At 43.4% G+C, this 57,671-nt stretch carries 51 protein-coding genes and 1 pseudogene (1 of these 52 running past the window's edge); 31 read left to right on the top strand and 21 right to left on the bottom strand.

Annotated elements, in window-relative coordinates; genetic code table 11:
* The 7 genes from OQJ86_RS15295 to pheT all read left to right on the top strand — a co-directional run.
* Positions 1–709, top strand: the 3' portion of a protein-coding gene (locus tag OQJ86_RS15295; protein WP_038868644.1) for a helix-turn-helix domain-containing protein. The gene continues 101 nt to the left of window position 1, outside the view; 709 of the gene's 810 nt are visible here — the last part of the coding sequence; its start codon lies beyond the left edge, outside the window; its stop codon occupies positions 707–709.
* A gap of 170 nt (positions 710–879) precedes the next feature.
* The gene (locus OQJ86_RS15290) at positions 880–1,668 is read left to right on the top strand and encodes a TetR/AcrR family transcriptional regulator (protein ID WP_038868643.1); all 789 of its coding nucleotides are present in this window, start codon (positions 880–882) and stop codon (positions 1,666–1,668) included.
* Between the two features lie 204 nt (positions 1,669–1,872).
* Entirely contained in the window at positions 1,873–4,251 is a 2,379-nt protein-coding gene (locus OQJ86_RS15285; protein WP_265988295.1) for an efflux RND transporter permease subunit, read from the top strand.
* A 26-nt stretch (positions 4,252–4,277) separates the two neighbouring features.
* Positions 4,278–5,069, top strand: a complete 792-nt coding sequence (locus OQJ86_RS15280) for an outer membrane lipoprotein-sorting protein (protein ID WP_038874723.1) — start codon at positions 4,278–4,280, stop codon at positions 5,067–5,069.
* Between the two features lie 24 nt (positions 5,070–5,093).
* Entirely contained in the window at positions 5,094–6,260 is a 1,167-nt protein-coding gene (locus OQJ86_RS15275; protein WP_105068187.1) for a hypothetical protein, read from the top strand.
* A gap of 250 nt (positions 6,261–6,510) precedes the next feature.
* The gene (pheS, locus tag OQJ86_RS15270) at positions 6,511–7,494 is read left to right on the top strand and encodes a phenylalanine--tRNA ligase subunit alpha (protein ID WP_038868637.1); all 984 of its coding nucleotides are present in this window, start codon (positions 6,511–6,513) and stop codon (positions 7,492–7,494) included.
* Between the two features lie 18 nt (positions 7,495–7,512).
* A complete protein-coding gene (gene pheT, locus OQJ86_RS15265) occupies positions 7,513–9,918 on the top strand; it encodes a phenylalanine--tRNA ligase subunit beta (protein ID WP_039974519.1) in 2,406 nt (801 codons plus the stop codon).
* A gap of 122 nt (positions 9,919–10,040) precedes the next feature.
* On the opposite strand, the gene OQJ86_RS15260 is transcribed toward pheT, so the two are convergent.
* Together OQJ86_RS15260 and OQJ86_RS15255 are read right to left on the bottom strand one after the other, a co-directional pair.
* Positions 10,041–10,766, bottom strand: a complete 726-nt coding sequence (locus tag OQJ86_RS15260) for a metallophosphoesterase family protein (RefSeq protein ID WP_265988294.1) — start codon at positions 10,764–10,766, stop codon at positions 10,041–10,043.
* Between the two features lie 87 nt (positions 10,767–10,853).
* Positions 10,854–11,732 carry an AEC family transporter gene (locus tag OQJ86_RS15255; RefSeq protein ID WP_038868634.1) on the bottom strand — a complete coding sequence of 293 codons (879 nt, stop codon included), beginning with the start codon at positions 11,730–11,732 and terminating at the stop codon, positions 10,854–10,856.
* Positions 11,733–12,259: 527 nt separating this feature from the next.
* Here OQJ86_RS15255 and ihfA point away from each other — a divergent pair.
* A complete protein-coding gene (gene ihfA / locus OQJ86_RS15250) occupies positions 12,260–12,556 on the top strand; it encodes an integration host factor subunit alpha (protein WP_005427969.1) in 297 nt (98 codons plus the stop codon).
* 136 nt (positions 12,557–12,692) lie between these two features.
* Here ihfA and OQJ86_RS15245 read toward each other — a convergent pair whose 3' ends face one another.
* The gene (locus tag OQJ86_RS15245) at positions 12,693–13,466 is read right to left on the bottom strand and encodes a RelA/SpoT domain-containing protein (RefSeq protein WP_265988293.1); all 774 of its coding nucleotides are present in this window, start codon (positions 13,464–13,466) and stop codon (positions 12,693–12,695) included.
* A gap of 334 nt (positions 13,467–13,800) precedes the next feature.
* Between OQJ86_RS15245 and OQJ86_RS15240 the strand changes: the two genes are divergently transcribed.
* Positions 13,801–14,451, top strand: a complete 651-nt coding sequence (locus OQJ86_RS15240; protein ID WP_038874729.1) for a thiopurine S-methyltransferase — start codon at positions 13,801–13,803, stop codon at positions 14,449–14,451.
* Between the two features lie 79 nt (positions 14,452–14,530).
* On the opposite strand, the gene purT is transcribed toward OQJ86_RS15240, so the two are convergent.
* The 8 genes from purT to OQJ86_RS15200 all read right to left on the bottom strand — a co-directional run bounded on the left by purT (position 14,531) and on the right by OQJ86_RS15200 (position 22,926).
* Positions 14,531–15,706, bottom strand: a complete 1,176-nt coding sequence (purT, locus tag OQJ86_RS15235) for a formate-dependent phosphoribosylglycinamide formyltransferase (protein ID WP_265988292.1) — start codon at positions 15,704–15,706, stop codon at positions 14,531–14,533.
* Between the two features lie 147 nt (positions 15,707–15,853).
* Positions 15,854–16,741: a cytidine deaminase gene (gene cdd / locus OQJ86_RS15230; RefSeq protein WP_104026237.1), complete on the bottom strand. Its 888-nt coding sequence runs from the start codon at positions 16,739–16,741 to the stop codon at positions 15,854–15,856.
* Positions 16,742–17,009: 268 nt separating this feature from the next.
* Positions 17,010–17,687, bottom strand: coding sequence for an LrgB family protein (locus tag OQJ86_RS15225; protein WP_038874735.1), 678 nt, complete (start codon positions 17,685–17,687; stop codon positions 17,010–17,012).
* Position 17,688: 1 nt separating this feature from the next.
* Positions 17,689–18,063: a CidA/LrgA family protein gene (locus OQJ86_RS15220; protein ID WP_104037544.1), complete on the bottom strand. Its 375-nt coding sequence runs from the start codon at positions 18,061–18,063 to the stop codon at positions 17,689–17,691.
* Positions 18,064–18,121: 58 nt separating this feature from the next.
* Positions 18,122–19,543 carry an exodeoxyribonuclease I gene (gene sbcB / locus OQJ86_RS15215; RefSeq protein ID WP_045407066.1) on the bottom strand — a complete coding sequence of 474 codons (1,422 nt, stop codon included), beginning with the start codon at positions 19,541–19,543 and terminating at the stop codon, positions 18,122–18,124.
* 212 nt (positions 19,544–19,755) lie between these two features.
* Entirely contained in the window at positions 19,756–20,436 is a 681-nt protein-coding gene (locus OQJ86_RS15210) for a DUF1826 domain-containing protein (protein ID WP_265988291.1), read from the bottom strand.
* A gap of 229 nt (positions 20,437–20,665) precedes the next feature.
* Positions 20,666–22,039 (bottom strand): L-cystine transporter, encoded by a 1,374-nt coding sequence (locus OQJ86_RS15205; RefSeq protein WP_038868624.1) that lies wholly within the window; start codon positions 22,037–22,039, stop codon positions 20,666–20,668.
* 191 nt (positions 22,040–22,230) lie between these two features.
* Entirely contained in the window at positions 22,231–22,926 is a 696-nt protein-coding gene (locus OQJ86_RS15200) for an NAD(P)H-binding protein (protein ID WP_265988290.1), read from the bottom strand.
* Positions 22,927–23,597: 671 nt separating this feature from the next.
* Between OQJ86_RS15200 and OQJ86_RS15195 the strand changes: the two genes are divergently transcribed.
* The 9 genes from OQJ86_RS15195 (at position 23,598) to btuD (ending at position 32,235) form a co-directional block, all read left to right on the top strand.
* Positions 23,598–24,209, top strand: a complete 612-nt coding sequence (locus tag OQJ86_RS15195; RefSeq protein WP_045407060.1) for a flavin reductase family protein — start codon at positions 23,598–23,600, stop codon at positions 24,207–24,209.
* A 19-nt stretch (positions 24,210–24,228) separates the two neighbouring features.
* Positions 24,229–25,272, top strand: a complete 1,044-nt coding sequence (cobT, locus tag OQJ86_RS15190) for a nicotinate-nucleotide--dimethylbenzimidazole phosphoribosyltransferase (protein ID WP_265988289.1) — start codon at positions 24,229–24,231, stop codon at positions 25,270–25,272.
* Positions 25,272–26,078, top strand: coding sequence for an adenosylcobinamide-GDP ribazoletransferase (locus tag OQJ86_RS15185; RefSeq protein WP_265988288.1), 807 nt, complete (start codon positions 25,272–25,274; stop codon positions 26,076–26,078). The genes cobT and OQJ86_RS15185 overlap by 1 nt, the downstream gene beginning before the upstream one ends.
* Positions 26,075–26,623 (top strand): bifunctional adenosylcobinamide kinase/adenosylcobinamide-phosphate guanylyltransferase, encoded by a 549-nt coding sequence (cobU, locus tag OQJ86_RS15180; protein WP_265988287.1) that lies wholly within the window; start codon positions 26,075–26,077, stop codon positions 26,621–26,623. The genes OQJ86_RS15185 and cobU overlap by 4 nt, the downstream gene beginning before the upstream one ends.
* Positions 26,620–27,234: an alpha-ribazole phosphatase gene (gene cobC, locus OQJ86_RS15175; RefSeq protein ID WP_265988286.1), complete on the top strand. Its 615-nt coding sequence runs from the start codon at positions 26,620–26,622 to the stop codon at positions 27,232–27,234. Before cobU ends, cobC begins: the two co-directional genes overlap by 4 nt.
* Before the next feature lie 82 nt (positions 27,235–27,316).
* Entirely contained in the window at positions 27,317–29,116 is a 1,800-nt protein-coding gene (locus tag OQJ86_RS15170; protein WP_265988285.1) for a M3 family oligoendopeptidase, read from the top strand.
* A gap of 238 nt (positions 29,117–29,354) precedes the next feature.
* Positions 29,355–30,383 (top strand): succinylglutamate desuccinylase, encoded by a 1,029-nt coding sequence (locus OQJ86_RS15165; RefSeq protein WP_265988284.1) that lies wholly within the window; start codon positions 29,355–29,357, stop codon positions 30,381–30,383.
* Positions 30,384–30,485: 102 nt separating this feature from the next.
* Positions 30,486–31,481 carry a vitamin B12 ABC transporter permease BtuC gene (gene btuC / locus OQJ86_RS15160; RefSeq protein WP_265988283.1) on the top strand — a complete coding sequence of 332 codons (996 nt, stop codon included), beginning with the start codon at positions 30,486–30,488 and terminating at the stop codon, positions 31,479–31,481.
* The gene (gene btuD / locus OQJ86_RS15155; protein ID WP_265988282.1) at positions 31,468–32,235 is read left to right on the top strand and encodes a vitamin B12 ABC transporter ATP-binding protein BtuD; all 768 of its coding nucleotides are present in this window, start codon (positions 31,468–31,470) and stop codon (positions 32,233–32,235) included. Before btuC ends, btuD begins: the two co-directional genes overlap by 14 nt.
* A gap of 53 nt (positions 32,236–32,288) precedes the next feature.
* Here btuD and OQJ86_RS15150 read toward each other — a convergent pair whose 3' ends face one another.
* The 4 genes from OQJ86_RS15150 to OQJ86_RS15135 form a co-directional block, all read right to left on the bottom strand.
* A complete protein-coding gene (locus tag OQJ86_RS15150; protein ID WP_265988281.1) occupies positions 32,289–32,612 on the bottom strand; it encodes a hypothetical protein in 324 nt (107 codons plus the stop codon).
* A gap of 222 nt (positions 32,613–32,834) precedes the next feature.
* A complete protein-coding gene (locus tag OQJ86_RS15145) occupies positions 32,835–33,422 on the bottom strand; it encodes a nucleoside triphosphate pyrophosphohydrolase family protein (protein WP_265988280.1) in 588 nt (195 codons plus the stop codon).
* A gap of 108 nt (positions 33,423–33,530) precedes the next feature.
* On the bottom strand, positions 33,531–34,112 hold the full coding sequence (locus OQJ86_RS15140; RefSeq protein ID WP_265988279.1) for a DUF1415 domain-containing protein: 582 nt from the start codon (positions 34,110–34,112) through the stop codon (positions 33,531–33,533).
* Positions 34,113–34,194: 82 nt separating this feature from the next.
* Positions 34,195–35,406 carry an MFS transporter gene (locus OQJ86_RS15135; protein WP_265988278.1) on the bottom strand — a complete coding sequence of 404 codons (1,212 nt, stop codon included), beginning with the start codon at positions 35,404–35,406 and terminating at the stop codon, positions 34,195–34,197.
* Between the two features lie 112 nt (positions 35,407–35,518).
* Between OQJ86_RS15135 and OQJ86_RS15130 the strand changes: the two genes are divergently transcribed.
* Complete coding sequence (locus OQJ86_RS15130; protein ID WP_265988277.1) at positions 35,519–36,388, top strand: LysR family transcriptional regulator; 870 nt, start codon at positions 35,519–35,521, stop codon at positions 36,386–36,388.
* A gap of 66 nt (positions 36,389–36,454) precedes the next feature.
* On the opposite strand, the gene OQJ86_RS15125 is transcribed toward OQJ86_RS15130, so the two are convergent.
* The 5 genes and pseudogenes from OQJ86_RS15125 to OQJ86_RS15105 all read right to left on the bottom strand — a co-directional run bounded on the left by OQJ86_RS15125 (position 36,455) and on the right by OQJ86_RS15105 (position 41,643).
* Complete coding sequence (locus tag OQJ86_RS15125; RefSeq protein ID WP_265988276.1) at positions 36,455–37,474, bottom strand: FUSC family protein; 1,020 nt, start codon at positions 37,472–37,474, stop codon at positions 36,455–36,457.
* A 133-nt stretch (positions 37,475–37,607) separates the two neighbouring features.
* Positions 37,608–38,609: a DUF2955 domain-containing protein gene (locus tag OQJ86_RS15120; protein ID WP_265988275.1), complete on the bottom strand. Its 1,002-nt coding sequence runs from the start codon at positions 38,607–38,609 to the stop codon at positions 37,608–37,610.
* On the bottom strand, positions 38,599–39,705 hold the full coding sequence (locus OQJ86_RS15115; RefSeq protein WP_265988274.1) for an HlyD family secretion protein: 1,107 nt from the start codon (positions 39,703–39,705) through the stop codon (positions 38,599–38,601). The genes OQJ86_RS15120 and OQJ86_RS15115 overlap by 11 nt, the downstream gene beginning before the upstream one ends.
* 275 nt (positions 39,706–39,980) lie before the next feature.
* Positions 39,981–40,208 carry a glutaredoxin family protein gene (locus OQJ86_RS15110; RefSeq protein ID WP_038874778.1) on the bottom strand — a complete coding sequence of 76 codons (228 nt, stop codon included), beginning with the start codon at positions 40,206–40,208 and terminating at the stop codon, positions 39,981–39,983.
* A 633-nt stretch (positions 40,209–40,841) separates the two neighbouring features.
* Positions 40,842–41,643, bottom strand: a pseudogene (locus OQJ86_RS15105) (IS5 family transposase).
* 240 nt (positions 41,644–41,883) lie between these two features.
* Here OQJ86_RS15105 and OQJ86_RS15100 point away from each other — a divergent pair.
* The 7 genes from OQJ86_RS15100 (at position 41,884) to OQJ86_RS15070 (ending at position 49,992) form a co-directional block, all read left to right on the top strand.
* Positions 41,884–42,396: a hypothetical protein gene (locus OQJ86_RS15100; RefSeq protein ID WP_265988273.1), complete on the top strand. Its 513-nt coding sequence runs from the start codon at positions 41,884–41,886 to the stop codon at positions 42,394–42,396.
* Between the two features lie 75 nt (positions 42,397–42,471).
* Entirely contained in the window at positions 42,472–42,996 is a 525-nt protein-coding gene (locus OQJ86_RS15095; RefSeq protein ID WP_265988272.1) for a hypothetical protein, read from the top strand.
* On the top strand, positions 42,993–45,764 hold the full coding sequence (locus tag OQJ86_RS15090) for a TcfC E-set like domain-containing protein (RefSeq protein WP_265988271.1): 2,772 nt from the start codon (positions 42,993–42,995) through the stop codon (positions 45,762–45,764). Before OQJ86_RS15095 ends, OQJ86_RS15090 begins: the two co-directional genes overlap by 4 nt.
* A gap of 8 nt (positions 45,765–45,772) precedes the next feature.
* On the top strand, positions 45,773–46,495 hold the full coding sequence (locus OQJ86_RS15085) for a hypothetical protein (RefSeq protein WP_265988270.1): 723 nt from the start codon (positions 45,773–45,775) through the stop codon (positions 46,493–46,495).
* A 2-nt stretch (positions 46,496–46,497) separates the two neighbouring features.
* The gene (locus OQJ86_RS15080) at positions 46,498–47,547 is read left to right on the top strand and encodes a hypothetical protein (RefSeq protein WP_265988269.1); all 1,050 of its coding nucleotides are present in this window, start codon (positions 46,498–46,500) and stop codon (positions 47,545–47,547) included.
* Position 47,548: 1 nt separating this feature from the next.
* Positions 47,549–48,301 carry an outer membrane beta-barrel protein gene (locus OQJ86_RS15075; RefSeq protein ID WP_265988268.1) on the top strand — a complete coding sequence of 251 codons (753 nt, stop codon included), beginning with the start codon at positions 47,549–47,551 and terminating at the stop codon, positions 48,299–48,301.
* 212 nt (positions 48,302–48,513) lie between these two features.
* Positions 48,514–49,992 (top strand): hypothetical protein, encoded by a 1,479-nt coding sequence (locus OQJ86_RS15070; protein ID WP_265988267.1) that lies wholly within the window; start codon positions 48,514–48,516, stop codon positions 49,990–49,992.
* 163 nt (positions 49,993–50,155) lie between these two features.
* Here the strand turns inward: OQJ86_RS15070 and OQJ86_RS15065 are convergent, their stop codons facing one another.
* Positions 50,156–50,503 carry a helix-turn-helix domain-containing protein gene (locus OQJ86_RS15065; protein ID WP_265988266.1) on the bottom strand — a complete coding sequence of 116 codons (348 nt, stop codon included), beginning with the start codon at positions 50,501–50,503 and terminating at the stop codon, positions 50,156–50,158.
* Between the two features lie 717 nt (positions 50,504–51,220).
* On the opposite strand from OQJ86_RS15065, the gene OQJ86_RS15060 reads away from it, so the two are divergent.
* The 5 genes from OQJ86_RS15060 to OQJ86_RS15040 all read left to right on the top strand — a co-directional run bounded on the left by OQJ86_RS15060 (position 51,221) and on the right by OQJ86_RS15040 (position 57,596).
* A complete protein-coding gene (locus tag OQJ86_RS15060; RefSeq protein ID WP_265988265.1) occupies positions 51,221–51,565 on the top strand; it encodes an Hpt domain-containing protein in 345 nt (114 codons plus the stop codon).
* A gap of 11 nt (positions 51,566–51,576) precedes the next feature.
* Positions 51,577–53,907 (top strand): ATP-binding protein, encoded by a 2,331-nt coding sequence (locus OQJ86_RS15055; RefSeq protein ID WP_265988264.1) that lies wholly within the window; start codon positions 51,577–51,579, stop codon positions 53,905–53,907.
* Positions 53,908–54,078: 171 nt separating this feature from the next.
* The gene (locus OQJ86_RS15050; RefSeq protein ID WP_265988263.1) at positions 54,079–54,939 is read left to right on the top strand and encodes a helix-turn-helix domain-containing protein; all 861 of its coding nucleotides are present in this window, start codon (positions 54,079–54,081) and stop codon (positions 54,937–54,939) included.
* A complete protein-coding gene (locus tag OQJ86_RS15045) occupies positions 54,929–56,110 on the top strand; it encodes a response regulator (RefSeq protein WP_265988262.1) in 1,182 nt (393 codons plus the stop codon). The genes OQJ86_RS15050 and OQJ86_RS15045 overlap by 11 nt, the downstream gene beginning before the upstream one ends.
* Before the next feature lie 484 nt (positions 56,111–56,594).
* Positions 56,595–57,596, top strand: a complete 1,002-nt coding sequence (locus OQJ86_RS15040; protein ID WP_323054529.1) for a hypothetical protein — start codon at positions 56,595–56,597, stop codon at positions 57,594–57,596.
* Positions 57,597–57,671 lie beyond the last annotated feature (75 nt).

The following is a 57,671-nucleotide window of genomic DNA, read 5'->3' as shown; positions in this document are numbered from 1 at the left end:
GTTGTCCACTTTTAAACGTCATTTAACTAGTACTAACCTTGCTCTAGATAAGCTACTCGAGTATTGCCGCGCGGTTGACTGCACCCTCGATGAATTGCAGAAGCTGGCAAATCAACTTCAAGCTGAGGATCAAGATTACTTTAGCCACACGCAAGACGAAGTCTTTTTCCAATTTCCTCATCTTTACGATTTTTATCGAGAGTTACGGATGCTTCGTGGGAAAGACGGCTATACCATCCTAATGAAAAAGTATGACCTCTCGAAACAAAGTATGTCGGACTATTTAGGCGCGCTAGAGTTACTTGATCTGGTTTATGTTGATGAAGAAAACAACATTACGCTGCATGGTCCGCTTTACTACAGCTACGCTGAAAACTCGAAGCTTAACGACAAGTACACAGAGATCATTAAGGATCAAACGACCACGCACGAGAAGTGTGTTCGTGTTGCATTATCTCGAATGAAAATTACTGAAGAACAATTACTTACATTAGAAGAACAGGTCGCGAGCACTGTTCTCGATTTTCACTCCAAGAATGTCGTAGCAGAAAATTTCAATGTCTCCGATTTTACGAATGTCTTACTGGTTGCGGGACCACACCAACCTGTTACCTTCTCTGATGGAATTGTCCAAACTGATGGTAACTTTATTGAAGATATCCGATGTGCGATCGCTTCGGCTGGGGATAAGCCAAGCCTATCAATATAACTAGTAGTTATTTTTAGTGATTTATAGATTCATACTTGTAATGTGTAATTGATGAGCTAACATGACGATGTGTCAATTATGACGATTCGTCAGAAAGGTAATGAACTTTCTGCCAATCATATTCGTGTTACTATTCGTTAGCGTCACATGGGGATACGGATCAAAGAATTATGTTTAATTTTGGCTGCAAAAAGAATGACAAACAGCAAGACTGTCGTGTTGTTTCCGGCTTAACGAAGAAACAACAGGCGATTGCCGATCGTGAGGTAGAGTTGATTCAGCTTGCGAAGTCATTGGTGCAAGAGCAGGGGTTTGCAAATCTCACGATGGATAAGCTAACCGCAGCGAGCCCTTATTCAAAAGGGACCATCTACAACCATTTTTGTAGCAAAGAGGACGTGATTCTTGCTTTATGTATCCATTCATTGAAGAGTGAAGCCGTGTTCTTCGAGCGTACGGCAAACTTTGATGGTAATACTCGCGAGAAGATCATTGCGATGCATGTTGGGTATCGTATTTATGCTCGCATGGAGCCTGTATTATCAACGTGTGCAATTGTTGCTAAAACGCCGTGGGTGATAGAAAAAGCATCTCCAACGCGCCTTAACGAATTAAACCAGTTGGAAGAAGAAGTGATATCCGGTGCGGACGCTTTGGTAAACCATGCAGTAGAAATAGGGGATCTTAAGTTTTCTCCAGCTGTTGGCTCAGATGCTATTGTGTTTGCTAATTGGTCTATTGCGTTTGGCTCTAATGCGCTGGCGCAAAATGCATCGAACAGTCGTTGTATCCAGCGCCTACAAGACCCCTTCTCTGTGCTTCACAATGCGAATATGTTACTTGATGGCCTAGGATGGTTGCCGCTCTCAACAGAGTGGGACTACCGTAAAACTTGGCGTCGAGTGGAGCAGGAATTGTTCAGTGAAGAAGTTGCATTCTTAGACTCAGTGAATCGCTGATTCCCATGAATGCAAAAAACCAATCCAATAAAGATTGGTTTTTTAATCACACTATTTGACGGATCGTCAATAACGATTGTTTTTGCATCAATAATTTTATAAAGGTGATGCAACAACAAGGTTTAAAGCGAATCTGGATCGAGAAACAGTGAAAGCTGCTTTTTTGCTCCGTCTTTTGACGAAACGTCACAAAGGGAGAGTGTGATGAAACACCGCCAAGCTCAACAAACTTCCACCGGACAATGGGGGAAGATTCCAACCAAGTATAGTATCTGGGTATTGCTGGCAACGGTATTACTCGTGATTTTCGCGACCATCGGAGGAAAGAATCTCTATTTCCGTGGTGACTATAATATCTTTTTTGATGGCACTAATAAGCAGTTGCTTGCCTTTGATGAAATTCAAACGACCTTTGCTAAAACCGATAACTTAGCCATTGTTATTGCACCAGATAACAATGATGTCTTCACCCCAGAAACCCTCCAACTTGTCCAAAACTTAACGGTTGACTCATGGCAAGTCCCTTACTCAAGTCGTGTTGATTCCATTGCGAATTATCAACATACCGAAGCAATCGAAGATGATCTTCTTGTCGAAGACCTACTTTATGAAGACTATGAATTAACGTCGGCGCGCATTGCCAAAATTAAGCATATTGCCCTGACGGAACCAGTGATTAAAAACGCTTTGATTTCTGAGAAGGGCGACGTAACGATTGTAAACATCACGGTTCAATTGCCTGAAGTTGATAAGACCGCTGAAGTTCAAGAAGTGATGAACCACATCAATAGGATGATTGAGCAATACCAGCAGAATTACCCAAATGTTGAGTTTCATAAAGCAGGCATTATCGCGATGAACTACGCCTTTATGACGGCTGCGCAAGAAGACAGTTCTACGCTGGTCCCTACGATGTTGCTTGTTATTCTCGTGTTCCTAACCATTATGTTACGTTCTTTCTTGAGTGTGATTGCGACCTTGGTCGTGATTATCGGGTCCGTGATGGCAACTATGGGACTATCTGGTTGGGCAGGTATGTTCCTGAGTACGGCGACGGTCAATGTCCCAACTTTAGTCATGACACTCGCGGTTGCAGATTGTGTTCACGTTATCGCCACGATGCGTCAGTCTATGCAAAATGGATTTAGCAAAGCGCATTCGATAGAACGCAGTATTGCACTCAACTTCATGCCAATCCTTATTACTTCAGTAACAACGGCGATTGGCTTTCTGATGATGAATATGTCGGATTCTCCAGTGTTACGAGACTTCGGTAATTTATCCGCGCTGGGCGTCATGATTGCCTGTTTCTTATCTGTTACTTTTTTGCCAGCCTTATTAAAACTGTTACCGATACGAGTCAAACAAAATACATCGAAAAACGGTTCTGATTTTATGGATAAGCTAGGCGATTTTGTGGTGACAAATCGAAAAGCCTTGTTACCCCTTTCTGTTTTAGTGATAGTTGTCAGTGCGAGCTTAATCCCGCTAAACAAAGTGAATGATGAATCTGTGAAGTACTTTGATTCACGAAGTGACTTTCGCCAAGCCGCTGACTTTATGGAAGAGCGAATCAGTGGGATGACAAACATCAGTATTGCCATCAAAACTAATGAGTCGCAGGGAATAGCAGACCCAATATTTTTGAACTCGATTGGTCGTTTCACCGATTGGTTGCGTGCTCAGCCTGAAACTGATCATGTCGCAACTCTGGCGGATGTGTATAAGCGTCTAAATAAAAACATGCATGCCGACGATGATGCTTATTATTCACTACCACAAGATCGCGAATTAGCCGCGCAGTATTTGCTGCTTTACGAAATGTCACTGCCTTATGGGTTAGATCTCAACAATCAAATTAATGTTGATAAATCCTCAATTAAAATGGTTTTGACCGTCGATAACTTAGGCAGCGTTGAATTGGTTGACCTTGAGAATCGTATCTACGCTTGGTTTGCGAATAACGCTCCTCAATATGAAGTCGTTGCGTCGAGCCCTTCGTTGATGTTTGCCCACATTGGTGAAACCAACATGGCAAGTATGCTTTCTACCTTACCTATCACATTGGTGCTTATTTCTGCACTGCTCATCTTTGCGCTTCGCTCTCTCAAGCTGGGATTGATCAGCTTGGTGCCAAACATCGCACCAGCCGTCATTGGGTTTGGTTTATGGGCACTGATTTCAGGAGAAATCAACCTAGGATTGTCTGTCGTAGTGACGTTGACACTCGGGATCGTGGTCGATGATGCCGTGCACTTTTTGTCAAAATATCAACGCGCACGTAAAGAAGGGCAAACTGCCGAGCAAGCGGTTAGATATGCGTTCCATACGGTGGGGCGAGCACTTTGGATAACGACTGTCGTTTTAGTCGCAGGTTTCTCTGTTTTGGCAATGTCGAGCTTCCGTTTGAATGCTGACATGGGCCAACTGAGTGCGATAGTCATCTTTATTGCCTTAGTTGTGGATTTCTTATTCCTACCAACGTTATTGATGTTATTCGATAAAGAAGCTTATGCACAAAACAAGACAATAAATAACCCGGATACGGACTCACAGAAAAGTGTTACGGCAACTCAGTTGTAATTCTGAAAACAGACAAGGATAGAATGATGAATTTACTCAATACACGATTGAAAGTAGCGGTAATAGCAGCCTCTTTTCTCATGACGCCATTTTCTTGGGCTGACGAAGCCAAAGGTTTGGAAATTGCACAAGAACGCAAGGCTCGTGACGAAGGTTGGCGTGATTCTGTTGCGACAATGCAAATGATCCTGCGAAATGCTCAAGGGGAAAGCAGTACCCGAGCGATGCGCTTAAAGTCTCTTGAGGTAGTTGATGATGGTGACAAAGGGTTAACCATTTTTGATGAGCCACGTGATGTAAAAGGCACAGCATTCCTGAATCATTCACATACAGTGGGTTCCGATGACCAATGGCTCTATCTACCTGCATTAAAGCGCGTCAAACGTATTGCATCACGTAATAAGTCGGGGCCATTTATGGGCAGTGAGTTTGCGTACGAAGATCTAAGTTCGTTTGAAATTGAGAAGTATCGATTTAACTATCTCAAGGATGACGCTATCAAAGGGCAAGATACGTTTGTTTTAGAGCAAATTCCAACCGATAAAAATTCAGGTTACACCAAGCAAGTTGTGTGGTTGGACAAAGCGCATTATCGTCCAATGAAAGTAGAGTTCTATGACCGTAAAGGCGCGCTACTTAAGACTTTGGTTTTCTCTGATTACAAACAGTACTTAAATCAATATTGGCGTGCGCACACGATGGCTATGACCAATCACCAGACCGGCAAGAGTACTGAGCTGACAACAAGTGAGTTAACGTTCCAAACTGGATTAAAAGACACCGATTTCAACAAAAACATACTTAAGCGCGTTAAGTAAGGAGATCGAATGAGTAGGGTAAACATGGCCAGTATGATATTCGCTGGCCTAACCATTATGCCTTTCTCTGGCTCTTTATTGGCGGTTGAGTTAGCAGGACAGGTCAACATCGAGCATCGTCAGTTTTTCTCCGATGGTGCTCAGGGGCAGGGGAAAGGACAAGCTTCACTGGTTTTGCAGCCGGAGTTTTACTGGGACCTAAAAGATGGGGAAGCCAGTTTCACGTTCACTCCCTTTTATCGTTTAGACAGTATGGATGACGAGCGGACTCATGGTGATATTCGCGAAGCGTTGTATTTAACTTATTGGGATGACTACGAGCTACGTGTCGGCATCAGTAAAGTCTTCTGGGGTGTGACCGAGTCAGCACATCTGGTTGATGTCATAAACCAAGTCGATGCGGTAGAAGCCGTTGATGGTGAAGATAAACTCGGCCAACCTATGGTCCATTTTACGTCAGTCAAAGACTGGGGAGTGGTCGATGCCATGGTGTTGCCTTATTTTCGCGAACGAACATTTGCAGGCAAAGATGGACGTTTGAGGATTGATCCCGTTGTATCTGATGATGCGCTGTATGAATCTAGCCGAGAAGAAAAGCATGTGGATGTCGCTTTTCGGTACGCACAAATGTTTGGCGATTGGGATGTTGGCTTAAGCTATGTTTATGGAACAAACCGTGACCCGTATTTTCGGTTTGATCAAGGAGAGTTAAAACCTTACTACGCCCTAATGAGCCATGTTGGGCTGGATGTTCAAGGCATCGTGGGCGATTGGTTATGGAAGCTAGAGAGTGTCTACCGCGATAGCTTCGACAATCATGTCGGCGTCGTGACGGGTTTTGAATACACGATAGTAGGCGCTTTTGAGACAGTATGGGACGTAGGCATTATTGGTGAGTATCTCTATGATAGCCGTGGGAACAACGCGCAAAATATCGGTCAAAATGATGTCTTTGCAGGCATTCGTTTAGCGCTCAATGACGAAGACGGCACAGAAATCTTAACGGGTATAACGCAAGATCTCGACAACTCCGATGTGTACAACGCAAAACTTGAGGCTTCCAGCCGCATTTCAAATCATTTCAAGTGGCAAATCGATGCTTGGTTGTTTAAAAACGAAACGCCTACCGATCTGCTTTACTTCGCCAGAGACGATGACTTTGTCGAGCTATCTATTCAATACTATTTTTAGCATTGTCGACTGACCTAAAGTGTTTTCACTTGGGGACGAAACTGCAGTATTTATGCACAAAGCAGCAAGCCATAATCCTAGGGATTTACGTGCGAAGCTGCTTTTTTTGCGTTTTTGTGTTCTTTTTATTCAATAACCTCTTCTTTTCATAATTCAATTTGGCTTTGGTGGCGGGTTTGGCTACTATGTACAGCTATCAAAAAACCAATCACTCCCTTATGGATACTACCAATAGGTAGATGAGGAAACGATGCAACATCTAGAAGAGATCATTGCTAACGCGAGTGCAGCAATTGAAGCCGCAGAATCGCTAGTCGTACTTGATGAAGTGCGTGTTCAGTATCTAGGTAAAAAAGGTGAGCTAACTGCTCAACTTCAAAGCCTAGGTAAACTACCACCAGAAGAGCGCCGTGAAGCGGGTCAAGAGATCAATAAAGCGAAAGGCGTAGTTCAGCAAGCTATCGCAGCCCGTAAAGATGCACTACAACGTGCAGAGCTTGAAGCGAAGCTAGCAGCAGAAACGATTGACGTAACACTACCAGGTCGTCGTATCGAGAACGGTGGTCTACACCCAGTTACTCGTACTGTTGAGCGTATTGAAAAGTTCTTTGGTGAACTTGGCTTTAATACTGAGTCTGGTCCAGAAATCGAAGATGCATTCCACAACTTTGATGCACTAAACATTGCCGCTGATCACCCAGCGCGTACTGACCACGATACTTTCTTCTTCAACCCTGATTTGATGCTTCGTACTCACACGTCAGGCGTACAGATCCGTACAATGGAAAATGGTAAACCACCATTCCGTTTCATCGCACCAGGCCGTGTATACCGTAACGACTACGACCAAACGCACACGCCAATGTTCCACCAAGTGGAAGGCATGTTAGTTGATGAGAACGTGAACTTCGCTCAACTAAAAGGCATTCTGCACGACTTCCTATGTAACTTCTTTGAAGAAGAAGTAGAAGTTCGTTTCCGTCCATCTTATTTCCCATTTACAGAGCCTTCGGCTGAAGTAGACGTAATGGGTAAAAACGGCAAATGGCTTGAAGTTCTAGGCTGTGGCATGGTTCACCCGAACGTACTACGCAGTGTAGGCATCGACCCTGAGAAATACTCTGGTTTTGCATTCGGTATGGGTGTAGAGCGTCTAACGATGCTTCGTTACGGCGTAAACGACCTACGTGCGTTCTTCGAGAACGACCTTCGTTTCCTAAAACAGTTCAAGTAATCCAGGGGATAAATCACTATGAAATTCAGCGAATCATGGCTTCGTGAGTGGGTTAGTCCTTCGATTACCACTGACGAACTAACTCACCAAATTACAATGGCGGGTCTAGAAGTTGACGACGTACTACCTGTAGCAGGTTCGTTCAACGGCGTTAAAGTTGGTCACGTTGTTGAATGTGGTCAGCACCCAGATGCGGACAAGCTACGTGTAACGAAAGTTGACGTGGGTGAAGAAGAGCTTCTAGACATCGTTTGTGGCGCACACAACTGTCGCCAAGGTCTGAAAGTAGCAGTAGCAACAGTTGGTGCTGTTCTTCCGGGCGATTTCAAAATCAAAAAAGCGAAATTACGTGGTCAACCATCTCACGGCATGCTTTGTTCATTCACTGAACTAGGTATCGACGTTGAGTCAGACGGCATCATGGAACTAGCAGAAGACGCAGTAATCGGTACCGATTTCCGTGAATTCCTAGGTTTAGACGACGTAACGGTAGACGTAGACCTAACAGCAAACCGTGCTGACTGTTTCAGCATTCGCGGTATGGCACGTGAAGTAGGTGTACTAAACCGCGCTGACGTGACTGAGCCATCAGTAGAAGCAGTAGCGACTTCAATTGAAGACAAAGTGTCTATCGAAGTGAAAGCGCCAGCTGCGTGTCCACGTTACCTAGGTCGTGTGGTTAAGAACGTGAACGTTCAAGCTGAAACGCCACTATGGATGCAAGAAAAATTGCGTCGTTGTGGTATTCGCTCAATCGATCCTGTTGTAGACATCACTAACTACGTGCTTCTAGAACAAGGCCAACCAATGCACGCATTCGATCTAGCGAAGATCGAAGGTGGCATCGTAGTTCGTATGGCTGAGCAAGGTGAGAAGTTAACTCTTCTTGACGGCAGCGAAGCAGAACTAAACGCAGATACACTAGTTGTAGCAGACCACAACAAAGCACTTGCAATTGCAGGTATCTTTGGTGGTGAGGAGTCTGGTGTAACAACTGAGACTAAAGACGTTCTACTAGAGTGTGCATTCTTTGCACCTGACCACATCCGTGGTCGCGCACGTAGCTACGGTCTGCATACAGATTCTTCTATGCGTTTTGAGCGTGGTGTGGATTACGCACTGCAAGTAAACGCAATGGAACGTGCAACAGAGCTTCTTGTTGAAATCTGTGGCGGTGAAGTTGCACCTGTTGTTGCTGTAGAGTCTGAAACAGACCTACCTAAGCCAAACAAAGTTGCTCTACGCCGTACTAAACTAGACAACCTACTAGGTCACCACATTGTTGATGCTGACGTAGTAGAAATCCTTGAGCGTCTAGGTTTGACTGTTGAAGCTTCAGAAGAAGGTTGGATGGCAGTAGCGCCAACATGGCGTTTCGATATCGCTATCGAGCAAGACCTGATTGAAGAAGTTGGCCGTATTTACGGTTACGACAACATCCCTAACCAACACCCAGCAGCAGCGCTTAAGATGCACAACCACGTTGAAGCGGATCTTCCACTGAAACGCGTTCGTGATCTTCTTGTTGACCGTGGTTACCACGAAGCAATTACATACAGCTTCGTTGAGCCAGAGCAACAAAAGCTAGTTGTTCCAGGTGTTGAGCCGCTAATCCTGCCATTCCCAATTTCAGCGGATATGTCAGCGATGCGTCTTGGTCTTATCCAAGGTCTGCTGAACACGGTTGTTCACAACCAGAAACGTCAGCAGCCACGTGTTCGTCTATTCGAATACGGCCTACGTTTCATCCCATGTGAATCTGCAGAAAACGGTATGCGCCAAGAGCCAATGCTTGCAGGTGTTATCGCTGGTACTCGTGGTGAAGAGCACTGGGATATCGAAACTAACACGGTTGATTTCTTCGATCTTAAGGGCGATCTAGAAGCGATTCTAGAGCTATCTGCGAACGAAAAAGCATACTCTTTCGCTGCACTGTCACCTGAAAGCAAAAAAGCTAACCCAGCACTTCATCCAGGTCAATCTGCGACAATCATCGTAGATGGCAAAGAAGTGGGCGTGATCGGTACAGTTCACCCTGAGCTTGAGCGTAAGTTCGGTCTAAACGGTCGTACTATCGTATTCGAAATCGAATGGTCTGCAATCAACAGCAAAGTGATCCCAGAAGCGGTAGCACTTTCTAAATTCCCTTCAAACCGTCGTGATATCGCGGTAGTCGTGGACGAAGCTGTTGCATCTGGTGACATCGTTAACGCTTGTCTAGAGCAAGGTGGCGAGTTCCTTAAAGATGCGAAACTGTTCGACGTTTACGTAGGTAAAGGTGTTGAAGAAGGTAAGAAGAGCCTAGCCATTGCTCTGACTCTACAGTCACTTGAGCGTACGCTTGAAGATGCAGATATCGCTGGTGCGGTTGACGCTATCGTTGCTCACGTTTCTGAGAAGTTTGGTGCGTCTCTACGTGACTAATCTTGCGTAACGCATCTTCTTAAGAAATGAAAACCCTGCCAGTTTGGCAGGGTTTTTTGTATTTTTGGAATAGGGAATAGGGAATAGGGAATAGGGAATAGGGAATAGGGAATAGGGAATAGCTAGAGCCAAATTGTCTCCACTTTGATCCTCTCATCTTCAAAGAAAATCTTATTCACACCAATCTTTTCACTTCGGTTGTATTCGTCAATACTGTGGTCAAAGCCGTAAGCGGTGGCGGGGGCCATATGTTGAGTCACACCTTGCTTCGTCACCGTTAGTGCATCATGACCATGCCCGCAAATTACATCTTGAACTCGATGCTTAGCCAAAAGCGCAAGTAAGCTTGCATCGTTCTCCAAACAAATCGCTTTCATCCAGTCTGAGCCGACAGGAATAATGGGATGGTGGACAACGACAATCGGGTTGGTTGCATGGCGAAGCTGCCGTTTAAAGCGGGCAACTCCACGGTTATTAACTCGGCCAGAGCCAAGAGGATGGTGTTCATCTAATGGTTTAGCGCTCGAATCTAAAAACAATACTTGTCGCCCATGAATTTCCGCTTTTTCAACAACATGAATGCTGCTATCACGAAATTCTTCTTTCATTAGGATGAAGTCATCATGGTTACCTGCAATGGCATAAACGTGTTTGTTTTGGATATGTTTATTTAAGAACGCAAGCAAAGCTTGATAGTCGCTAGCCCTAGGGTTGCAGCATAGGTCTCCAGTCAGTAGGAGAGTGTCGCAGGTTGTTTCATTTTGAGTCGTATTAAGGGCTTTGCGAAGGCGGTTAAAGCTGGATTCATCGCTTAAGTGGCAATCACTAATTTGGATAACGGTACGCACGATTATGAAATAGCCTGACATTCTGTTGAGTTATTTAGTGCAGTGTAACATTGTTAATCGCTGTGTGGTCCGCGAGCTTTGATGCCTTTATGTCAATGAAAGCGTAAACATTAACAGTAATGGTAGCGTGAGAATGCTAAAGAAGTTACCAAATAGCACCATAGAGGCGACGGTCATCGGCTCTATGTTCAATCGTTCAGCAAAAAGATAATTCATCACTGCTGGTGGCAACATTGTAAATAGCACCATCATTTGCAATTGCATGGTTGGAAGTGGGATAAGCCAATAAATTACCGCAAACGCGACCGCACCAGTTAACAACGACTGCACTGTACAAAGCAACCCTACTCTCAAACCACCAAGTCTTAAGTTACACATCTGAGCACCCAGAGAAAGCAGCATGACAGGGACAGCGGCTTGTCCAAGTAAAGCGGTCGCTTCGTAAAATGGTGGCCAAACGTTGAATCCAGAAAGGTTGATAATGAGTGCTAAAGAAGCAGAGATAAAAATAGGCATTTTAAACATTTGCTTCAATGGGTTGCCACTACTTAGAAGCATCACGCCCAAACTGATATGTAAACAGGCAGAAACCACAAACAACAATACTGCAGAAGGGAGAGCTAGCTCTCCAAAAGTATAGGTGAACAACGGAATTGCAAGGTTTCCGCTATTTCTAAACATATGTGGTGGTGCCCACGCTTTGAAAGAGAGTCCTGTTAACTTGGCTATGGGTAGCATGAGTAATCCAGGGACGATAACAGCAATAATTGCGGCCAGTAGGAGGGGGGCTTGCCCAATATCAAGAGGCATGCTGACCAAAGACGAAAAGACCAATGCAGGAGTAAACACATCCATGTTGATGCGATTGATCGGCCGAAAATCTGGTTTGATATAACGTCCGACTAAATAACCCGCACAAGCTAAAGCAAAAACAGGGAACAGAATACTGATGACTTGGTGAAACATTGGGCGCTCTGAACGGGAGTTATTTATTTGCAAACAGTACCAACGTTTCTCTATGTCGTCATTGTTATCTCATCAGAATATTGGCACCGTTCAAGCTTTCTTTTTATGGAAAAATCAGCAGTATCTGCATTAAAAGTAACTTGAATGGTACTGGTCAGATCTATATTGCTCATCACTCAAACCACTGAAAAATTGGAAAGTTTTTTGTCAATTGTTTGTAAAGTGACCAGCATCTGACATTTTTGTTAAATAGTGATTAATGTTGTTTTTTGTTTTAAACTAGTAATTTGAACTGGATATTTTTCCTTGAAAAGAGAGAATTAAAGTAAAATCTCGAAATATTGGTGGGTAAAGTAGCTTCCTCTTCCAGTGAACGATATATTAGCAAAGAAAAAAGTTGGCGAAAATCATAAGCTTGGCATACACTTCCTGATGTAACCCCGATATGTTGTTGAATTGGTAGGGTAAAACTGCTCTGGCGCTACACATAAGGTAGCATTGTTTAACATAGCTTTGAGGAAAGTTTTATGGCGCTCACAAAAGCCGAACTTGCAGAAAACCTGTTTGATAAATTGGGATTTAGTAAACGGGACGCCAAGGAAACGGTGGAAGTGTTCTTTGAAGAGATTCGTAAGGCACTGGAAAGTGGCGAACAGGTAAAACTGTCAGGTTTTGGTAACTTCGATCTTCGTGATAAGAACGAACGACCTGGTCGTAACCCGAAAACTGGTGAAGATATTCCAATTACTGCTCGACGTGTCGTTACGTTCCGCCCGGGTCAGAAGTTGAAAGCTCGCGTAGAGAACTTAAAGGCAGACCAGTAAGCCATGTAACATGGATTGAGACCACGCTTTGTCGTGGTCTTTTTGTCTGTAGGTTTCGGTATTTACTAAAGAACAAATAAAAAAACCACCGCAATTTCGGTGGTTTTTTAGTATTAAGTACATCAGTTTATGTCAATTATGCCGCTTCTAAGTGTGTCGTTAGGTATGGATGCCATGCCTCTTGATACAAGTTTTTAGATTGCGTACGCATGTTTCTAATTGATGCCATTTCTAAGTCATTCAAATGGCGATCCTCCACTAGAGCTTGACGCTCTAATTTCTGAATCTGTTCATATAAGTCGTGTTCTGGACCGTTTTTTACATCCGCAATAGCTTTTAAATGCAGCTGCACTTCGGCAACGAGGTTGGTCTTAGGTAAACGAACTAAGAGGTTTAGGTCTCGATAACCGGAAGCTGTTGGTTTTTTAAAGCGGTTTTTCACTTTCACTATCGTTGTTTCACGCTCTAACGCTTCGTATACCGAAACCAAGCTTGCTACATCGTCAGCAACAATGGTTGCACGTGCTAAGTCAGTGATTCGGTTTACTTGACTGTCCAATTCGTGAACAATTTTCTCTTCGGCACGGTGCTGAGATTTAACGCCAGCAAAGTAAGGCTGAGCATCAGTAAGAAGGGCAGTACTTTTACAGATAGTCTCTAGCTCGAACTGCGCTTGGTGAGCTTTGCTGTAAAGTACGTCGAAATCTGAATAAGGCTGAGTTGGTTTGGAGTCGATTGACTGAATACCATACAAACCACTAAGGCTATGTTTGAACAATTTTGAACAAACTTCGTTTTGACTAGCTGAACGATCTTGTTCGTTATTTGTGACATTTGGAAGTGCGGCGAACGCCGGCGCACGGCTTAGTACTAGAAGCATCAATGCTGTAGTACGTAGAAATAAGCTCATTCACTCTCCTTAACTTGCTTGCACTTAGAAAATGGGTAACGAAAAGGTCACTAAGATTCGCAAATCAGGTACTACCTATTTAATGGGGGCTCTGTGAAAGATTCCAAGGCTGAGTTTTAACCTAATAGTAGAATCGTGTTCCAGATCACGATTTCGCTTGCCTTTATTCTGACAACCAGAAAAAGGAAGGGTTCATTCTTGAACGATAGCTATTCTACCAATGCTGTATTAACCAAAGATGAACAACATAGACAAATTTGAAAAAATCATTAGTCTTAGCCCACAAAGTAGCGTTAATGCTCATTGTATTTATCAGCCGACAAGTAGAAGTAAAATGAGAGATCAAGAATTTTGGCACAACAAATGGGCGAGTAACCAAATCGGTTTTCACCTAGATGATGTAAACCCACTATTGCCAGTATTTTGGCAACGCACCAACCCAAAACGTGAAGACATAGTGTTGGCTCCTCTGTGTGGTAAGTCTGAAGACCTAATTTGGCTTGCGACGAAACATGACGAGGTTCAAGGTGTTGAGCTAAGCCAAATTGCGGTAAGAGCATTTTTTGCTGAGCATTTCTATACCCCGACCGTTACGTCGATTAACGGCATGCATGAGCTGTATCAGTTCGACGAGCTGTCCATTTATACAGGTGACTTTTTTACTGCGCCAGTTTCTAAAGCCGATATCATTTATGATCGTGCAGCCTTGGTTGCATTGCCTCAAGAGATGCGAGAAGAATACGTAGTTCGTCTTAAGCAACTGTTGAACCCTGGCGGACGTATTTTACTTGTGACTCTTAACTACCCACAGGATGAGATGTCAGGACCTCCATTTAGCGTGCCAGTCGAAGAGATTGAACAGTTGTTTGCGGGTGATAAGGTAACTTGTTTGAATGTCGACCAAGCCGACGAAAACCATCCGAAAATTGCGAAGAAAGGTCTAAGTCGCTTCTCTGAAGAAGTGTACTTAATAGAGAGCGAATAAAGGGCTTTCGAACCCACAGAAAGAAAAAGCGCAGCCAAATTGAGCTGCGCTTTTGTATATATTGAGCTGATTAACGAAATCAGTAAACGATCTTTACTTTAGATGCGCTGTTCACTGCATCTTCAATCGAATCTTCAATCGTTTTACGGCGAGTTAAAACGACACCTAAGCGACGGCGACCGTCGATTTCTGGCTTACCAAACAAGCGAACTTGTGTTTGTGGTTGAGCCAGTGCTTTTGCAATATTATCAAAGCGGATATCGGTGGAGGTGCCTTGCCCAAGAATGACTGCTGATGCTGAAGGACCATACTGAACGATGCTGTTAATCGGCATACCAGTAAACGCGCGAACATGAAGTGCAAACTCAGACATTTCTTGAGAAATCATGGTTACCATGCCAGTGTCGTGTGGGCGAGGGGAAACTTCATTAAAAATAACCTTATCGCCTTTAACAAATAGCTCTACACCAAAGAGGCCGTAGCCACCTAGTGCATTAACGACTTTCTCTGCTGTGTATTCAGCCGCTTTGATGGCGTTGTCTGACATTGCTTGTGGCTGCCATGATTCACGGTAATCACCATCCTCTTGGCGATGCCCGATCGGAGCACAGAAATGCACTCCGTCAGCTGCGCGCACGGTTAACAGTGTGATTTCGTAATCGAAGTCAATAAAACCTTCAACAATCACACGTCCAGCGCCTGTACGCCCACCTTCTTGTGCATAATCCCACGCGGTTTGAACATCTTCTTCTGATTTGATAACGCTTTGACCTTTACCTGAAGAGCTCATCACTGGCTTCACAACACATGGGATACCAACATGTTCTACTGCCGCTTTAAAGTCCTCAAAGTTATCAGCAAACTGATAAGGGGAAGTGTTTAGCGCCAACTCTTCAGCAGCAAGGCGGCGAATGCCTTCACGGTTCATTGTTAACTTAGTTGCTTTCGCTGTAGGAACAACATTCAAGCCTTTCTCTTCTAATTCGACTAATTTGTCGGTCGCGATAGCTTCAATTTCAGGAACCACGTAAGCAGGTTGCTCTTTGTTGATGATCTCTTCCAGTGTCTGACCATCAAGCATGTCGATGACGTAGCTACGATGCGCCACTTGCATCGCTGGAGCATCGGCATAACGGTCGCATGCGATTACTTCCAAACCAAGACGTTGGCATTCAATTGCCACTTCTTTACCAAGCTCGCCAGAGCCCAAAAGTAATACACGGGTAGCATGAGTGCTAGTAGCAGTACCGAACATAGTGTTCCCTTACAAAATAAAGTGATGAAACAGAAATTGCAGAGGATCATACTGATTTTTACGGATGAAGCAAACGTTTGCGCATGGTTTTTGATAATAAAAAAGGCCCTACTTCAAGTAGAGCCTATCTCTTAAGCATCGTATGAATTAAACGTTCACAAAACTCACTGGAATATCAGGATTTAGTGCTTCTAGCGTTGATTGAGTATCAGCTAGGTGACTGATCTTGCCTTGTGAGTTTTCAACCAAGGCTGCTGCTTTGATGTCTTCAAACTGCTCACCCGACATCAAGATCTGAATCAGAGCAACTTGAAGTGGAGGAAGGCTAGGGTTGAACGCTGCATTCTCTGCATACGCGCCTTGGAATACGCGACCGCTGTTCATCTCAAGCGCAATACCGCTTAAGTTGTTAGTGTATGGCGCGTGGCTGATGTTCATCGCATTGACGGCTTTTTGGATTAAAGCATCGTCTTCATTACAAACAAACTCGTGCTTCACCTCAGCCATAAGACCTGACTCAATGCCTAGATCCGCTGGACCAAACGCTTCAGGAAGGTAGTGATGAAGTGACTTTTCTTCACGTTCTGGTAATTGGATCTTCAGTTCTTTCGCGGTGCTTAGTTCATTCATGAACTGACGGCAGTGACCACAAGGGCTGTAGTTGATGGTAATGTCTTTTACGCCATGTTCGCCTTTCATCCAAGCGTGGCTAATCGCGCACTGCTCAGCATGAACGGTTTGACCCAGTTGAACGCCGAAAAATTCCATGTTCGCGCCAAAATAAAGACGACCTGATAGGCCGCGAACAATCGCACCTACATAAAACTCAGAAATCGGAGCGTAAGAAAACGCTGCGGCAAAAGGAAGTAGAGCAACACGAAGCTCTTTGTCTGAAAGGTTGGTAGCGTTCAGCAGCTCATCAAACTGTTGCTCAGAAATAGTGGCATCAAAATCGTCAGCGAGAACGATAGGAGCAAGATGTGTTGAAAGTGCTTCAGGAGCGCTTGCTAGCGCCTGTTCAATGCGACTTTTCATGTTGAATCCTTGTTATTGCATGGACAGTTATTCTATGCGAAAGATGGAAATGTTCTGTGCTTTAGATCACGTTAATGTCTGTAATGACAATTTACGTTACATAGTTAGAGTGAGCTCACACATGTATTCGATTGCACAGAGGCTTAACGTTATCTCTGTCCCATAAATAACTATATCAACTCAGATTCATACTGCGAATTTTTTGGAAAGGAGTTAAAGCCAGCTCAGTCTATTTACGTCAAGAAAGAGCAGGCTTTGACATTTATCTTTATTGGTATAACCAAACAGCCAAAGCAAAGAAGCTTGGCGCAAGTATCGATGTGATAATACCGCACAACACGAGTGCGAGTGATGAAAAGGCAGCATCACCGGGTTGTTTCTCTGCGCAAGTTGCCGTACCAAGCGCGTGAGAGACGGTACCCATTGTTAATCCGCGCGCAATAGGGTGTTTGATGCCGATAAGATTGAAGATTGGATACGCCAAAATCGCACCGAATAAGCCAACAATAAGCACAAGAATGGCGGCAACAGCGGCTTCACCACCTAAGTGGCTAGAGATTTCCATCGCGATAGGGGTAGTTACCGATTTGCCTACTAAGCTTGCAATGAGACTGATGTCTGCTTTGAATGCAACGGCAATCAGTGTCGCTGTTAGCATAGACATCACGCTGCCTAAAGAACAAGCCAGCGCGATAATGCGCCAATTGGCTTTGATTTGAGGCAGTTGCTCATAGAGCGGATACGCTAGCGCAACAACAGCGGGTTGGAGTAAGAAACTGATGTACTCGTTATCGGCATAGTAAGTCTCGAACGGTACCTTCAAAAAGGTAAGCAATGGAATTAACACAGCAATACTGATCAGTAGCGGATTCGCGATAGGATTATTGACCTTAATGGCGATTTGACGTGCTGCTAAGAAAACAACAATAGTGACAATTAACCACATATTAATGCTTCTCCTTTAGCAAGTAATCTAAGAACCATGCCAAACTGATCAGTACAATCAGTGAGCCGCCAACTGCACTCGCAATAATAGGGAGCGCGTTTGCCAACAACATATCAAAGTGTTGCATCAAACCAACACTGATTGGGACGAACAATAAGATCATGTAACGAATAAAAAGCGTTGCTCCTGGCTTTACCCATTCAACTTTAACTAAGCCAAGGGTCATAGAGAAAAACAGCACAAGCATGCCAAGAACACTTCCGGGAACGGAGATGCCAGCGAATTTTTGAATTGTGTTGCCGATACCAAGTGCTCCCATAATAAGTGCGAGGGAAATAAGCAAATGGATCAGCTGTAGTAATCGGTCTTTAATCATTTTGACAGCATATAAAACAACAAACACACCCGAAGGTGCGTTTGAACAAGGTAAGAAATTAGGAGGCTAGGCTCTCTACGTAACGATAGACAGATTTTAATAGTGCTATCTTCTTTTCGTCACTTTCATGTTCGTGAACTAAGTTTTCTAAATTCAGCATGTACTCTTCAATTTGGCTTTCGAAAACTTCACGACAGTGTTGTGCCCAACGTCTTTGCTCTTGTTCATCCAGTGTGCCAGCGTAGTGACGGGCACGGTAACGGAACAACAGTGGTTTAATTCGTTTATCGTCGAATTCGATATCAAGCGCTGCGAGGTTGTTTGGATCCGTTTCTCGGATGATATCCATTGCTGCTCGATCGGCTGGGGAGAAAAATCCATCGTACAGCTGCGTATCAACGTCATCGCTCTTTTCGAATTCACGCTCAATAGAGAATAGACTAATAAGTTTGTCTCGGATCTCTGGATGCTGACGAAGTAAAGCAAGATTGCTTAAGCATTTTTGGCGATCAATACCAATCAACTCTGCGTTTTCGGCTGTCAAAGTCTTTGCAGGAGCAAGAATAGGGCACTTATTCAAATGCACCAGTTTGACAGGAACAGGAAGCAAGTCTCCTAATTCATCGCGTTTGGTGTACAAGCGTTCTTTTAGCTCTTCTGCCGAAAGGTCGAGGATCGGCTGAGGATCTTTTGCCAAGTCGATCGTGATAACGGCGTTGTTGTTTGTTGGATGCCAAGCGACAGGTACGATCCAGCTTGTATACTGGCATTCACGCCCTAACATGCCAGAAACGTGCATTAATGGTGTCATGTTGACGATATCAACAAGTTCGTTCAGTTTGCGTTTGTTACGCATAGAGAAAAAGTAATCAAACAGCTTCGGTTGTGCCGCTTTGACTTTCTTCGCCATTTCGATGGTCGCAATGACGTCGGCCATCGCATCATGGGCGTTACTGTGCTCGATACCGTTGGCTACCGACAAGTGTTCCAATTTAAAGCTGGTAAAGCCTTCATCATTTTCTGGCCATTCCACGCCTTCTGGCCGAAGCGCATGACATGCGCGCATTACGTCCAACAAATCCCAACGTGAGTTGCCGTTCTGCCAGCTCCATGCGTAAGGGTCGATAAAGTTACGGTAACAGGTGTAACGTGTCACTTCATCATCGAAACGAATACTGTTATATCCAAGGCTAGTTGTCTTTGGCTTCGAAAGCTCTGCATGGATCTTAGCGATAAACTCAGGCTCAGGTAAGCCTTCTTGCATTGCTTTTTGCGGCGTGATACCGGTAATCAAAGCTGCTTCGGGAGAAGGGAGGTAATCAGCAGGTGGTCGGCAATACATGACTAATGGTTCGCCGATGATATTGAAGTTTTCATCTGTACGAACACCAGCGAATTGGCTCGGACGATCTTTGGCTGGACTTGTACCCCAAGTCTCGTAGTCAAAGAAGAAAAAAGTGGGCTGATTATCTTGGTGCATTCTGCTTACCGTTTACGGAACCGATGGGAGTATTAGACCATTCAACGCCTTGACTCGCAACGAAAGATGCAAGGTGAAGTTGTGAAAATGAAAAAGAGGTCGTATAAGCATCAGCTCAATAATTTATGTCTGGTTAGCGTGTAAGCAGTAAGGTATTTCTTTATTGAAATAACTGGCGCTATTTGAGCGCATATCGAGTGCTGTGTATTTTCCTAACCAAAATCCAGTGTCATTAATAATCGGGTTTCGTTAGACATAATGTTCGGTGAGCGGTGTACCAAGCCCTTATGCTCATTACCTATCCAGCGCCCACCCTTAAGAAGGGCAACATCACCACAAGCAAGTTGCTGTATATCAGACTCTACGTCATATAAGCCCGACTCTGAATCTGGCAATCCGTTACTCCCGCGCCCCAATTTAGAGCGATCGACAGTACTATTTTGAAGCCATTGCGTGCCGCTACCAAAATAGCTCGTAACCAATCGGCAAGGTACTTGGTCAACGTGAAAGCGGGGACACATTGCGCTATTAAGCGTTACGAGGCGTAATCCTGCATCTTTTAGTTCAAACAAATAGCAGAACATATCAACCAACTCAGCAATATTTCTTAGTAGCATTTCTGGCGCTTTTCCGTCAGTTGCGAATTGCAACGTTTCTAAAGCATTTTCGGGGGAGACGCTCAACGACTTACCAAAGTTGGGGGTTGATGTAACAAACGCTTTGCTTGCATCAATAAGTTGTTGATCAAATTGACGCTGCCAAATCGCGATATTTATGTCTTCTTGATAAATGTCTGCCAACACCGTCGGTTCTTTCCGCGCACTGAAACATGCAGTTTTGTGTGTGTTTCCCAAGGCTTCAGTTGTAATGGACTCGGTTAAAGTTGAAGTCATGATATAACCTCCGATGTTATTCGTATGCGGCTTTAGTTTGTTGAAGTGTTATATCATAACAAATGTTGCTAACAAACCTATTTGCCGTAAATCTTATTTAGACTCTAGTAAGTCTTTGAAAGAGGTTGGGGAGATTCGCCATGGTTTTATTTTAGCGAGTCTGAAAACCAAAAAAGCCGAAGGGAAAACCATCGGCTTGATTATTTGAGTGGTTGAAACAGTGAGTGATCTACGCTTTTTGTTCTTCCAATCGTGTCTCTTTTTCAGAAGACTTCAATAGTCGACTAGTAATCGTACCTGCTGTCATCGCACCAGAAACATTAAGTGCAGTACGCGCCATATCAATTAGTGGTTCGATAGAGATAAGTAACGCGGCAATCGTTACTGGCAATCCCATTGCAGGAAGTACGATAAGTGCAGCAAACGTTGCGCCGCCGCCGACACCGGCAATGCCAAATGAGCTGATGGTGATAATCGCAATCAATGACAGAATGAAGTTAATTTCTAAAGGGTCAATGCCTACTGTCGGGGCAACCATAACTGCTAACATCGCAGGGTAGATACCAGCACAACCATTCTGACCTATTGTTGCGCCAAACGATGCCGAGAGGTTAGCAATTGCAGGTGGCACATTAAGCTTAGTGATTTGCGCTTCCACGTTCAGTGGAATCGTTGCAGCTGAACTGCGTGATGTAAATGCGAAAGTTAGTACTGGCCAAATCTTCTTAAAGTACTCTGTTGGGCTCACACCAACGAAGGACACTAGCAGTCCGTGTACAAGGAACATAAGCAAAATAGCAACGTACGATGCTACGATGAAACCCAACAAGTTAAAGATGTCACCAGCACTTGAGGTTGCGACCACTTTTGCCATTAATGCCGCGATACCGTAAGGCGTTAATGCCATGATCATCTTAACTAAACGCATCACGATAGACTGAGCGGCTTCAACGAAAGTACGAATAGGAGATTCCAATTCTTCTTTTTCTGCCATGACTTTTCGTGCGGCGATACCTACCAAAACACCAAAAATAACCACAGCAATGATAGAGGTCGAGCGTGACCCCGTTAGGTCAGCGAATGGGTTGGTTGGAATAAAGCTAATTAGCATTTGGGGAATAGTCAGGTCACTCACACTGCCTGCTCGGCTCTCTAATACAGCAATACGAGCGGTTTCGCGCGCACCCTCGGTCAAGCCCTCTACTGACAAGCCAAACGTTGAGGTGACAACAATACCAATAAGTGCGGCAATCGCGGTAGTTACTAATAAAACAGAAATCGTTAGGCCAGATATTTTGCCCAGTGAGCCGCCTTTCTCCAATTTGACTACCGCAGCAATCATAGAGACAAGTACTAATGGCATTATCACCATCTTCAACAGGCCAACATAACCACTGCCAACGATGCCAACCCACTCAAGCGTTTGAGCAATCACAGCGCTGCCCTCACCATGAATCAGTTGTAGAGCAAGACCGAAAAGTGAACCGGTAACCAGGCCGACCAGAACAAGACGAGATAGGGTGTTCTGTTTTTGTTGCTGGCTAAAAAGTAAGAATAGTATGGCGACAAACACCGCCAGAGAGGCAACCACTGAAAAATTCATAATTTGACCTTATCAATCAGCGCTAAATGCTGACTGTTTTTTTATATAGAGCTATAAACTGATGGCGTAAGATAACGTTCGGGATATAACTTTAAAAATGAAAAACAGGTATTAGATAGATCTAAAATGAATATAAATACGCGACGCACTTCTCGTTAATCATTGATTTAGAGCGAATTCCAACCAGATTTCTAATCGTAGTGCTTTATGAGGTCGAGCATTTCTCTCCGATGCAAATAAACGATAGGGTCTTGTTGATAGCTGAAAACTTGGTAAATCATCGCTTTGGCTACATCTTGGGCATGAATTGGCACAAAGTTAGCCAAATTACCCAGCATAAGTGGCCTTATGACTTTGAAAAGCGTTTGAATGAGCTTTTCATCAGTTCGGGGGTTTTCACGTTGACCGACTAAGGGGCCAGGTCTTGCAAACACCACTTCATCAAAGCCCATTTTCTCGATGTTTTTTTCCATGTGGCCTTTGCAAGCAAGATAGTGGGATGATGAAGAGGCTTTTGCACCCAAACTCGATACGACTGCAAGTCGTTTTACGCCAATCAACTTCATTTGCTGAGCCACTTTACACACCAACTCAACATCGATTTTCCTTAAACCGTCTTTACTGCCGGCTTGCTTCAATGTTGTACCAAGACAAATGAAACCAACACGAGGGGTTGGTTGTTGTTCGTCCCAGTTATGAATGGTGAGTTCGGCATCGAGAAGTGGGATGATTTTATTATCAGGGTCGGCAATGTCAGTGAGGGCTCGTCGAGAAAGGGAATATAGAGTTTCGATGCTAGGCTGTGAGATCAGTTGATGGATGACTTCTCTACCAACCAACCCTGTTGCGCCAGCGATAATGACACATGCATTTGAATCGTTACTCATTGTATTCTTCCTCATAGAGAACAGTTGCTTAGGCTATTGTAGCTTAATTGTTCAGCCAAGCATTAGGCATGCTCTCAATGTTTGACGCACGACCCGTTTGCTCCCTCTTCAAACCAGGCAAATAAAAAGACCCGCGGGACAAACGGGTCTTTTTTATTAGGAGAATGATAAGGGTATGGATCGCCGAGGTTGGCGGGTTGGGTTAGGCTTGCCTCTCTTAGCGGGGCGACGACTTTGATTGGCAAACATAATTTCTCGCTTTTTTCGTTAGGGACAATTCTCTAGTGCATCAGACATGCCAACATTGCTTTGAAGGAAAACGATAGTCAAAATCATGAGCAGCTCATTGGTTGACTGATTGCGCATAATGTTAAATTAATTCAATTAAAACATGGTTTTATTGAAGTTTTGTATTTCTGGTTTTGACTAGTTGGTTTTAATTTCAGCTTATCAATAGTGCCTTTTTTATTTATTTAATGTCGCTTTCAACATTCATCATGAATGAAAAGTGCTCTCTTAATTTTCATTTTTATCAATATGACAGTCGAAATGACAAAAGTGCCAGTCAAAAAGAGAAAATTAGGTGAAATTGCACACAAGAGGCGTACACTTGTTGTCTTTAAAAAACGAGCCATTGGCTCATTCGAGACTTTTCAGACCAAGGACGTCGTATGAACATAGATCTCAGTACGCTTGCGCCAACGCAGGTGTACCATTTGATGACTCAAACTGTCATTCCTCGCCCAATCGCTTGGGTGCTCACAGACTCAGGTGAGAAAAACTTCAATCTCGCTCCATTCTCCTACTTTACTGCAGTCTCCAGCCACCCACCTTTATTGATGATTTCTGTGGGGAAAAAGCCCAATGGTGACATCAAAGACACCACGCGAAATGCATTAGAGACAGGTAAGTTGGTTATCCATATTGCACCCAGCGATCTCGCGGATAAAGTCACTTTATCTTCTGCCACATTAGAACATGGGGAATCTGAACTGGAGACGACTCAACTTGAGACGATTGATTTCCAAGGTTTCGAATTACCACGCCTAGAGGGCGCGCCAATTGCATTCGGCTGTAAGTTGCATGAAGTGATAGAGATGGGGGAGACACCACAAAGTTTGATCTTTGCAGAAATTGAACTCATTTATGTCGATGAACGGGTCATATCCATGGAAGGTGATCGTTTAAAAGTCGACGCTCTTGCGGTTGACCCATTAGCAAGGCTTGGTGGAAATGAGTACGCCACGCTAGAAAAGACGTTCTCTGTTGCTCGTCCAAAATAAAGAATAAGGAATCATCATCATGGATCGCTCTTTTGCCTCAGAAATTCAAGCTCGCATTGATAACAAAACCAAACCGTTAGGCGCTCTTGGTTTGCTCGAAAAAGTGGCGCTAGAACTGGCGTTAATTCAAAGCCAAGATAAGCCTCAAGCGGTTGAAACAATAGAAATTCGCAAACCAACCATGTTGGTATTCGCTGGTGATCACGGCATCGCAGAAGAAGGGGTGAGCATTGCGCCAAGTGCTGTGACTCAACAAATGGTGGCGAATTTTCTCGCTGGTGGCGCCGCCATTAATTGTTTCTGCGATCTCAACCAAATTGACTTTAAGGTCATTGATTGTGGCATGTTGTCACCGATCGATACCTTAGTTCCTGACTTTAAAAATCATCCCAACTTGATTAAGAAACGTCTGGGAAATGGCACGGCAAACTTTGCTAAACAAACGGCGATGTCACTAGAACAAGTCGCGCTAGGTTTGGAATATGGTGCCCAAGTCGCGCAGCAGGCGATCCTTAATGGCTCGAACTTATTGATGTTTGGTGAGATGGGGATTGGCAATACCAGTTCTGCATCGGCATTGTTAACTGCTCTGAGCCCATTGGAAGTCGACCATTGCGTTGGCTATGGTACGGGTATTACGCAAGAGCAGCTAAACCGTAAGATCAAGTTAGTCGCACAAGGTGTGAATCGCTGCCGTGACCTTGATTGCAAAGGCGCACTGGCACAAGTCGGTGGGTTTGAAATCGTGCAAATGGTTGGCGCATTCTTTGAAGCGAAACGCCACAAAACGCCTGTTTTAGTCGACGGATTTATCGTCTCTGTAGCCGCTTACGTCGCGACTTTATTGGATGAAGAGACGCGAGATTACATGCTGTTCGCTCATAACTCAGAAGAGAATGGGCACAAGTTTGTGCTGGAATGTTTGCAAGCGGAGCCTCTCTTGGATCTTGGTTTGCGTTTAGGTGAAGGAACTGGAGCAGCGCTTGCTTTGCCACTGGTAAAAGCGGCGGCTCAGTTTTACAACAACATGGCAAGTTTTGAGAGTGCGGGAGTGACGGTTTAGTGTCTGCTTCTGAGAATACCCACATTTCAGAGACTCGTTCTTTGCGCTATCAGAGTGAGCTTTTCTTACTCGCAATTAGCTTTTTCAGCCGTATACCTGTGCCCGCAGATTTACCTTACAGTGAAAAGCGCATGAACCAAGCAGGCCGATATTTTGCTTTGGTCGGTGTGTTGCTTGGGCTACTGTGCGCAGCTGTGTTTTCACTGGCAAGTTTATTGTTCCCAAACTCAGTTGCCATCGTGTTAACTATGGCTTTTAGCCTATTGCTTACCGGCGCGTTCCATGAAGACGGTTTAACGGATATGGCGGATGGCATTGGCGGTGGTATGACGTTAGAGCGCCGCTTAACCATCATGAAAGACAGCCGCATTGGGACGTACGGCGCGGCAACGCTAATGATGGCGCTGCTGGCGAAGTTTGTATTTTGGAGCGAGTTAGCCAATGAACCTCAATTTTGGCTGATGATTGTTGTGGCGTACACCGTGAGCCGAGCACTGGCTGCCACTCTCATATACGACATGCCTTACGTTAGTGACGCGGATACCTCGAAAAGCAAACCGTTAGCGAATAAACAATCGAGCTTAGAGGTCGCGATACTTCTCTTAACTGGTGGGTTTGTCGCGTTGTTATTGGGCGTGACTCAGGCTGCTGTGGTTGTATTGGTATTGGCACTGTTTCGTGTGGGCTTTAAACGCTGGCTGACCAAACGTATCGGTGGATTTACTGGCGATTGCCTCGGTGCCGCGCAGCAGCTTGCAGAGTTGCTTGTTTATCTCACTCTTATCGCATTTAGTCATTCATTATGAAGCAACTTATTCTAGGTGGTGCGCGTTCGGGAAAATCGAGCTTAGCAGAGAGCAGGGCGCAACAGTCAGCACAAAACAAAAACGGAACGCTTCACTATGTGGCGACGGCATTGCCTTTTGATGAGGAAATGAGGCAACGCATTGCTCACCATAAACTGCAGCGAGGGACCGGGTGGATTGAACATGAATGTCCGCTTAACTTGCCTGAGCTCATTTGTGAGTTTTCGTCTCAAGATGTCGTATTAGTTGACTGCCTTACGCTTTGGCTCAACAACTGGATCTTTGAACTCGGTGATGACTGCTGTAATGAGCGGTTAGAGGAAAAAGTTGAGCGGTTGGTAAATGCGATAGCACAATCGGAAGCGACGCTGATTTTTGTCTCTAACGAAGTCGGGATGGGTATTGTGCCGCTTGGCGTCGTCAGTCGTTACTTTGTTGATAATGCGGGACGGATGAATCAAAAACTGGCGACCGTATGTGAGCAAGTCACGTTTGTCGCTGCGGGCTTGCCGCTTGAGCTCAAACCACAGGAAGGGAAGAGATGAAAACGCTGAATATCTATCTACTGCGACACGGAAAAGTGAGCGCAGGCCCAGGTTTACACGGACAAGCCGATTTAAAAGTCGATGAAGCAGAGCAACGCAAAATTGCTCAAGCGTGGCAACAAACGGGTCGAGAAGTCGAAGGGGTCATCAGCTCTCCTTTGTCACGTTGTCACGACCTTGCTGAGATACTTGCTGAGCAGCAACTTTTGCCTTTGATTGTGGAGCCACAACTTCAAGAGTTGGATTTTGGCGATTTCGACGGCATCCCATTTGACATGCTTTCTGAGCACTGGAATAAGCTTGATGCGTTTTGGAAAGCACCGGCACAACACACCTTACCGAATGCCGAGAGCTTGGATGATTTCTCTCATCGTGTAACTTGTGCTTGGTCTCAAATCATTAATGATATCAATGACAACTTGCTAATTGTCACGCATGGTGGCGTAATTAGAATAATTCTTGCCCATGTATTGGGTGTAGATTGGCGCAATCCGCGATGGTATTCGACATTAGCGATAGGAAATGCGTCAGTAACACATATAACAATTACCATCGATGATCAGATTTACGCCTCAGTTCGTTCGATAGGCGTACCACTATTTGAAAATTAGTCACGGAAGTAGCCAACGCTTGGATCTCGACCGAGTTTAAGAGAGAAAAGGGCTGGCTCGATTACATCAAAAGGAACCATAAATGACCGCTCCTAGCTGGGATTTATCCATCGTTTATAACGATCTCGCTGACCCACGAATTCAAGATGACATTGCCCTTGTAGAGCAATGCATTGACCTACTCAATAAACAGTCTGCCGATTGTAACTCTGTTGAAGTGATGCAAAACGCAATCTTAACCAGCGAGGCGGCAAGCCGTTTGGCTGGCACTATTGCGAACTTCGCTAACTGTTACGCGTCAGTGGATGCGACAAATGCAGAGGCGAAAGCACTGCTAGGTCGTATGACGCGTATCTTCTCCGAGCTTTCTCAAGCTTACAGTGCCTTTGAGCTTAAATTGACTCACGCTGATGAAGAGTTCATTACTCGCGTTTTGGATCATGAAAATCCAGACATTAATGGTCAGGCGTTTTCAATCCTGAACTCTCGCAAACTGGCTGACACACGCCTAAGCACCGAAGAAGAAAAGTTGTTAGCCGCAATGAGCGTGGATGGGAAATCGGCGTGGGGCAAGCTTTACAATAACCTTACAGGTTCATTAAAAGTTCAATTAGAACATGCGGATAGCGAGATCGAAGAGCTCGGCTTCTCCCAAGCGGCAAGTATTCTTTATGGCTCGGAGTTTGAGCGTCAAGAAGGTGCTTGGCGTGGTGTGCAAAAGGCGATGGCCACACATCAAGAATCGTTCGCAGCGATTCTCAATGCACTTTCAGGCTGGCGTTTAACGGAAAACAAAAAGCGTTCTGTTAAACGTGATGTTCATTTCCTTGATCCAAGTTTGCATGGCAGCCGAATCAAAGCTGAAACGCTTGACTCAATGATGACGGTTGCAAAAGACAGCCGTGACATAGGCCAGAAAGCGGGCTTACTAATGGCAAAAGTACATGGTTTTGATGAGATGAAACCATGGAATCACCTCGCTGCGATGCCTGCTCTAAGTGGTGAAACGAAAGTTTACCCTTTTGATGAAGCAATCGACGTTATTTGTGAAGCGTTCGAAACCGTGAATCCAGACATGTCCGAGTTTGTCCGCATGATGGTACAAAACGGCTGGATTGATGCCGCGCCTAATGCCAACAAACGCCTTGGCGCATACTGTACTAAGCTGCCGGCGACGCGTACGCCGCTCGTGTTTATGACTTGGAGTGGTAGCCGCTCAGACCTGATGACGCTTGCTCATGAGCTTGGTCATGCGTTTCACAACTGGGTGATTCGTGACTTGCCGCTTTGCCAAACGTACTACCCGATGACGTTGGCAGAAACTGCCTCGATTTTCGCTGAAAACATCGTTCGTGATCATTTAATTTCAAAAGCAGAAAGTGTGGATGATAAGCTCGAAATGCTGTGGGAAGAGCTCTCTTCGGCGTTGGCGCTGATGATCAATATTCCAGTTCGTTACGAATTCGAAAAAGCTTTCTACGAGCGTCGCCAAGAGGGCGAACTGACAGCAGATGATTTCTGTGAGCTAATGTCAGAAACGTGGAAAGATTGGTATGGCGATGTGATGAGCGAGGCTGACCCTTATTTCTGGGCGAGCAAACTGCACTTCTCAATTTCTGGAGTGAGTTTCTACAACTACCCATATCTGTTCGGCTTCTTGTTCAGTAAAGGCATTTACGCGCAGCGCGCTTCGAAAGGTGAGAGCTTCTACAGTGACTATGTGGAATTGTTGCGTGATACTGGCAATATGATGGCAGAGGACGTAGTAGCCAAACACTTATCGATGGATCTTACGCAACCAGAATTTTGGCAGCAGAGCGTCGAACTCGTTCGTGACAAAGTAGACGAATTTGAACGTTTACTCGCACAACGTAGTGAGTAAGTACGAAAAGTTGATCAGATCGTGATGATCTTATTTAGGGCTGTGGTAAAGTTCACAGCCCTAACACTTTGTAATTGTTCAAAAAACATACGCCTCAATGCTTGGTTTGAGTGCATGGTCCGGAAAGGTATGGGATTTTCGTGAAAATTGACGGTTTCTACTCATAAGTGGGATCGCAACAACAAAAATCCTTTGTACAATTTATTAACATACCTGCCGTGCTATTAAGGAGTAACGCATGACGAAGTCTCTCTTTCGCCAATCGTTTTTAACTGACACGTTAGATGTTCATATTGATGTTGCGCCAGCGGAGCAGGTGCTGACTAACGGTGTAAAACTGAAACTCTATCAACGTGGTGTGCTCGAAGTAATTCCTGATGACTACACTCAGGAGACCAAGAACATCATCATTTCATGCGGTGTCCATGGGGACGAAACTGCACCGATGGAGTTAGTGGATTCAATCGTTAAAGACATTGAATCCGGTTTCCAAAAAATCGAAGCTCGTTGTCTATTTATTATCGCCCATCCAGAATCAACACTGGCCCATACGCGATTTCTTGAAGAAAACCTCAATCGTCTCTTTGACGACAAACAACACGAACCAACCAAAGAGCTAGCTATCGCAGATACACTCAAACTGTTGGTGAGAGATTTCTACCAAGACACTACGGAAAACACTCGTTGGCATCTTGATTTACACTGTGCGATTCGTGGGTCAAAGCATTATACCTTTGCGGTGAGTCCGAAAACGCGCCATCCGGTACGTAGTAAAGCACTTATTGATTTTCTAGACAGCGCACATATTGAAGCGGTGCTACTGTCTAACTCTCCATCGAGTACATTTAGTTGGTTTAGTGCGGAAAACTACGGTGCGCAAGCACTGACTATGGAACTTGGCCGTGTTGCTCGCATTGGTGAAAACGATCTCGATAAGATGACTGCATTTGACCTCTCTTTACGTAATTTAATTGCAGAATCAAAAGCAGAGCACTTATCTAAGCCATGTATTAAGTACCGCGTAAGCCGTACGATTGTGCGCTTACATGAAGATTTCGATTTCATGTTTGATGATAACGTCGAGAACTTTACCGCATTTGTTCATGGGGAAGTGTTTGGTCATGATGGAGATAAACCGTTAATGGCCAAAAACGACAATGAAGCAATAGTCTTCCCAAATCGCCATGTTGCTATCGGGCAGCGAGCAGCGTTAATGGTGTGTGAAGTGAAAACACGCTTTGAAGATGGCGAATTAGTCTACGATTGATGCGAGTAAGCCCTAAAATAGGGTAAATAAGCATACTAAGTCATTTGCAATTTACCGAGGCTTAACTGTAAGGTTAAGCCTCGTTTGTATTTATCGGCCACTATGGATTTTCAACAACTTATCCTGAACAAGGAGCTACGCTGGCAACGCAATCTTTTGATTATGTCAGTGATTCTCGTGCTGCTCTCTGCCATTCATTTGATGGTCGGAGAGGTTTTCCTTTCTCCTTTTCAATCTCTTTCTGCGTTTGAACAAAAACTGTTATTGGATTTGCGTCTGCCACGTTTGGTAGCCGCTGCGATAATTGGCGCCGCATTAGCGGTCTCAGGGGCAACATTGCAAGTCTTGCTTGGGAACGTATTAGCCGAACCCGGCGTTCTCGGGATCTCGGGGGGCGCGAGTTTGGCGATGGTGCTAGCTATGTTTGCTTTGCCTGTTTTGCCTTCCCCAATGATTTTTATGTTAGCCGCGATCGCTGGCTCGATGCTATTCACCGTCATATTGGTTGGCATAGCGCGAGCGATGCATCTCACTACCGCAAGGCTGCTGCTTGTCGGTGTTGCTCTGGGTATTCTGTCGAGCGCCATTGTGACTTGGGCATTCTACTTTAGCGATGACTTAAGCCTCCGTCAGTTAATGTACTGGTTAATGGGCAGCATTGGTGGTGCAAGTTGGTATCAGCACACCGTCACTTTAGTCATGCTACCTGTGCTGATTTGGCTCTGCAGCAAGGGCAAGCCGCTGGATAAGTTGATGCTTGGGGAAATCCATGCAACTCAACTGGGTATTGATGTTCATCAGATGCGCTGGAAGCTCATTTTGGCAATTTCCGTACTTGTTGGCGGTTCCGTTGCGTTAGGTGGGATCATTAGCTTCGTGGGCTTAGTCGTGCCGCATCTGCTTCGATTAGCGTTTGGTACCGAAAACCGTTACCTGTTGCCTCTTTCTGCAATATCTGGCGCAGCCTTATTGGTTTTTGCGGATATCGGCGCGCGTTTGTTGCTCGATTCCGCAGAGCTACCTCTCGGAGTGATGACCACTTCTATCGGTGCGCCTATCTTCATTTGGATGCTGGTGAAAAGTCATGATGCACGTTAAGCACATCGCAGTTGGAAGTCGACTGCTACCGTTGTCCTTTGAATGTAAGCCGGGTGAGGTTGTGCATGTCGTGGGTCCAAACGGCTCTGGGAAAAGCACATTACTTGGCGCGATATCTGGCACCTTAAATCAGCGTGAAGGTGTAAGTGGGGAAGTACTTGTCGACAATAACGACCTGCTCACAATGCCACTTTCAGAACAAGCGCATATCCGTGGTTATTTGTGTCAACAATCAAGACCTGCGTTCAATGTTGACGTCTTTCAATACTTAGCACTTTCACTGCCAACGGGTGCCAATATCAGCGATGCGAAAGTACAAGATGCTGTTAACATCGTTATTGAGCTGGTGCAACTACAAGACAAGCTTCATCGAAGTATTCAGACATTATCCGGCGGTGAATGGCAGCGTGTCCGTCTAGCCGGGGTGTGCTTGCAAGTGTGGCGAACAATTAACCCATACTCTCAGCTATTGATTTTGGATGAACCCGCAGCGCCGCTGGATATTGCCCAAGAAGGACTGTTATATCAGCTCATTAATGCCGTCGCTGCGCAGGGTATTGGGGTGTTGGTCGCAAACCACGATCTAAACCGAACACTTAAGCATGCTGATAAGGTACTGCTGCTCAATAACGGCGTATTGCATTCTTCCGGTAACGCCGATGAAGTGCTATCAGAAGAAGGATTAGCTGAGGTGTTCCAAACTCAAGTTAAGAAGGTCTTGTTAGAAGAAAGGCCGTATTTGATTTTTGATTAGTATCCTAAAGGAAGACAGAGCATCCAGATGCCAAGCGTTTATTTGTTGCGAGACTAAAACAGAGGCATCTGATGTGAATGGGACTTCTTGATATCTAATGGGTTATCGACCCCCTGAAAGTACTCCACCCAAACTTTATTACTTCTCGGAAACTCTCGTCGTAGGGCTTTCTTAACGTGTTTACGCGTACTGACCAAATCTCCTGTCATCGTCTGATTGTGATACCCCGTTTCAACAACTTGGAACTGGCTATCTGCTAGACAATAAATCAGAAAGCCGCGGTCTCTTTTGTAAGTCTTAAACTCTACCGCTTCTTTAGGCTGCAATTCTTTGAGCTGTTTTTCGACTAACGGCAACACCTGAGATATATGAATCATAGGTAATCCACGATATGGTAACTGATATAAGGTTATCAGAGAGATAGACCTCAGAAATATCAATAAATACTGAACAGGTGTTTAGTGGAGTTAAAGCATGGATTTAGCTTCATTGGCCAGAGATTCAATAAGGCTTAACTTTTAAGTAATGACGCTCTGAGTAGAAATAAAAAAGCGCCCGCAATATCGAGTATTGTGGGCGCTGAATTTTATCTATAATGCCTAATCGATGACTTTCTGTGTAAGTGGCTTAAGGTCTGCAGGGCGGTAGTAAACCGATTTTAGAACCTTGCCTTTACGTACCGTTTTGCCTTCAGATACAAAATCTTCTGCACATTTTGCAATGATGTATTCGCCTTTTTGAACCGCCATCAGCTTGATGCCTTGTTCAGCGTAGAACGCTTCTGTTTCTGCGTATTCTTGCTCGTTACGGCACACTTTGCTCATGTTGCTTGAATGCACTTCGTCCCAGCAAGGGATAAAGTCGATACCACGGTTCACTGCTACGTTAAGCAGTAGATCGATCAGGTAGCTGATCGCTAGGTTATCTTCAACTTTGCTGTCACCAAGGTGTACTAGACGACCCATTAGAACGTAAACGCTGTCAATGATTGCGTCTGCTTGCTCGGTTTTGCAATCCGCTTCCGCTAGTTCAGTAAGCTCTTCGATCGCAAGAGAAGTGTGTAGCGTATCTGCTTGTGCGTCTAGGCTTGCAACATCCGCCACTGGTAGGTCGAAAGTGCTACGGAACTCGGTGATGTCACGGTATAGGTGATCAAAAATCTCTTGGGTTAGCTTTGACAGTTGCATTCTAATGTCCATTGAATCGATTGAAGTCGTAATCATATCAAACCGAACTTTAATCCCCAAGCGATCCCATTCTAACTGGTCAGAATTCTGTCTCTTGGTGAGTGAGTTTTAGCGGAATAGGTAAGGGAAGAGCTTCTTACGTTCTTCCTCTGAAAGCGCTGAGACACGTGCGATGTTAGTATCTGGAATGGACTCTGGATCAGGGTAGTGCTTGAGTACTTTTTCCATGCTCTCTTCACGGATCAAATGAAACACTGGGTATGGAGAGCGATTCGTCAGGTTTTCATCATCTTCTGGTTCTGCACCGCCAAAGCAGTAATCAGGATGGAAGGTGGCAACTTGGAAAATGCCTTCCCAATCTTGCTGTTTGATCAAGCCTTCAACCCAATCAATGAAGAAGTTGTAATCCCAGAAATCTTGCAGCATGTTTGGAACCACAACCAAGGTTGTCTCCAGTTTTTCTGGCTCGGTACTACTGAGTTCGATCAGTTGCAGCAAAATGTCTTCAAGTAGAGCTTCTTCTTGCGAGGCTTCACTAACGAAGATTTTGATTTGTTTATTGCGCTGTGGCTTAGCGGCGAACGGGCAGAGATTTAACCCGATCACGACATCATTGAGCCATTGATCGACTTGCTCTGTGATCGCATCGATATCGGTGTTTGGTGATTCTTGTGTTGAGCGCGTTGGCATACGACTTTCTTGCTTTTATGAATGTGGCGCAAGCATAGCAGACCAGCGCCACAACATAAAACCAATAAGGTTTAACGCTTCATTAAGCCGTTATGTCTGCATTATCGCCAGCGTCGATTCGCTCTGTGATGTGTTTTAAGAATGCGATAGCAGCGAACATTGCGATGTACAGTGCACTGCCGCCGATGAGTACACTCGACCAACCGCCGTTTTGCCAGCAATAGAGCAATAGGAATCCACCTAAACTGCCACCAATGTAGTAATGCACGAGATACAATGCGGTCGCCGTCGCTTTTGCTTGTGTTGCGTTTTGTCCAACCCAGCCGTAAGCAAGTGTGTGAGTGAAGAAGGCACCAAAGCTGATCAATAACAAACCTGTGAGCATCGCAGGTATGCTTTCAATCACTGCGATCCACATGCTAGCCATACTGACGATAGAGCCCAAAAACATGCCAAGTATCGGTGAAAAGCGTTTACTCCAATGTCCGGCACAACGGGAAGAAAACGTACCACCCAGGTAGCAAACAAATATGAGAGAAGCTAACCCGACAGGCACATTATGTGGCGCACTGACCAAGCGGAATCCCATTACCGAATAAAGATTAACGAACAACGCAAAGTTCAAACCACCAATCAGCATGGCGAACCACACACGTTGATTTTTGAAGTGTCCGATAATAGCTCGATTGTGATGCCTTAAACTGCTCGAAGAAGGGGTGAAGTTTTTCTGTTTTGGCAGCAAGTAATGCACACTGACCACGCCGATAAGGGTGAATAGCATCATAACTTCGATGGCGACATCGATGTTGAAGTTGTCTGCCAACAAACCTCCGCTGATACGCCCTGCGATCCCTCCCAATGAATTGGCTGCGATATAAGTACCAATCGCCATTGAAAATGCGTGTTTATCTAGCTCTTCTGCCATATAAGCAACGGCAACAGCAGCAAACGCGGCAAGCGCAACACCGATCAAAGCGCGACAAGCCACTAAGAACAAAAACGAATCGCTAAGCAGCATTAATGCGGAGATAGCAGGGATCGAAAACAGACCAAACATCATTACGGGTTTGCGCCCAATCGATTCAGAAAGCACAGCCATCGGAACCAAGCTAAAGGAGAGAGCCAGTGTGGTGGCGGCGAATAGCCAGTTAACCTGCGTTTCCGAGATCTGAAAGTGCGCCGCAAAGCTTGGCAACATCGGCTGAAGGAGATAAAGGTTTGAGAAAACTAAAAACGAGCCGAGCGCTAGAGATAGCGTAATGCGTTTGTATTCCGGAGTGCCGAAACTGACCATGAGTCCTGCCTAATGCGAGCGAGCAAATATAAAGAAACTGTGATCAATCTATCAGTTAGTTCTGGATTGAAAAAATATATTAAAAATATGGTTGGTATATATTTTTGATCTAATGGAATCGAAACAACTCAAACACTTTTTGGCGGTCGCGGAACACGGCAACATTACTCATGCAGCTAAGGCTTTGCACATTGCTCAGCCAGCGTTAAGCATTTCAATTAAGAAGTTCGAACAGTCTCTTGGTGTGACGCTGTTTCGTCGAGAAGAAAAGAAAATCAGCTTAACCAAAGAAGGGGAAACCTTGTTGGTTCACGCTAAGCGGGTGATTCAGCAGTTACACGATGCGCAGCTAGCGATTGATGAGCTCAAAGGTTTAGCCAAAGGGGAAGTGCGCCTTGGTACGCCTTCAATGATGGGCAGCTATTTTTTCCCTCGAATTGTCATGGCGTTTAAGAGCCAGTATCCATATTTAAAGCTGACGCTGGTGGAGGCGGGCACTCAGTCTATTCGTCGAATGTTACTTAATGGTCAGCTCGATATTGGCGTGATCAGCTGTGATGATGTACCAGAAGACTTAGAAACTGATCATCTGTTTACTAGCCAAATGGTCGCCGTCGTGGCTCCGGAACATGATTTAGCTCAGCGCAACGCCATCACATTTGATCAGTTTTTCGAGCATGATTTGGTGATGTTCCAACATGGCTACTTCCACCGAGAATTCTTAGACCACGTCAGCGAAGAGCATGGCTTTACAATGAAGTCCTCATTTGAAACCAACTTGTTGCCGCTCATTCTGAGTATCGTTAAACAAGAATTTGCTATTACCGCTCTCCTAGAACTGGTGACACAACATGAACAGGGTGTGGTGGGTATTCCATTTGAACCGAGCGTTAAGCTCGACCTTGCACTCGCGTGGCGAAAACAAGGCTATCTATCCATTGCCGACCGTACTTTTATTGACTTTGTGAAGCGGTATGTTTGATTTGCATCCAATTAAAACCAAACTGTTCAATGGAAAGCCTCCCTTTAATTGGGAGGCTTTTCCTTTTTATGCAGTTATCTCTTTCTCATTAAGTGGTATCAATACCCCAAGAGCCACCATGGCAGCGCCACCGATTACGGTGAACAATACTCGCTGCGAAAAGATCAATTCTGCCATTTCCGGATTAAAAGGACCTACCGATACAGTAAGAATAAGCAGCATGATACAAGCCGTGGCAATGGTGTAGTTGTGTTCGAGATACACAAGGATGCCGTAAAGCGAAGCGATGACTAAAACCCACATGGTTATTGTGATTGCCATGTCGGAGTTGAACGAGCCCAATAGCAACCCCACAGGCAAATAAACTAATGCGCCAAGCAAGGTTCCGTTCAAACGTTGCCAAGCTTTCGGTGCTAAATCTTTGCTGAACGGGCTGTGGATCATCATAAATAGGTAAGCACCTAAAACGGCTCCTGTGCCACCCCATATACCTAACGACAGCACCAAGCCAATCCCTAGCGCCTTGCGGCTGGAGTACTTGAGATCAACACGACTAATTTTATGTGTGGTGCTCATCGAGCCATTCTGGGTGTTGGCGTTTTTCCAAACCAGCGTACTAGCAATGATCGCCACAGTGATGCCAAGCACAACCGATACTGAACGTTGAAGCATAAGTTCTGTGGCTGGGATATCTACCGGCATCATCATCGATAACAACATAAACGTCAGCGGCAGAATGTACTTTGGTGCTCCTTGGTGGTGTTTATCGCGCTCTGTTATGACGAGTAAGAAGGCAAACAGCGCACTAGTAAAAGGCGCATAAGTGATAGGCACCATGGAAAGTGGTACCGCAATTAATGTCATGACCAAAGGATGAAGGCTACCAAATAGGGTGTCTTTTGTCGTACTGAATTTGAGATTGTATAGGTAGTGGATGATTCCCACTTCCACCGCCACAAAAGCTTCTCCGACATCATAAATATACGCACTGATGATAAGCAGCACGATAGAAAGCAAAAACATGCGGTTGCCTAACACAAGGTAAGGCTTTGGTGGGATGAATTTTTTAGCGAGTGAATCGAGCATGGCGTATTTCCCATCCTTCAGTGAATAACAATATGGAAGGTATGAGATTACCAATTTGATGAAATATTCATTGCCAGTTTGCGACAATAGTGATGAAAGCTTGAGCACTACAAAGAGCCCAAGCTTAATGCGACTACGCGGTCTTTTTGTCGCGAGATTCGAAGAAATAGGTCACAAATACCATGTAGGCAACGACCAAAACTAACTGCCATATCCGAACGTAAAACTTATCGTCTAGCGCCCCGCTGCTCATGGAGGTACCCATTAATACCATAAAGCCCGTAAATGCAGTGGCGTAGACTGGGGCTTTGGCGGGCTCGGTGTGAATCTTGGTCCCAAGTAACGTAATAACCACCAACATCACAAGCATGTAGATGTACATATTTGGCACCAGAGAAATGGTAACGAAGGCAGCGAAAGCGAGTAGTCCTCCTAACACATTACTGATAACAAAAAACAATGATGTCTTGCCCGCTTTGTCGCTGGTTGCCATCAGAGAAAGCAGCATGACAAACGCAACGGTGAGCAATGTTTGTGACAGTTGGAAATAGAAATAAAAACAAACCAAGGGAAACGACATCATCCAAGCTCGAATCGCAGCATTCCAACGAACTTCTTTGCTTAAGGGGGAAGGGGGGAAGCCAGCAAATTCCGTCGCATCCTCTTCTGGGAAGTAAACATGCGACACCCCGTAAAGCGCTACGGCGACGATACCAGAAAACGCAAAACCGATGCCTACGTCTAACGCAGCTTGCTTGTCGATGATAGTAACCGATGGAATCAAAATCAGGGCAATCATTAAGAAAGTGGCAAACATTACCCATTTCGGATCGGTAAATAGGTAATAGCTCCATAACATGCCCAGCGACAGAACAGCCAGAAAACCTATTTTGTACTCTGGCAAGCCGCTCGATACCAAAAAGCCAATGATCGCAGTGGAGATCAACGCATAGCCAAGTTGTTTGACATGCAGAATATGAAACTGCGGTTTATCGACGATGAATTTTGCAGTCAAAAGAGGCGTACAAAATGCCAAAGGCCAGTTAAACCATAACGCGATGAAAGTAGCCAAACCTACAGTGACAACATAGCGCAGGATTCGACGTTCTTGTGCTTGAGTCAGACTATCTAACATAAGAGAACACGCTCACTAGATTGATCCAAATCTTGCCCAGAAAGTTAAATAGAGCATTGCTCTCGGTGTAGATCACCACATCTGCTTGTCCACCGATGCGCATGAAGTCAGCCGAATGTTTATCATCGAGCTTAATGGTCACGGGCATACGCTGTGTATCGCGAAGCCAACCATTTTGATTTTTTACGGTGGCTAAGGTGCCTGGCTGATTATTCGCGCCCCATGCAACCCCTAAATCTACGGAAGATACCGTACCAGAGAAGGTTTGTCCGGGAGCATAATCGAGCGCAATTTCAACTTTATCTCCGGCGCTAATATTACCCATGCTGTTTTCGCGGAAGAAGGCTTCAAGCCATAAGCCGTCGCTTTCAACAAACGTCATCAAGGGAGAACCTGCCGTAGCATAAGCGCCTTGGGACAAATTAAAATTGGTCACTGCGCCATCAGAAGGTGCTCGCATTGTCGTGCGTGATAAGTTCAGTTGCGCTTGTTGCAGTTCCAGTAAAGCCGATTGGATCTGAGCGTTTTCTTCACCTTCCGCTCCCACCTGAGCTTTTGCTTTTTCAAGGTTCGCTTTGGCGTTAACGACATCCGCATTCGCTTTATCAATGGCTGCGCGAGTTGTGTCTGCATCTGATTTTGAAACCACACCTTTTTCTGCCATGGCTAAAACCCGTTGACCTTGGCGTTTAGCATTTTCTTGTGCCACGAGCGCGGTGGTCAATTGAGCTTGTGCCGACATCACACCTGCCATTTGCGAGCCAACATTCTGTCCTGCGATTTTGAGCTTTGCTTCTGCTTGCTTGACCGCAATCTGGTGATCGGTGGTATTGATTTGCAGTAGCACATCGCCTTTTTTGACTTCGGTATTTGGTTTAATGCTGACGCTGTCAACTTGGCCAGAAACTTGAGGGATCAATGAGACGACATTGCCTTCCACGCGGACATTATCGGTCGTCGGAATGATGCGATCTGCCACAATCGCTGTACCAATGGACACCATAGTGAGTGCCAATAATGCATTGGTTGTGCGCTTGACCTTATTAACCGGTTGCGGCGTCTGGCTTACTTGGTTTTCTGCTGCTGTCTCTGACATATTCACACTCACTGATGATAGAAAAGAACGGTCAGAGTTTATGAACGACGCAAGATTGGCGTGAATTAAACTGAGACCGGTTGGCGTGAGTGTAAAAATACAGTGTGTAAGGAAGTGAAAATTGCCATTATGCGACATTCGAAAATTTTGCAGAGTAATGGTTTGAATAAGAGCGACAGACAAAGAAATAGGGCGGGCAGATACAAAAAGAGCATCTCTTTGGAGAAGCTCTTTAGTGTGGATTAAGTAACCAAGCAAATAGATTAATACGTCACTTAGTTGCTGTACATTTTTTCAAAGTTCTTTGGGTTCCAGCCAATCATGACTTGATCGCCAATCTTCAGTACAGGTACAGAGCGAGCCCCCAGAGCATCGAGCTCTTTGCGACCGCGTTGCATCTTTGCGTTGCACAAGCGGTAGTTAATATTTTTCGAATCAAGATAACGTTGAGCATCTTTGCAGTGCGGGCATTTGTCTTTGACGTAAAGAACGACACGTTTCATTCAATTTCTCTCCATTATCGTCGGGAGGCGAAGTTTAGCGAGGTTTCAAGAGAAAGAAAAGCATGCGGAACGACTAAGTAAAGTAGGATTGACGGGAAGAGGAGCTTAGACATCAAATAGATTGAAGATAAAAAAATCCCCTCCGCAAGGAGGGGGAATAATAAAGCATTATGTAGTTCAGACTAAAGACGAGCACCATGAAAGTGCTACGAGAGAGATACTATGTCAGTTTATAGGCCGCTCATATAGCACTTCATATTAATTTGTATAAAGAGTGCATACTATGCTTAATAACGTCATGAATGAAAAATGCTATTTTGTTCTTTCTTGATAAAAGTGAAATTAAATAGTCTACAATTCACTAGTTTAGAACTTTTATTAGCATGAAAGTAAAACATAAAACAATAAAGCTATTCTAGCTAAAATATTCATTATGAAATTATCAATCAACCAAAGGATATGATGTTTAATGAATCAAAACTAGCGATAACACCATGCCGAAAGATAAGATAACCAACGCGGAGCAGTTTATTATTAAAGCAAAAGTGAAATATGGAGATTTATACGATTACTCAAAAGCGCTTTGTTGCGTAATTCGGACAGAAAACCAAACTGCCTAAAATTGGGTGATTCTTATACAACACACTGAGTTTCAGGCATACCAAGCCCTGTAAGTTTGTTTAGCGCTTTAATTATGGCGAAAGTTTCACCAATCTGAGCATTGTAATTTCTCAGGCCTAACCTCCCTCCTAGCAACTACTATACACGGTACATGGCTGTTTCTGAGAGTGAGCGCTTGTGATAGCCATACCGCTTTTTCCTCTTCTTGTTGGTAGCGTAGAGCTTTTGGCAACCCACCGCTAAATTGCGAGGATGTCCTTGTTCCCAGAAGGCTGCCCCTTCTCTTGGTGGGATTAGCGGAACCGCTCTCTTAATTCGTGTGGCACCACGGCAGTTTCTTGTACTGTAAGCACCATCTCCAGATATATCGATGATTCGTCGACGTGTTTGTTTGAGCAAATTAGGAAGGACTTCTGCATCAGTGGCATTAGATAAACTCAGTTCTGCTGCTATTATCTCTTGAGTGCTGGTATCGACAGCTAAATGCAGCTTTCTCCAGACTCTACGCTTCCCGTCAGTACCATGCTTCTTAACCTTCCATGCTATATCACACCTCTGGTTTTAGTTTTAAATGAAATCTGAACTTCCTTAGCTCGATGGTCTATGCAAGTGTAATGTGGACAAACTAGCTTAAATACTGAGTCTAGAAACCTTACAGCGCTCTCAATGGCATAGAGAAAACGGGCTTACTTTGTTTGCTTTGCTTCCAATCGCTTATGCCTTCTTCATCAATCCGGAAAGTGAGTGAACCACGGTTGATTAGGGCTTTGTTGTACTGTTTCCAGTTATTTGTTTTGTAACGAGGCTTCGGCATAAGGCTACGATGATTTACTGATCTAGCCGATTAGATCGCAACTCCCTAATTTAGTCCGATCTAAATACGCAACAAAGCCCATAGGCAGTTATATATATAGATTGTTTGATATGCTCAATAAATTACCTTAAGTAATTTGCAATATATACACATCTGGTCAGGAGGGTATGAGGAAAAATATCCAACTGATTCAGATTAACTTACTAACATTGTGTATTTATATTTCCTAAGGAAGACAAAATGAACAACTTCAAAAAAGCAGCACTAACTTCTCTAGTTTTGGCAGGTATGGCTATCGGTAGTGCGCAAGCAGCGGATCCAACTGCAGTAGTTGTATGGACAGGTAAAGTTCCTGCAATCAACGCAGGTGACACTCTGGTTATTACTGGTCTTGGTGGCGATTTGAACCCAGTAACGGGCACTCTTGCTCCTAACGTTGACGGTACATTCGTTTCTCCAACTCTATTGCTAGAGTCTCACACTAACGATGGTACTGCTGAAGCTCCTGTTGTTGGTGCGCTAAAGGCTGCAACTTGGACAGTTAAAGCTGCTGACATCGCTTACGCGGGCTCTCCGCAGCTTGATCAAGTAGCTCTAGTTAAGATTAATGGTGAAGAAGTTGCGGTTAACGGTTCACTAAGCGAGACAACGGACTCAATCGGCATCACGATCTCTCAAACTGCAGAACTTGCTGCTGACGTAAGTGGTAAAGATGTTCAAGCGTCTGTAACTCTGCTTGCTACATCAATCTAATAAGCCTTTTCTATAAGGTTTTGTAGTTAGGGCTTGCGTCAGGCAAGCCCTATTAATTTAGGCTAGTGAATCGATATGAAAAAAAAGACAGTGACGTTACTTGGAATAATGTTCATTAGCATGAACGTGAATGCTTTAGATAAAAATCTGAAGATAACAACAAACATAAATATTAGTAACCTTTATACCGATGCTATTACCAAGGTTGAATTTGAGCCTGCGTCATTAGAACTTGATATTAAAGACGATAGATCTGGGTTTAAGGACGAAGCCACAACTATGAAAGTCTCAACCGATATACCAATGAATACTTCGAGCGTTGGTTATACTTCAGAACTGATACGAAACACAACAAGTTGTACTGATTACTTTGGCAACGTGAATATCCAAGAGAGTTTTACCTCTGTATATTTTGATGGCGCTTTGATTGGTAAAGGAGAAAAGACTTTGTTGGAAGATTTTAAGACTAATGATGGTACTTATAAATATAGCGAACACAGTATCGAATTAAAATTTATTCCATTTTCTGAAACCATATCAACAGGACCTTTGAAAGAATGCAGTGGTGAAGTTGAGTTTAGAGTTGGAGTAGATATATGAACAACAAATTTAAGTATGCAAGCATTTCTTTCGCTATAGCATGCCAACTTTACTCAAATAATGTTTTTGCTGCAGGTGTTCCTGATGGATTTGAAGATCATTTCAAGTTACAAGAGACATTTGTTAAATTCAGAAACCTCGATGGATCTTTTTCTGAGCCTTTATCTGTGTTGAGCTCATTTCGAACATTAAAAGTTGATGAAAATAATCAAGACTCTTTAGATAAGATCGAAAAGTTTCTCAACGATAATGATATTAAATTTGATTATCATAAACAAATCTTCACAAGCTTAATTCAAGGAATAGAAGATAAATCACAGTGCCTTGGCAAAATTGAAAACTGTGAATTATTCCCAGAGACCTTCGAAATTGTTCAAAACTACAATGATCGAGAGGTGTATCTGTTTGTTTCTCCAAACATACTAGAACTCTCTAACTCAAACAGAAACCGCAGATATCATGAGCCCAAAAGTAACAGCAATGGACTGATCAATTCCTTTGATTTGTATGTTAGTACCTATCATGAAAGGGATTCAGTTGTATCACTCAATGATGAAGTGACGATTGGCCTCCCTTATGGCTATTTAAGAAGTGATTTCAATTTAACCAATAGTGAAAATGGCTCAGAGCTGTACGAAGCGGCATATCATTTGGACGTGGACGCCTACGCTTTCAAAGCTGGACATTTTGAGTATGACCCAACCGTAAACTCCACAGATTATTTAAACAATACTTCTCGCTTGTCACAAAATTCGGTGACTTTTGCTACTTCAGAAAAGTTATTAGTGGGCGGCAAGAACAGCAATAAAGTGTTGAGCTTCTATGTTCCTTCGAGTGGTCTTGTCCAAGTCTTTCGTGGTGAGCGAATTATCTATCAAGCGAATGTACCAGAAGGCCAAAACTCAATCTCTTACAGTGAATTACCATCCGGACGGTATGAGGCAAGAGTTGAAGTTTCTAACAATGGACAAGTGGTAAACACACAAACATTTCAAGTCTACAACAGTACAAATGACACGCTTACTGAAGGAAGTGTGGATTACGCCCTCAGTGCAGGTTTGTTCGCGGAAAGCTACTACGACTATGAAGAGAGTGGTGTCACAGACATTAAAGACGATGCCTATGGTCGAGGGCTTATCAACTATCAGGTATTGCCATCACTCCAATTAGGAGCAGGGGCTCTGGTTACGGATACTGGAAACATGTATAGCGTAGGGGCTAACTACTACCTGCTTAACACCGGGATGGTATTGGAAGGTGTTCACAGTCAGTTTGATGACGCAGCGCACAGTAACGTCAATCTCGGTTTTCCTTGGTTTAATGTGTCATACGAATCGTTAGATAACGACAAAGGTGACCCGGTTGCCTCACATATGTATGGCTATATTGATTACTCTCGGTGGTCGGTCAACTCGAGTTATAACTTTGGGCAAGGCCGCTCCATTTACGCGATTTATACCCGCAGTGATGAGGCATTACTCAATAATCAGATCGGTGGCGAAAGTCTTGAGCGAGAAACCAACCTTGTTTCTGTTGGTTACAGTGCGCCGGCAATTTTAGATTCTCGTTTGAACCTAAACTTTGACTACTCCGACGTCGATGAGAGCAAGAACATCAGCGTGCTGTGGACTATTCCTCTCTCAGACTCAATGGACGCTATCGCGAGTATTTCGTCTGATACTGACACGCTAAACCAATTAAGAACGTCAGTGAGAAAAAGCAATTTATTAGACTCTGATTCAGTGAATACGGCTTTAGAGGTTGGCAACACTTATAACCGTGACCTCGAAGATATGTATCAAGACGCTACGTTGAGTTCTGATGGCTACAACGATTATGCACGAATGAACGCATTGGCTTATGTCTCTTCGCAAGACAGCACTCGCGGTATTAACGCTGGCTTATCGAGTACACAGATTGTCACTACGGAAGGCGTTCATATAACCAAAGATCGTTCGGAAGCTTATACCTTGGTCAATATCCAAGATATTCGCAACACCGAAAATGATGAAGAGATAATAGAAAAAGGTTATCTAACGCTCGCTCGAGATGGCAAAACCAACAGTAAGTTTATCGTATATGACGATGACCAAATTGTTCCTTTGCGAAGTTACCATGAATACGATGCTAACTTTGATTCCCAAAGTGTCAATTTGTACAACTCAGGTGAAAGTAAGAAAAAAGTCTACACCCACCCGGGTACGGTTTCTTACCTATCTCCTAAGATCAGCCGCGTCGTTTCATTTGTGAGTGCGTTCAACAACATTTCTGATGAACCTATTACTGACGTCCAATGTGAGGGCATAGGATGTTTGGAAGTGAATGAAATGGCTGATGGTGTTTATCGAGTAACGGTTCTGGAAGGGTTGGATTTTGAACTGACCTCAGAACAAAACGAATGCTTGCTACCTTATGAGTTTACATCAACGACTCAATTGAACTTTGGACAGAATTACTGCTTGCCAATAGCAGACGGTAATGAAGTTCAACAGATTGAGATTGATGAAGAGTTGTTTAGTGCCATTTTCCTAGGTTCCTATGAGGAGTCTGAACAATTAAAAGATTCAGTTAACAAGCTTAAGTCATTGGGATATCGAGTTATTCAAAAAAACATTGGCTCTTTGAAGGCCGTTTATATTGCCCATAAAGCGTCGAATATGATCGATATGTTAGCAAGTCATGAAAAAGAAATTGAAACGATCAAACTATTAGCAAAGCGTTTGTATAAAACTAATTCAATCAGTTACCCAGTTGCGAAAGTAAATTAAGGCATGTCATGAAATTAAAGAATATCACCTTACCATTGTTGAGTTTGGCATTTACTGTTTTTTCTGTCTCATCACAAGCATTCAAGGTGGATAAAATGGTGATTGTTGGCGACGAAAGGGGTAATGGAATAATTACCCTTAGTAACGACCAAGATGTACCACTGTTTATTAATACAGAAATTGATGAAGTTAATATTAATAACGGGGTGGATATTGATAAGATCAATTACTCGAGAGACAACTTAGAAGATTGGAAGATCTCGTTAACTTATCAAAAGTTGGTGCTTAAGCCTGGAGAAACGAAAGACATCGGTATTCGAAGCCTTTGTCACAATACAACTTGTGACAACTCAAAGGACTTAATGTTTATGTTGTCGTTCATTCCAAGTAAATATCAAGAAGGTGAAAGACAAACTTCTGGTGTTGATATCAACTATGGTTTCGCACCCGTTTACATCATTCCGACGACAGCCCCTCAGCTGAATTATGAAATCTTAAACAAAGGGGAAACGTTGGAAGTTAAGAACGACAGCAATACTATGATCAATATCTTTATAGATAGTTGTGACTCTCGAGTGACTGCACAGTGTCGACAAAAGCTCACCGTTTTAGCCGGTCGCGAGAAAACCTTTAACTTGCTGGATACCATTCAGCGCGATGCGTTAAATATCATAGTCAACTCTCACGATGGTAGCTATTCCAAAGCTGAAATCATTAGACGGAGTAATTAAAAATGCACAAGGTGTTTCATCATTTCATAGCAACGAGTGCGTTGTTACTGTCTAGTTATTCTCATGGCGCTTTTTACGTTAATGCTGATGTCAAATCCGACAGCATTCGATGGGGTAATGTTACATATGGTATCGGCGATAATAAGGTTCCAAGTAAGTGGGGCGTTCCACCGGCACTGCGCTCGGTATTGTCTTGGTCAGCGGGGGCTTTTTCAGTCGCTCCTCCTACCTCGCTTACGTTGAAAGGAGGGCTAAATGTTGAGACAACGGACAGTATTCCTATTTCTGTGACTGGTATTCAATACAACACTTCTGGTACCGATGTTACAGAGAGCGTCAATGCGGCAGGCGGTGGGTGTACCAGAGATGAGGTCGCAATACCTCTTATTACTTTAGAGAGTAGTGGTACAGGATGTATTTCTTCCACCACGTTGACGCCCTCAATTGCCACCGCGCCTTTTATTCTTTTTAGGCCCATGTTCCAAATAGACGATACTGCCATTATCAATGCTCTTTACGGTAAGGCAGAAGGCAGTTACTCAGCATCTGTGCCATTCGTTATTAGCTATTACTACGTGAATACCAGCGGCATTTCGACATATAGAAATATAAGCGATGTGATTATTTTTAATTTCAATTATGACCCAGTAGAAATCACAGGTCTGGAAGTGAGAAGTGGGGACGGCATCATGACGCCAAACTACAAAAGTACGGATCGTCGTGTCACTTCTGAAACTAATTACCGACTTGAGGCAATGGGCTTTTTTCATGATGGCATCGTGTTAACCATGCCGTCGCAAGATTACGAGATGGTGAACAGTACTTCTCCTGACGTCACAATTCCTTATAGCGTTGTGTGCAATGAATGCAGTGCGACCAAATTGGTTGATGATGGTGTTTTGCTTGAACAAGTCACGACGATTAGCGAAGGAAGCGGTATTCAAAAAAGCATTACTTTCAATCTGAAGTTCGATTACGACGTTGATGGTGAAGCCTTAGTGTCCGGCGATTACGCCGATACAGTAACGATTATGGTAGGGCCGGGTATATAAGATGAAACAGTATTATTTATTAGCGTTAATGGCATCTGCGGCTTCCATATCTAATGCGCAAACCGTGGAATTTGCCACGCCATATTATGTCAAAGGTGGGCTAAACGCCTCTGTTTTAGATGACAGAAAAAAAGATGGTGAAGGGTTCGGTTTTGAAGCGATGGCAGGTTTCACCTATGAAAACGATATTTTTCTTGAGGCCGGATACCAAAACTTCGATTGGCGACGAGATGATGGTCTTGAACTTGATGCACTCTCGATTACAGCGAATTGGCTGATGCCAGTCAGTGATTTTGCTTCGATTTACGCAGGTCCTGGCTTTGCATTTATTGAAAGCGAAGTAAGCCCATCAGCACAGCTGGGAATTCAATATCAATTATCAACCAATTGGTATGCGGATGTGAGTTATCAAGGTATTTTCAATATTGATGAACTGGATGATGACCTTTATTCATTCAATTTTTCATTCTTATATCGTTTCTCTGAGGCTCAGCCTGTAGTGGGTGAGCCAACTAGCCCGCCTGAAGAGCCTATCATAGAGGAACCTAACGAAGTCGTTCCAGAACCAATAGAGTGCCGCTTAGAAAGTTACCCTTACCAATTGGTTAAGGGAGATTACCTATTGAAAATCGCACGTATTAATAACTTAACGCTGCGGGACATCGTGGAACTCAACCCTCAATTAAATGGGCGAAACTTGGATCTTGTTTATCCGGGAGAAGTCATTAACTACCCAAAAGCTGTTTGTGAATAAAGACAGAATGCAGTGTAATTACAGTGCTTTTTTAACCCTATTTAACATCTTAGCTTAGTTCTCAACGACTAAATGAGCCTTAGCAACAGAAGCATTGCGCTCGAAGCAAACTCTATTGGCACTTGAATAGGCAACGATGAAAAAGTGCCCTATGTCTCTATGGTTGAAATATTTACCATAGCAAAATTCAATAAATAATAGGAAAGATGTCTATGCACCATAACCTTTACAAAAGGAAGTTCCCATACGCCGTGGTAGCGATGGCTATTGCCCTTGCCGGCTGTAATGGCGAAGGTGACAATGCAAAAGAGACTGGTTCACCAGAAAGTACCGTACCCACGACAATCGTTGCTCAAAACGCGACTTTTATTACTCAGCATGATACGAACTACAAAGTGGATCTGTCAGATAAAGTTTCGGTAAGCGACGGCAAGAGTTTTAGACTAGTTGAGGTAACCTCATTAACGCAAGATGCAGAATGTTACCCACTTGAGCAAACTGAACAAGCGTTTACTATTGCGGCAGACACTTCGAAATCTTGTACGTATGAATATAAAGTAGAAGTTGTTGATGCCCCTAGTGTTGCTAAGGCAAGCATGAGCTCTGTTTCTGCTGCAAGTGCAGAATCTGCTCCGACTGATATCGCAATAACGCGCGTAGCAGTGACGAGTACAGATGCGACCGCGACTTCAGAAGTTGAATGGCCTGCGATCAGTGCTGTTACCTTTGTTGAAACAGAGGTAACGGTGGATATTAAAGACGAACTACTTTTTCAAGCGGCTATTAGCGTTCCTTCCGGTTTTAAGCTGAGTGAAGAAGTTTCTTTACCTTATGCGTTTCCTGGGGCACCGATTACTGCGACAGTGAACTCGCTCAGAAACACCATTACGTACACACCGTTTTTTGGCTTTGAAGGTATTGAACGTATCTTGTTCAGTTATATCAACGAATCAACAGGCGAGGTTTATCTTGGCACGCTAGATATCGCTGTTGCTTTTGATCCAAACTTGGGGCTTCAAGTTGAAAAGGGTGGCACTGTAGACAAGGTCAAAGTTGGAGAAACGACGACGATTGATATCGCTCCTTTTGTGACTTCATTGGATGATGACCGATTCCAGTTGATATATGTTGACTCCTTCAATGCTGCCACTGCACCTCTAAACCCAGGCTTTTTAGGAAATACACAACTTACGTTTGAAACATCTGTCGTAGGCTATCACTATGTGTCGTTTGCAGTGTCAGACAATAATGGTGCCTATGGATACGGTTTGGTCGAAGTTCCAGTGTATGACCCTAATAAAGCAGCTCAATGGAGTGGTATTCATAGTCAAGCGCAGTTCTTCACAGCGCCACTGACGACTTCAGAAGCTCTGATGGAGCAGATTGAATACAGCGGCTCCTTCGTTGATTACTCGTTTACACCTGAGTTATCTCTAGCCCTGTTTAACTCAAGCAGTGCGCAAAGTTTTTGTTCGAGTAATTATTCTGGCCATTTACCAACGTCAACAGAACTTAACGTATTAAGTGCTGTTGATGTAGAAACATCGAACAACTGGCCTGTGTCACAGCAGTACATTGCGAGTGATGCAGGTGTGTTCAAAACGGTAGATATGAAAACGGGTCTAGCGTCAGATTATGTCGATGGCAATTTCCTTGTGACTTGTGTTGAGGATGAGCCGACACCTTTCTAATTTGGCTTAACCTAAGAATAGAAACTAAAAGAGGGCATCATAAAGATGCCCTTTTTGCATTTATTGGTTAGGTCAGAAATCATGGATTAGAGGTGGAGTGGGGTACGAGTTTAAATAGTAGTGCTGGACTCAATACTGATTATCCTCAAATGTCTAACTCTCCTTAGAAGGTGACTTTAATTTTGGTTTGGCGGTAGTACATCGCAACGTTCAAGCTATAGCCATGGCGCTGGATCGTTGAGATCTGCCAGAAATCCCCGACGAAATGCAGTTTTTTGCGTAAAGACATAATGGTCATTGGTAAAGAATTACTACCAACGTAGCTATCTGGCCAGCCGATTCGAAAAAGGTGTTCTTTGGAGAGATGTTTTCCGCAGTTTGAAGCAAGCTCTTTAAGCACTAAAAATTCACTGCGGGTCAAGGTTAGGCTAAATGGTTCCGTTTTCTTTTTATTATATTTTTCTATTACGAGAGCGAGAGAACCAGCATGGAACTCGATATTGATCGGCATAGTAGTGACTAAAAGTTAAGAAATAACTCCAATCATCTATCTAAATACGACTTCAGTTAAGGGCTGTTTTAATTTCCTGTACTCTGAAAGTGCTCATAAACTTGTTCTAAAAGTAGCGAAGCGAATAACAGCCACTCAAGACGATAGAAGCGGCTGTTATCAAATTTACATGTCAAAACTTACTATTTTTCGATCTTCATTTCTTTTTTTTGCATCGGACTTAGTTTCAATTTTGAACTCCAATTTGCATTTCTCATCGAGAGAATCAAAGTCGATCTGATTACTGATTGGACGAGAAGAGCAGTCGAGGCTCGGCACAACGCCGAACCACTTTACTGTCACATTTGCGGCTGTGGCACTAAAGGAAGTAAAGGCCAAAACACTGAACATTGAAATAACAAAATAACGCATAGTAGGCATCTCTGATTGCTAAGTTAAATGGTATGCCTAGTAGTATGCTGGTTACGTCTGGATTTTGTAAAATAAAAAGTTATAAATGCATAGTTAGAGTTTTGCTATGCTTAAGATGTCATTTGAGTGGTCAATAAAAAACGATTGTCTGTCTCGATGGTTTTGTCTATGTAATTGTTTTTATTGGATATTTTCTGAGGGTTTCTTATGTTGTTGAATATCGGGTTTGTGTAAGGTTATTAGCATCTTTGCTCTGTGCTACATACAGATGCTATATAAAACATCGGTTCAATTAGGCATTCTACGGTGATTAGTACTAAAGTAAGGTCAATTGCATTGATAAAATATCGAATAGATGAACCGCTGTTTGAGAAAAGCACTGGTGTGGAGTTTACATCGAGTAAAGGAATTCATTTTAGAAAGCTGGCAGTCAGTGGATTAAAAGATCTCCACATAGACGTGATAGAGCAAAACTACAGTAATAAGATTTTAGCACATCGATTAAAAGGTATTGTATTTGCTTGTGGACTCAGTAATGTGGCCTCTGTGTGTCAAAAGCTTGAGTTGTATGATGGTGTACTTAATGAAAAGCGCACAAGAACAATAATCTCTGATATGGCACTGAACTCGATTTGTTCTTTAAGTATTTAATGGAACAATCCATGTCTTTCAGAAATAAGATACTGCTCATTAATGCAACTCTTTTTCTAATGTTTGTTGGTATTTTTGTCTATGGGACAATTCAGTTCGTTAAAGGAAGTTACAACAACCAGTTAGGCAGAATCAAAGAGGGGATCATCGGTCAAAATACGAAATTAATACAAACGTTCGTTCAAAGCCAAGATGCTTTATTGGAAGAGAAAGCAGATTTTATTTTGGAGGAAGTAAAATATTTATCTTTGGTTTTTGAATCTTCATGTGTACGAGAATATCCACCACTTGACCATATAGAGGATAGTTTACGATGTATTAATGATATAGCGACAGATTACTTTAAAAGTATTGCATTTGTCGATATTTCTAAGAATATACAAATCTCTTTGACCCATAATGGCTCAACATCAGTACTCAGGTACAATCCTAAACACACGCCATTGTGGTCAAGCGACAATGTTTTTAAATACAAAGTAGTACGCGATAATATCACTAATAATTTTTATATACTACAACCGACGAAAGGCTTTTCAAACGTATTTTTAAAGTTTGAGCTTGATTTAAAAAAAATTTCACGTTCGCTGTCTTTTGATGGATTAGATAATAACAAGTATCAATTTCTATTACTAGATGATGAAGGATATTTTATTGCATCAAACTTGCAACAGAGTTATCGTCAATTATTAAGTACAAAAATTGTGGTTGACGAGCATTGTGATACTTTACATGATTACATTCAAAGCACGAAATCTGGTTTTTTTACAGTAAAAGTAAACAATGGCGTTTACAATATTATCCATCGTCAGAATCAAACAATGAGGTGGCGAGTAATATTAGTAACACCTGAATCTTATCTCCATTCTAGTTATGTCTCGACAAGAAAATTGTTGCTTTACTCTGACAATCAATTAATGGAAAAAATTCTGTTTTCGTCTCTTTCATTATTCATACTATTTCTAGTTCTTATTTATTTCACCGTAATGAAAACATTCCGTCCAGTGAATGATCTAATAAAACAAGCGAATTACTTAAAAGATAAGGATTTCACTAATGCAGAGAATATTGTTTATCACAACGGGGACGAGATCGAAGTGCTATCTCAAGCATTTAGCGAGGCAGGAAGAACGATCAAACTGCTCGTCGAAGATCTGGAAGGAGAAGTAAAACTGCGCACCGAACAGTATGAAAAGGCTGCGAAAGAAGCCATTGATGCGACGAAGAAAAAGTCAACGTTACTATCTAATGTCTCACACGAAATCCGAACACCTCTCAATGCCATCATCGGTTATTTACACATGCTAAAACGAAAAGGTTGTGACGCTTTCTGCCGCAATGAGATTGAAGGAGTCGATATGGCTAGCCACACGATTTTAGATATTGTAAATGATCTCTTGGATTTTGAGCGGCTGGATTCGGCTAACTATAAGCTGCATCCTAGTTATGTACCGATAAATAAGATTGTACGAAATGTAGAAAAAACATTTCACCCTCTCGCAAAACAAAAAGGACTCAAACTCAACATTGTTAAAGAGGGTATTGGAGGGGCACATCAACTATTTGTTGACGAGTTGCGATTTCATCAGGCATTGTCGAACATTATCACGAATGCTATTAAATTTACTGACATCGGAGAGATCGAAATCAGTATCTTAATGGATTCATTTGACGGCCAAAGAATGGTTATTTTTGCTGTTCGTGATACTGGTAGAGGAATTAGGCAAGAGGATCTTGAGAGCATATTTAATAGCTTTGAACAAGCAAATCAGGAAGATAAACAGTTCGGATTCGGATTGGGTTTAGCAATCACCAAGGCTATCATATATCTGATGGGGGGGGTGTTAGCCGTGGAGAGTAAAATTGAACAAGGAAGCATATTTAAAATTGCGCTTCCAATATCTATACTAACTCATAACGTACTTTTAGCATCTGAGGAAAATGAAGGAAGTGCCGACGATGAAAATATTGAAATGCAAAGCTTTGAAGACATTAAAGCACTGGTGGTTGACGATGTTGAGTTCAACCGGGAAATATTACAGTACCACCTGAATTTGCTTGGGATTGAATGCCTGACAGCGATAGATGGAGTTGATGCTCTCAATAAATTAGAGAAAGAAGAGATAGATGTAATTTTAACGGATGTCTCTATGCCAAATATGGGGGGGGTCGAACTCGCAAACAGAAGTAAAAATATCGCCCCAACGTTACCTATTATTGCCGTCACAGCAAGAGCAACCGTCCAAGAGGAAGAAAAAATGAGTCACTATTTTGACAATTATATTACGAAACCCGTCAACGAAATTGATTTGATGACGGCATTGTCTCTGACTTTACATAAATAAATGCCCATCGTTTTCCTTGCGTAGAACCGAAGGAAAACGCTTGTAATTACTCGTGTTGTTGCACTAGTTGAGCACATAAAAAAACAGTTTGAAAAGTGCTCTTATGTTCATTGCTGGTCATACAACAAAATTTAATCTTAGTTAGTAAAAAAAATAGATAAGTAGTCGCCTATGTTCGGAGAAATCATTCGCTCATTCAGAAAGCAGAGTGGTCTATCGCAATTGGATTTTGTTAACGCACTACAAAAAAGTAGTAGTAACTTTGACAATTTAGATGTCGTCACATTGAGTCGATGGGAAAGGGGAGCAACAAAACCGCACTTAAACAGGCAAAACGAGATTTTAGACATGTTGGGTGTCGATATCTTTGACGTGTGGTCGGCCGTCAATGACGTCAACAACTTGCCTGACTATACCAACAGAATAAACAACCACGGTTACTTTAATGAAAGTGGTGTCGACGAAGTCGAGCTGATCGTACTTAACGCAACAAACCTAGACAGGCTAGGCGAGGTGTTAAACCTTGTTAATGCAATCTTTGAATACGAAGAAAACGCAGTGTTAAAAGCGATGGAGTTTCAAGGATTAACGCGAGAATCCATTGCCACGAAAATAATCAACCAACATGGAGGTGAACTTACGATTGCAGTTAAGCATGGTCAAATATTGGGGCACTTGTTTTCAGCCAGTTACAGTCTTGCCACTGATTTTCTAGGTGAGGATATGTTGTTTCATGATAAGAATGTGCACTTTATTTTGTCATTTAACTGCTCACACATTGCTTCTCTGGTCGAGACATTAAGCCGAGAAGTCTATCGCTATATCCATAGTTTGGATCCAAATACAGAGCTGGTTTTGTATGTGAACAATCCAGTTATATTCAATCTGTTTTTCTCTTTGAGTTTCGAGTATCGAAGTGTATCGAGACAAGATGTGGTGTTCAAACTGATGAATATTGACATCAAGACTCTGAAGTCTCGAAGGGTTTGGATGAACCTACTATCTCAATATAAGGATAAGCATGATGTATAAATCGGTACTTGTTGTTGATGACGTAGAGTTATCGCGAGAAATTATTAAAAGTGCGGTTTTGGCTGCGAGTGATTGTGCAAAGATCACCTGTGTCGAAAACGCTTATTCAGCGATCAATAAAATACGCAGTAAGAAGTTTGATTTGGTCATTATGGACATCATGATGCCAAATGGAGACGGCTTTGAATTGTTGAGCATGATTTCACAGCTGGCGATCTCGACGAAAATCATCGTTATTTCGTCACTTGATAGCGCTGTTATCGATTCAATGCCGCAAATAGGAAGACTGTATGATCTTAATATCTTTAAAGCGTTAGAAAAGCCAATTAACTCCAAGAATGTCACTGATCTTGTCACGGAGGTTTTTGAACAAGACGATGAGAAGAGAGAAACGGTTCATCGATATGCCCATGATGTGAACATCTTTGATTTTCCGATTGGTGCTTATTATCAACCTCAGGTAGCAACGGTAAGCAACGATGTCATTGGCGTGGATATCAGTGGGAACTGGCTCAATAATGATGATGGGTTGTTGTCGACACGCCTTCTTCCAGAAATTGGTACATTGACGAGTAAAAAGGTCTTTAACCAGATCGTTATCGGGAGGTTCCTACAAGACTACAAGGCGTATTTTAAGGAACTAGCCAATCGACTGTATTTTACGCTTCATATTCACAGAGACTTCATTGAAGATAGCTTCATTTACGGTTGCTTAATGGATCTGGTTAAGTTTAATCCAAACCATCATTTTAGTCTGTATGCGGAGAGTGATGATGTACTTGACGTCGATAGCTCGACGTGTATTCACCAGCTAGATGCCTTATTGGCCAACGGTGTTAGCTTGATTCTGGGCTCGGATAAGCTAACTGCGGAGCGTGTTATTTCAGCCTCGAAACTGCCTGTACGCGAGCTAAAATTATCTGGTCATAAATATCCTACATTCAGTGCGAATTATAATGCTGATTTACTGCTGAGTATTTCTAACGCGTCTAAGCAATGTAACCTCAGTGTGATGCTCGATGGAATAGAAGATGAGGCATTGAGTCAGCTTGCGACGTCCAATGGGCTGACAAAGCAACAAGGCATTTTATTTGGTGGACCTGTCAACGCGAAAACACTCACCAAGACTCTAATAAAACAAAATAGATACATACCTGAAGGGGAGGTTTAATAACCGAGCAAGCTATGGTTTTGCTTTCCCGAGCCTTAATTTTTAATCAACACCAATCGCTTTCTTGGTTTGATTCTTCCCAAAACTAATCCTCCGAGAAAAGTGTCTCACAGTGGCAATGGCATTATTTACTTCAAGCCCCCACGTTTACTTAGTAGACACTTTTCTCTCAAACCCTTGCTCTTCACCTTTTATTGAATGCAAAGATCTCTACCTAAAAATCGAGCTTTTTCAATAGGTTTTATTCTGAAGTTCTCTATTTTACTGACGCGTAATTCAATCAAAATGAGAATGAGTCTAGTGTTAGCTTAAAGGAGTTATTATGAAACAACACGATTGAAGGGGCTTTATTAAATCGTTTACCACAACATCAGTCGCGGTTGGTCTAGGTGTTGCTTCAGCACTTTCAAAAGCCTTTTTCTTCAAAAAGAAAGAAGACTCGGGACTAGATATAACGAAGGGCTCCCCAATATTAGAAAAGTATTTGCCCGATCTTTTTGAGCGTCCGCCTCAGCTAAAACACCATACACCAGCGCTGATTATTGGTAGCGGTTTTGGCGGAGCAGTCGGTGCATATCGACTTGGTAAAGCCGGTATCAAAACTTTCGTGATTGAGCTAGGTAACCGTTGGCCTGTAGACACTAAGTGTGCCGTGTTTGCTCACGATATGATTGCGGACAAGCGCATGTTTTGGCAACGAGATAAAACGACACTTCCTGCGCTGACATTTGATCTACCATTCCTGCAAACAATCACTCCTCGAAATATCGAAAAATTTGGCGGAGTGCTGGATATTGTTGATAGACCGAGAGAAAACAATATCGATGGCTCTGATTTGCTACTCGGTACCGCAGTTGGTGGTGGCTCAGTCATTTATACAGGCGTGATGGTTATTCCTAAAGAGGAGCACTTCAACAAACTGTACCCTCAAGAGTTGTCATACAAAGAGACGCTAGAAACGTACTACCCTCGCGTTCAATCTATTCTTAAACACAGTGAAATGCCAGATGATATTTTTGCAAGCCTACCTTTCAAACACTGTCGTGATTGGAATAAAGAGGTGAAAAAAGCGGGTTACCAGCCTTATAAAATCGATGGCAACTGGAACTGGGATGTAGTTCGTAAAGAGCTAAAGGGGCAGAGCCTTCCTTCGTCGACCATAGGCTTGACTAGCTTCGGTAACAGTAATGGTTGTAAGAACGACCTTGGTCAAAACTACATTCCTTTAGCTGAGGCAACGGGGAGTGTGACTATTCACCATAATAATGATGTGCGTAACATCCGTATGAATGGTGATATTTACGAGTTAGATGTGGCTGAGATCGATGCGTATGGCAATGTTGTACATGAGCAAACCGTGACATGCGATAAGCTGATCATTTCTGCGGGTTCTTACCATACAACACCACGGGCACCGTTATGCGAGGTTCCGTTGTCTGAAAAACGTGCAAATGCAGTGTTGGCTTGCAGCCGCCGCTCAAAATAGGCTTTGTTGCTTAATTCGGTTGGAAGACATGGCAGCCCAAAGTTGTTCAGTTATTAAGCAATATACTGAGTTTCA

The organism is Vibrio sp. Sgm 5 (genome assembly GCF_026241575.1).
Taxonomy (GTDB): Bacteria; Pseudomonadota; Gammaproteobacteria; order Enterobacterales; family Vibrionaceae; genus Vibrio; species Vibrio jasicida.
Note: the sequence above shows the minus strand (reverse complement) of the source record. Positions and strands in the feature narration are given on the sequence as shown.

Excerpts from the sequence above, each read along its gene's own strand:
- OQJ86_RS15290 (WP_038868643.1), top strand. The coding sequence starts at position 880 with ATGTTTAATTTTGGCTGCAAAAAGAATGACAAACAGCAAGACTGTCGT.
- OQJ86_RS15285 (WP_265988295.1), top strand. The coding sequence starts at position 1,873 with ATGAAACACCGCCAAGCTCAACAAACTTCCACCGGACAATGGGGGAAG.
- OQJ86_RS15280 (WP_038874723.1), top strand. The coding sequence starts at position 4,278 with ATGAATTTACTCAATACACGATTGAAAGTAGCGGTAATAGCAGCCTCT.
- OQJ86_RS15275 (WP_105068187.1), top strand. The coding sequence starts at position 5,094 with ATGGCCAGTATGATATTCGCTGGCCTAACCATTATGCCTTTCTCTGGC.
- pheS (WP_038868637.1), top strand. The coding sequence starts at position 6,511 with ATGCAACATCTAGAAGAGATCATTGCTAACGCGAGTGCAGCAATTGAA.
- pheT (WP_039974519.1), top strand. The coding sequence starts at position 7,513 with ATGAAATTCAGCGAATCATGGCTTCGTGAGTGGGTTAGTCCTTCGATT.
- OQJ86_RS15255 (WP_038868634.1), bottom strand. The coding sequence starts at position 11,732 with ATGTTTCACCAAGTCATCAGTATTCTGTTCCCTGTTTTTGCTTTAGCT.
- ihfA (WP_005427969.1), top strand. The coding sequence starts at position 12,260 with ATGGCGCTCACAAAAGCCGAACTTGCAGAAAACCTGTTTGATAAATTG.
- OQJ86_RS15245 (WP_265988293.1), bottom strand. The coding sequence starts at position 13,466 with ATGAGCTTATTTCTACGTACTACAGCATTGATGCTTCTAGTACTAAGC.
- OQJ86_RS15240 (WP_038874729.1), top strand. The coding sequence starts at position 13,801 with ATGAGAGATCAAGAATTTTGGCACAACAAATGGGCGAGTAACCAAATC.
- purT (WP_265988292.1), bottom strand. The coding sequence starts at position 15,706 with ATGTTCGGTACTGCTACTAGCACTCATGCTACCCGTGTATTACTTTTG.
- cdd (WP_104026237.1), bottom strand. The coding sequence starts at position 16,741 with ATGAAAAGTCGCATTGAACAGGCGCTAGCAAGCGCTCCTGAAGCACTT.
- OQJ86_RS15225 (WP_038874735.1), bottom strand. The coding sequence starts at position 17,687 with ATGTGGTTAATTGTCACTATTGTTGTTTTCTTAGCAGCACGTCAAATC.
- OQJ86_RS15220 (WP_104037544.1), bottom strand. The coding sequence starts at position 18,063 with ATGATTAAAGACCGATTACTACAGCTGATCCATTTGCTTATTTCCCTC.
- sbcB (WP_045407066.1), bottom strand. The coding sequence starts at position 19,543 with ATGCACCAAGATAATCAGCCCACTTTTTTCTTCTTTGACTACGAGACT.
- OQJ86_RS15210 (WP_265988291.1), bottom strand. The coding sequence starts at position 20,436 with ATGACTTCAACTTTAACCGAGTCCATTACAACTGAAGCCTTGGGAAAC.
- OQJ86_RS15205 (WP_038868624.1), bottom strand. The coding sequence starts at position 22,039 with ATGAATTTTTCAGTGGTTGCCTCTCTGGCGGTGTTTGTCGCCATACTA.
- OQJ86_RS15200 (WP_265988290.1), bottom strand. The coding sequence starts at position 22,926 with ATGAGTAACGATTCAAATGCATGTGTCATTATCGCTGGCGCAACAGGG.
- OQJ86_RS15195 (WP_045407060.1), top strand. The coding sequence starts at position 23,598 with ATGAACATAGATCTCAGTACGCTTGCGCCAACGCAGGTGTACCATTTG.
- cobT (WP_265988289.1), top strand. The coding sequence starts at position 24,229 with ATGGATCGCTCTTTTGCCTCAGAAATTCAAGCTCGCATTGATAACAAA.
- cobU (WP_265988287.1), top strand. The coding sequence starts at position 26,075 with ATGAAGCAACTTATTCTAGGTGGTGCGCGTTCGGGAAAATCGAGCTTA.
- cobC (WP_265988286.1), top strand. The coding sequence starts at position 26,620 with ATGAAAACGCTGAATATCTATCTACTGCGACACGGAAAAGTGAGCGCA.
- OQJ86_RS15170 (WP_265988285.1), top strand. The coding sequence starts at position 27,317 with ATGACCGCTCCTAGCTGGGATTTATCCATCGTTTATAACGATCTCGCT.
- OQJ86_RS15165 (WP_265988284.1), top strand. The coding sequence starts at position 29,355 with ATGACGAAGTCTCTCTTTCGCCAATCGTTTTTAACTGACACGTTAGAT.
- btuC (WP_265988283.1), top strand. The coding sequence starts at position 30,486 with ATGGATTTTCAACAACTTATCCTGAACAAGGAGCTACGCTGGCAACGC.
- btuD (WP_265988282.1), top strand. The coding sequence starts at position 31,468 with ATGATGCACGTTAAGCACATCGCAGTTGGAAGTCGACTGCTACCGTTG.
- OQJ86_RS15150 (WP_265988281.1), bottom strand. The coding sequence starts at position 32,612 with ATGATTCATATATCTCAGGTGTTGCCGTTAGTCGAAAAACAGCTCAAA.
- OQJ86_RS15145 (WP_265988280.1), bottom strand. The coding sequence starts at position 33,422 with ATGCAACTGTCAAAGCTAACCCAAGAGATTTTTGATCACCTATACCGT.
- OQJ86_RS15140 (WP_265988279.1), bottom strand. The coding sequence starts at position 34,112 with ATGCCAACGCGCTCAACACAAGAATCACCAAACACCGATATCGATGCG.
- OQJ86_RS15135 (WP_265988278.1), bottom strand. The coding sequence starts at position 35,406 with ATGGTCAGTTTCGGCACTCCGGAATACAAACGCATTACGCTATCTCTA.
- OQJ86_RS15130 (WP_265988277.1), top strand. The coding sequence starts at position 35,519 with ATGGAATCGAAACAACTCAAACACTTTTTGGCGGTCGCGGAACACGGC.
- OQJ86_RS15125 (WP_265988276.1), bottom strand. The coding sequence starts at position 37,474 with ATGCTCGATTCACTCGCTAAAAAATTCATCCCACCAAAGCCTTACCTT.
- OQJ86_RS15120 (WP_265988275.1), bottom strand. The coding sequence starts at position 38,609 with ATGTTAGATAGTCTGACTCAAGCACAAGAACGTCGAATCCTGCGCTAT.
- OQJ86_RS15115 (WP_265988274.1), bottom strand. The coding sequence starts at position 39,705 with ATGTCAGAGACAGCAGCAGAAAACCAAGTAAGCCAGACGCCGCAACCG.
- OQJ86_RS15110 (WP_038874778.1), bottom strand. The coding sequence starts at position 40,208 with ATGAAACGTGTCGTTCTTTACGTCAAAGACAAATGCCCGCACTGCAAA.
- OQJ86_RS15100 (WP_265988273.1), top strand. The coding sequence starts at position 41,884 with ATGAACAACTTCAAAAAAGCAGCACTAACTTCTCTAGTTTTGGCAGGT.
- OQJ86_RS15095 (WP_265988272.1), top strand. The coding sequence starts at position 42,472 with ATGAAAAAAAAGACAGTGACGTTACTTGGAATAATGTTCATTAGCATG.
- OQJ86_RS15090 (WP_265988271.1), top strand. The coding sequence starts at position 42,993 with ATGAACAACAAATTTAAGTATGCAAGCATTTCTTTCGCTATAGCATGC.
- OQJ86_RS15085 (WP_265988270.1), top strand. The coding sequence starts at position 45,773 with ATGAAATTAAAGAATATCACCTTACCATTGTTGAGTTTGGCATTTACT.
- OQJ86_RS15080 (WP_265988269.1), top strand. The coding sequence starts at position 46,498 with ATGCACAAGGTGTTTCATCATTTCATAGCAACGAGTGCGTTGTTACTG.
- OQJ86_RS15075 (WP_265988268.1), top strand. The coding sequence starts at position 47,549 with ATGAAACAGTATTATTTATTAGCGTTAATGGCATCTGCGGCTTCCATA.
- OQJ86_RS15070 (WP_265988267.1), top strand. The coding sequence starts at position 48,514 with ATGCACCATAACCTTTACAAAAGGAAGTTCCCATACGCCGTGGTAGCG.
- OQJ86_RS15065 (WP_265988266.1), bottom strand. The coding sequence starts at position 50,503 with ATGCCGATCAATATCGAGTTCCATGCTGGTTCTCTCGCTCTCGTAATA.
- OQJ86_RS15055 (WP_265988264.1), top strand. The coding sequence starts at position 51,577 with ATGTCTTTCAGAAATAAGATACTGCTCATTAATGCAACTCTTTTTCTA.
- OQJ86_RS15050 (WP_265988263.1), top strand. The coding sequence starts at position 54,079 with ATGTTCGGAGAAATCATTCGCTCATTCAGAAAGCAGAGTGGTCTATCG.
- OQJ86_RS15045 (WP_265988262.1), top strand. The coding sequence starts at position 54,929 with ATGATGTATAAATCGGTACTTGTTGTTGATGACGTAGAGTTATCGCGA.